The 56,650-nt window shown below is 64.8% G+C and carries 53 protein-coding genes, 1 pseudogene and 1 riboswitch (1 of these 55 only partly in view); of the genes and pseudogenes, 18 read left to right on the top strand and 36 right to left on the bottom strand.

All coding sequences use genetic code 11. The features are described 5' to 3' along the window. Positions 1-322: 322 nt before the first annotated feature. Both J2R78_RS35500 and J2R78_RS35495 read right to left on the bottom strand, forming a co-directional pair. Entirely contained in the window at positions 323-1,234 is a 912-nt protein-coding gene (locus J2R78_RS35500; RefSeq protein WP_253608495.1) for an amino acid ABC transporter substrate-binding protein, read from the bottom strand. A 137-nt stretch (positions 1,235-1,371) separates the two neighbouring features. Continuing rightward, a complete protein-coding gene (locus J2R78_RS35495) occupies positions 1,372-2,307 on the bottom strand; it encodes a DUF3280 domain-containing protein (RefSeq protein WP_253608494.1) in 936 nt (311 codons plus the stop codon). 238 nt (positions 2,308-2,545) lie between these two features. Between J2R78_RS35495 and J2R78_RS35490 the strand changes: the two genes are divergently transcribed. The 11 genes from J2R78_RS35490 to J2R78_RS35440 all read left to right on the top strand — a co-directional run bounded on the left by J2R78_RS35490 (position 2,546) and on the right by J2R78_RS35440 (position 12,333). Further along, positions 2,546-3,973: a sensor histidine kinase gene (locus J2R78_RS35490; protein WP_253608493.1), complete on the top strand. Its 1,428-nt coding sequence runs from the start codon at positions 2,546-2,548 to the stop codon at positions 3,971-3,973. After that, positions 3,970-4,632 (top strand): response regulator transcription factor, encoded by a 663-nt coding sequence (locus tag J2R78_RS35485; RefSeq protein WP_253608492.1) that lies wholly within the window; start codon positions 3,970-3,972, stop codon positions 4,630-4,632. The genes J2R78_RS35490 and J2R78_RS35485 overlap by 4 nt, the downstream gene beginning before the upstream one ends. Positions 4,633-4,842: 210 nt before the next feature. Beyond that, the gene (locus J2R78_RS35480) at positions 4,843-5,535 is read left to right on the top strand and encodes a helix-turn-helix domain-containing protein (protein WP_253608491.1); all 693 of its coding nucleotides are present in this window, start codon (positions 4,843-4,845) and stop codon (positions 5,533-5,535) included. A gap of 101 nt (positions 5,536-5,636) precedes the next feature. After that, the gene (locus J2R78_RS35475; RefSeq protein WP_028334032.1) at positions 5,637-6,083 is read left to right on the top strand and encodes a DUF4440 domain-containing protein; all 447 of its coding nucleotides are present in this window, start codon (positions 5,637-5,639) and stop codon (positions 6,081-6,083) included. A 289-nt stretch (positions 6,084-6,372) separates the two neighbouring features. Then, positions 6,373-6,458, top strand: a riboswitch (ZMP/ZTP riboswitch). 36 nt (positions 6,459-6,494) lie between these two features. Next, the gene (gene glyA, locus J2R78_RS35470) at positions 6,495-7,766 is read left to right on the top strand and encodes a serine hydroxymethyltransferase (protein ID WP_253608490.1); all 1,272 of its coding nucleotides are present in this window, start codon (positions 6,495-6,497) and stop codon (positions 7,764-7,766) included. 87 nt (positions 7,767-7,853) lie between these two features. Continuing rightward, the gene (locus J2R78_RS35465) at positions 7,854-8,009 is read left to right on the top strand and encodes a hypothetical protein (protein WP_168855882.1); all 156 of its coding nucleotides are present in this window, start codon (positions 7,854-7,856) and stop codon (positions 8,007-8,009) included. A 453-nt stretch (positions 8,010-8,462) separates the two neighbouring features. Next, positions 8,463-9,089, top strand: coding sequence for an HAD family phosphatase (locus J2R78_RS35460; protein ID WP_229162852.1), 627 nt, complete (start codon positions 8,463-8,465; stop codon positions 9,087-9,089). Between the two features lie 26 nt (positions 9,090-9,115). After that, positions 9,116-10,327 carry a gephyrin-like molybdotransferase Glp gene (glp, locus tag J2R78_RS35455; RefSeq protein ID WP_253608489.1) on the top strand — a complete coding sequence of 404 codons (1,212 nt, stop codon included), beginning with the start codon at positions 9,116-9,118 and terminating at the stop codon, positions 10,325-10,327. A 243-nt stretch (positions 10,328-10,570) separates the two neighbouring features. After that, a complete protein-coding gene (lexA, locus tag J2R78_RS35450; protein WP_016841600.1) occupies positions 10,571-11,275 on the top strand; it encodes a transcriptional repressor LexA in 705 nt (234 codons plus the stop codon). Between the two features lie 256 nt (positions 11,276-11,531). Beyond that, positions 11,532-11,960, top strand: a complete 429-nt coding sequence (locus tag J2R78_RS35445) for a hypothetical protein (protein ID WP_026192810.1) — start codon at positions 11,532-11,534, stop codon at positions 11,958-11,960. Between the two features lie 145 nt (positions 11,961-12,105). Next, positions 12,106-12,333, top strand: coding sequence for a hypothetical protein (locus J2R78_RS35440; RefSeq protein ID WP_229193503.1), 228 nt, complete (start codon positions 12,106-12,108; stop codon positions 12,331-12,333). Here J2R78_RS35440 and J2R78_RS35435 read toward each other — a convergent pair. Continuing rightward, positions 12,330-14,588 (bottom strand): annotated as a pseudogene (locus J2R78_RS35435) (ComEC/Rec2 family competence protein). The gene J2R78_RS35440 and the pseudogene J2R78_RS35435 sit on opposite strands and share 4 nt — an antisense overlap. Positions 14,589-15,018: 430 nt before the next feature. Here J2R78_RS35435 and J2R78_RS35430 point away from each other — a divergent pair. Then, positions 15,019-16,347, top strand: coding sequence for an MFS transporter (locus J2R78_RS35430; RefSeq protein WP_253608488.1), 1,329 nt, complete (start codon positions 15,019-15,021; stop codon positions 16,345-16,347). A gap of 313 nt (positions 16,348-16,660) precedes the next feature. On the opposite strand, the gene J2R78_RS35425 is transcribed toward J2R78_RS35430, so the two are convergent. The 3 genes from J2R78_RS35425 to J2R78_RS35415 all read right to left on the bottom strand — a co-directional run bounded on the left by J2R78_RS35425 (position 16,661) and on the right by J2R78_RS35415 (position 19,422). Then, entirely contained in the window at positions 16,661-17,023 is a 363-nt protein-coding gene (locus J2R78_RS35425) for an SPW repeat protein (RefSeq protein WP_225647504.1), read from the bottom strand. 288 nt (positions 17,024-17,311) lie between these two features. After that, positions 17,312-17,698 (bottom strand): nuclear transport factor 2 family protein, encoded by a 387-nt coding sequence (locus J2R78_RS35420; protein ID WP_253608487.1) that lies wholly within the window; start codon positions 17,696-17,698, stop codon positions 17,312-17,314. A 44-nt stretch (positions 17,699-17,742) separates the two neighbouring features. Beyond that, positions 17,743-19,422: a glutamine--tRNA ligase/YqeY domain fusion protein gene (locus tag J2R78_RS35415; RefSeq protein WP_253608486.1), complete on the bottom strand. Its 1,680-nt coding sequence runs from the start codon at positions 19,420-19,422 to the stop codon at positions 17,743-17,745. A gap of 177 nt (positions 19,423-19,599) precedes the next feature. Between J2R78_RS35415 and gltX the strand changes: the two genes are divergently transcribed. Together gltX and gltA are read left to right on the top strand one after the other, a co-directional pair. Next, entirely contained in the window at positions 19,600-21,021 is a 1,422-nt protein-coding gene (gltX, locus tag J2R78_RS35410; protein ID WP_253608485.1) for a glutamate--tRNA ligase, read from the top strand. A 160-nt stretch (positions 21,022-21,181) separates the two neighbouring features. Further along, complete coding sequence (gene gltA / locus J2R78_RS35405) at positions 21,182-22,483, top strand: citrate synthase (protein ID WP_225647497.1); 1,302 nt, start codon at positions 21,182-21,184, stop codon at positions 22,481-22,483. Positions 22,484-22,517: 34 nt separating this feature from the next. Here the strand turns inward: gltA and J2R78_RS35400 are convergent, their stop codons facing one another. The 6 genes from J2R78_RS35400 to lpxA all read right to left on the bottom strand — a co-directional run bounded on the left by J2R78_RS35400 (position 22,518) and on the right by lpxA (position 26,611). Beyond that, positions 22,518-22,880 (bottom strand): helix-turn-helix transcriptional regulator, encoded by a 363-nt coding sequence (locus tag J2R78_RS35400; protein WP_253608484.1) that lies wholly within the window; start codon positions 22,878-22,880, stop codon positions 22,518-22,520. 99 nt (positions 22,881-22,979) lie between these two features. Beyond that, positions 22,980-23,357: a hypothetical protein gene (locus J2R78_RS35395; RefSeq protein ID WP_253608483.1), complete on the bottom strand. Its 378-nt coding sequence runs from the start codon at positions 23,355-23,357 to the stop codon at positions 22,980-22,982. Next, complete coding sequence (locus J2R78_RS35390; RefSeq protein ID WP_253608482.1) at positions 23,330-23,647, bottom strand: SRPBCC domain-containing protein; 318 nt, start codon at positions 23,645-23,647, stop codon at positions 23,330-23,332. The genes J2R78_RS35395 and J2R78_RS35390 overlap by 28 nt, the downstream gene beginning before the upstream one ends. Before the next feature lie 114 nt (positions 23,648-23,761). Further along, positions 23,762-24,940: a lipid-A-disaccharide synthase gene (lpxB, locus tag J2R78_RS35385; protein WP_253608481.1), complete on the bottom strand. Its 1,179-nt coding sequence runs from the start codon at positions 24,938-24,940 to the stop codon at positions 23,762-23,764. Beyond that, on the bottom strand, positions 24,940-25,797 hold the full coding sequence (locus J2R78_RS35380; protein ID WP_253608480.1) for an LpxI family protein: 858 nt from the start codon (positions 25,795-25,797) through the stop codon (positions 24,940-24,942). The genes lpxB and J2R78_RS35380 overlap by 1 nt, the downstream gene beginning before the upstream one ends. A 19-nt stretch (positions 25,798-25,816) precedes the next feature. Further along, positions 25,817-26,611 (bottom strand): acyl-ACP--UDP-N-acetylglucosamine O-acyltransferase, encoded by a 795-nt coding sequence (gene lpxA / locus J2R78_RS35375; RefSeq protein ID WP_028334015.1) that lies wholly within the window; start codon positions 26,609-26,611, stop codon positions 25,817-25,819. 147 nt (positions 26,612-26,758) lie between these two features. On the opposite strand from lpxA, the gene J2R78_RS35370 reads away from it, so the two are divergent. Then, complete coding sequence (locus J2R78_RS35370; RefSeq protein ID WP_253608479.1) at positions 26,759-27,082, top strand: KTSC domain-containing protein; 324 nt, start codon at positions 26,759-26,761, stop codon at positions 27,080-27,082. Positions 27,083-27,094: 12 nt separating this feature from the next. Here the strand turns inward: J2R78_RS35370 and fabZ are convergent, their stop codons facing one another. The 14 genes from fabZ to J2R78_RS35300 form a co-directional block, all read right to left on the bottom strand. Further along, positions 27,095-27,553 carry a 3-hydroxyacyl-ACP dehydratase FabZ gene (gene fabZ, locus J2R78_RS35365; RefSeq protein ID WP_076857667.1) on the bottom strand — a complete coding sequence of 153 codons (459 nt, stop codon included), beginning with the start codon at positions 27,551-27,553 and terminating at the stop codon, positions 27,095-27,097. After that, positions 27,553-28,614 carry a UDP-3-O-(3-hydroxymyristoyl)glucosamine N-acyltransferase gene (gene lpxD, locus J2R78_RS35360; RefSeq protein ID WP_253608478.1) on the bottom strand — a complete coding sequence of 354 codons (1,062 nt, stop codon included), beginning with the start codon at positions 28,612-28,614 and terminating at the stop codon, positions 27,553-27,555. Before lpxD ends, fabZ begins: the two co-directional genes overlap by 1 nt. Before the next feature lie 32 nt (positions 28,615-28,646). Beyond that, positions 28,647-31,187 carry an outer membrane protein assembly factor BamA gene (gene bamA, locus J2R78_RS35355; RefSeq protein ID WP_253608477.1) on the bottom strand — a complete coding sequence of 847 codons (2,541 nt, stop codon included), beginning with the start codon at positions 31,185-31,187 and terminating at the stop codon, positions 28,647-28,649. A 175-nt stretch (positions 31,188-31,362) separates the two neighbouring features. Next, positions 31,363-32,514: an RIP metalloprotease RseP gene (gene rseP, locus J2R78_RS35350; RefSeq protein ID WP_253608476.1), complete on the bottom strand. Its 1,152-nt coding sequence runs from the start codon at positions 32,512-32,514 to the stop codon at positions 31,363-31,365. Positions 32,515-32,558: 44 nt separating this feature from the next. Next, positions 32,559-33,785, bottom strand: a complete 1,227-nt coding sequence (gene dxr, locus J2R78_RS35345) for a 1-deoxy-D-xylulose-5-phosphate reductoisomerase (RefSeq protein WP_253608475.1) — start codon at positions 33,783-33,785, stop codon at positions 32,559-32,561. A gap of 4 nt (positions 33,786-33,789) precedes the next feature. After that, a complete protein-coding gene (locus J2R78_RS35340; RefSeq protein WP_253608474.1) occupies positions 33,790-34,638 on the bottom strand; it encodes a phosphatidate cytidylyltransferase in 849 nt (282 codons plus the stop codon). Then, positions 34,635-35,393: an isoprenyl transferase gene (locus J2R78_RS35335; protein WP_253608473.1), complete on the bottom strand. Its 759-nt coding sequence runs from the start codon at positions 35,391-35,393 to the stop codon at positions 34,635-34,637. The genes J2R78_RS35340 and J2R78_RS35335 overlap by 4 nt, the downstream gene beginning before the upstream one ends. Positions 35,394-35,414: 21 nt before the next feature. After that, positions 35,415-35,978, bottom strand: coding sequence for a ribosome recycling factor (gene frr, locus J2R78_RS35330; RefSeq protein ID WP_028334007.1), 564 nt, complete (start codon positions 35,976-35,978; stop codon positions 35,415-35,417). A gap of 74 nt (positions 35,979-36,052) precedes the next feature. Next, positions 36,053-36,769 carry a UMP kinase gene (gene pyrH, locus J2R78_RS35325; protein WP_028334006.1) on the bottom strand — a complete coding sequence of 239 codons (717 nt, stop codon included), beginning with the start codon at positions 36,767-36,769 and terminating at the stop codon, positions 36,053-36,055. Positions 36,770-36,840: 71 nt separating this feature from the next. Next, positions 36,841-37,764 carry a translation elongation factor Ts gene (gene tsf / locus J2R78_RS35320; RefSeq protein WP_057016494.1) on the bottom strand — a complete coding sequence of 308 codons (924 nt, stop codon included), beginning with the start codon at positions 37,762-37,764 and terminating at the stop codon, positions 36,841-36,843. A 127-nt stretch (positions 37,765-37,891) separates the two neighbouring features. Next, the gene (locus tag J2R78_RS35315) at positions 37,892-38,884 is read right to left on the bottom strand and encodes a 30S ribosomal protein S2 (protein ID WP_057016493.1); all 993 of its coding nucleotides are present in this window, start codon (positions 38,882-38,884) and stop codon (positions 37,892-37,894) included. Between the two features lie 217 nt (positions 38,885-39,101). After that, complete coding sequence (gene dnaE, locus J2R78_RS35310) at positions 39,102-42,626, bottom strand: DNA polymerase III subunit alpha (RefSeq protein ID WP_253608472.1); 3,525 nt, start codon at positions 42,624-42,626, stop codon at positions 39,102-39,104. A 476-nt stretch (positions 42,627-43,102) separates the two neighbouring features. Beyond that, positions 43,103-43,315 (bottom strand): GDCCVxC domain-containing (seleno)protein, encoded by a 213-nt coding sequence (locus J2R78_RS35305; protein ID WP_375167083.1) that lies wholly within the window; start codon positions 43,313-43,315, stop codon positions 43,103-43,105. Between the two features lie 185 nt (positions 43,316-43,500). After that, positions 43,501-44,235 carry an outer membrane protein gene (locus J2R78_RS35300; RefSeq protein WP_028333998.1) on the bottom strand — a complete coding sequence of 245 codons (735 nt, stop codon included), beginning with the start codon at positions 44,233-44,235 and terminating at the stop codon, positions 43,501-43,503. 237 nt (positions 44,236-44,472) lie between these two features. Between J2R78_RS35300 and J2R78_RS35295 the strand changes: the two genes are divergently transcribed. Further along, complete coding sequence (locus J2R78_RS35295) at positions 44,473-44,823, top strand: DUF3551 domain-containing protein (RefSeq protein ID WP_253608471.1); 351 nt, start codon at positions 44,473-44,475, stop codon at positions 44,821-44,823. A 115-nt stretch (positions 44,824-44,938) separates the two neighbouring features. After that, positions 44,939-45,211: a DUF3551 domain-containing protein gene (locus J2R78_RS35290; protein WP_057016489.1), complete on the top strand. Its 273-nt coding sequence runs from the start codon at positions 44,939-44,941 to the stop codon at positions 45,209-45,211. A gap of 111 nt (positions 45,212-45,322) precedes the next feature. Here J2R78_RS35290 and J2R78_RS35285 read toward each other — a convergent pair whose 3' ends face one another. From J2R78_RS35285 to J2R78_RS35240, 10 genes are all read right to left on the bottom strand, one after another. Then, positions 45,323-46,021, bottom strand: coding sequence for an ABC transporter ATP-binding protein (locus J2R78_RS35285; protein WP_253608470.1), 699 nt, complete (start codon positions 46,019-46,021; stop codon positions 45,323-45,325). A 9-nt stretch (positions 46,022-46,030) separates the two neighbouring features. Next, positions 46,031-47,311 carry a lipoprotein-releasing ABC transporter permease subunit gene (locus J2R78_RS35280; protein ID WP_028339647.1) on the bottom strand — a complete coding sequence of 427 codons (1,281 nt, stop codon included), beginning with the start codon at positions 47,309-47,311 and terminating at the stop codon, positions 46,031-46,033. 72 nt (positions 47,312-47,383) lie between these two features. Then, positions 47,384-48,703: a proline--tRNA ligase gene (gene proS / locus J2R78_RS35275; RefSeq protein ID WP_225159004.1), complete on the bottom strand. Its 1,320-nt coding sequence runs from the start codon at positions 48,701-48,703 to the stop codon at positions 47,384-47,386. Between the two features lie 164 nt (positions 48,704-48,867). Continuing rightward, a complete protein-coding gene (locus J2R78_RS35270; protein WP_253608469.1) occupies positions 48,868-50,430 on the bottom strand; it encodes a copper resistance CopC/CopD family protein in 1,563 nt (520 codons plus the stop codon). A 3-nt stretch (positions 50,431-50,433) separates the two neighbouring features. Continuing rightward, a complete protein-coding gene (locus J2R78_RS35265) occupies positions 50,434-50,961 on the bottom strand; it encodes a YcnI family protein (RefSeq protein WP_253608468.1) in 528 nt (175 codons plus the stop codon). 7 nt (positions 50,962-50,968) lie between these two features. Then, entirely contained in the window at positions 50,969-51,475 is a 507-nt protein-coding gene (locus J2R78_RS35260) for a copper chaperone PCu(A)C (RefSeq protein ID WP_253608467.1), read from the bottom strand. A gap of 35 nt (positions 51,476-51,510) precedes the next feature. After that, positions 51,511-52,008, bottom strand: a complete 498-nt coding sequence (locus J2R78_RS35255) for a TlpA disulfide reductase family protein (RefSeq protein ID WP_225647468.1) — start codon at positions 52,006-52,008, stop codon at positions 51,511-51,513. Continuing rightward, on the bottom strand, positions 52,005-53,231 hold the full coding sequence (locus tag J2R78_RS35250) for a sialidase family protein (RefSeq protein ID WP_253608466.1): 1,227 nt from the start codon (positions 53,229-53,231) through the stop codon (positions 52,005-52,007). The genes J2R78_RS35255 and J2R78_RS35250 overlap by 4 nt, the downstream gene beginning before the upstream one ends. Positions 53,232-53,242: 11 nt before the next feature. Beyond that, positions 53,243-55,651 (bottom strand): TonB-dependent receptor, encoded by a 2,409-nt coding sequence (locus J2R78_RS35245; RefSeq protein ID WP_253608465.1) that lies wholly within the window; start codon positions 55,649-55,651, stop codon positions 53,243-53,245. Between the two features lie 82 nt (positions 55,652-55,733). Continuing rightward, on the bottom strand, positions 55,734-56,105 hold the full coding sequence (locus tag J2R78_RS35240) for a DUF2946 domain-containing protein (RefSeq protein ID WP_253608464.1): 372 nt from the start codon (positions 56,103-56,105) through the stop codon (positions 55,734-55,736). A gap of 457 nt (positions 56,106-56,562) precedes the next feature. On the opposite strand from J2R78_RS35240, the gene J2R78_RS35235 reads away from it, so the two are divergent. Continuing rightward, positions 56,563-56,650, top strand: partial view of a globin gene (locus tag J2R78_RS35235; protein WP_253608463.1) — the 5' portion only. Its footprint extends 338 nt past the window's final position; the window shows 88 of its 426 coding nt (coding positions 1-88); it begins with the start codon at positions 56,563-56,565; its stop codon lies off the right edge, out of view.

Here is a 56,650-nt window from a genome sequence, read left to right as displayed (position 1 = left end):
AGGCCGACGCTGGAGACGTCCACCAGGCCCGCATTCGATTCGGACCGGCCGACGTCATGATGGTACGGTCGTGGCGCGGTCTGCAAGCTTCTCAGTCTGCATGGCAGCATGGCACGGCCGGCCGCAGCCGGTTGGAACATTGTCATCGGTGTGCGGTTCAGTGGCTGTCCTCTGATTCATTGCCCCAGAGGCACACACCACCTCCTGCGGCCCCAGCCGTCACGCTGGGGCCGCAAATCATTGGAGCTGCACCCGGACTGCTGCTCGGCGCAGCGGCTTCCGAGAACACAATCGATTTGCGCGGACGCGCCCGCAAATGACGCTACTTGCCGACCTCGTACACGTCGGGATCGAAGCTCGAGCTCGGATTGGCGAACGCGTGGCGCAACGCCGGCGACATCGGCACGTTGTAATTGATGTCTTTCGGCGGGGTCGGCGCTTCCAGCCATTTCCTGTACATGACCTCGATCTCGGGGCTCTTGTAGAGATCCGCCGTGGCGCGGTCGGCGAGCGCCTTGAACGGGGTGTCGTCCCTGCGCAGCATGATGCCGAACGGCTCTGCCTTCGAGAACGCCTCATCGCTGATCATGTAGAGCGAAGGCTGCTTCGACCGCGCGATCGCAACCGCAAGCTGGACGTCGTCGAGCGCGTAGGCCTGGGCGCGATCGGTTTCTAGCATCAAGAACGCCTCGGCCTGGTCCTTTGCGGGGAGGACGTTGATGCCGAGCTTGCGTTCGGTGTTGACCTTGATGAGCTGCGTGAGGTTCACCGAGCCCGCAACGGCGGTGACGGACTTCCCCTTGAGATCGTCAATCGTGTTGATCCTAGCGGATTTCTTGGCGGCAAAGCGTGTCGCGCTGAGGAAATGCGTGTTGGTGAAGGTCACCTGCTTCTGGCGGTCCGCGCTGTTGGTGGTCGCCGAGCAATGCAAATCGATCGTGCCGTTGACCATCAGGGGAATGCGGTTCGACGAGGTCACCGGGAGGTAGTCGACGGCGATGTCGGATACGCCGAGCTCCTTCTTCACGGCATCGACGATCTTCAGGCAGATGTCGAGCGCAAAGCCGATCGGCCGCTGATTGTCGTCGAGATAGCTGAAGGGAACGGAAGCCTCCTGAAAGCCGAGCGTGACCTTCTTCGTCTCCTTGATCTTCTGCAGCGTGCCCGACAGCTCCTCGGCCGCCGCCGGGCTTGCGGCGAGCGTGAGGGCGAAGAAGATGGCGGGCAAACGCATCGGCGGCTCCTGTGCGGTGATCGGGCGGCGGTGATAGCGCACGCATGAGCCCGGAGCCAGACGACGGTGTGTCTAGCAGCTATCGCACTTTGCTATGGTCCGCCTGCCAGAGTTGCAGCCGCAGCCGCGAAGCATCCCTAGCGCTGCGCCCCACCTTCGAGCAGGCGATCGCCGACCAGGCGGACCGCGCCACGGGTCCAGGAATAATCGGCGCCCATCCGCAGGCCGCTGTCGCCGCGTGAGACGACCGCGCCGCTGCGGGCGTCGCGCAGCTGGAAGCCGATCGTGTATTCGGTCCGGCTGACCCGCCTGATCACGCCGATCAGCGATTGATCGGCGCCGAGTTGTTGCGCGATCGCCGCCTCGCAACCGTCGCAGTCGCGCAGCGCGCGCGCCTTGACGGGCTCGGCGGTCGCGCCGCCGGTATCGACCAAGCGGTAGCGGCCCGACTGCGCAAGCCGGTCACGCACGCTCTTCGTGACATCGGTGAGATAGGCTGCATCGGCGTCGGCAAGGCCGGATGCCGGCGCCGCGGAGGCGTCCTCAAGCTCGAATTCGAACACCGCAAGCCCGATCGGCGCAGCCGTGGCGGTCTGTGCCGGCGGCAACACGGCCGCGAGGACGCCGCGCACCTCGCGCGACACGAACATCCGCGCATGGTCCCATGCCTCGTCATTGTCGCCGCGAAACGTGTAGAGCTTTTCGTACAGCACGCGGCTCCCTTCAACATCGATGACCGCCACCTTGGCCCACTGCACCAGCGTGCTCATCTTCTGCACGCCGCCGACCACCTTGATCCGGGCCTCGCCTGCGGACGCCGCTGCTGGCACCAGGCGATAGCGCGGCTCCGCGGCGACGTCGGCGCGCAGCGCGCGCATGAACGTGTCGAGCCGTTTCTGGTGCGCGGCAGTCTGATCAATGATCTCGCCCGAGGTGTCGACATAGCTGAAATCGTCGATGCTGACGCCAAGCTGAGATGCCGCCACCACGCCGGTTTCGGCGCGCAGCGGACAAGGTCCGGCCAGAAGGCCGATCAACGCGAGGGCGAGCAAGACAAGACGGGACTGACGCATGGTCTGGGCCTTTCAGGTGCTGGTGCGGGCGGGTCGGTCGCATCCTGGGCCAACTGGCCTCCGCGCCGCAGCGGAGTGCCTCCCGCCGGGTGCCGGGAAATTTTCACGACGATGGTCCGCGCCCGAAGAACGGCTATGGCAGCGCTTCTCGACGCCTCCGTTCTGCCGTTTAATGTGCCTGACGGCCCTGCCCGCGATGGCGCGCCGAAGCCCGTCTGCGATCTCTGAGGATACGCCAATGTGGAATTGGTCCGGAAGCGATCTGAAACTGCGGCTGACGTTGCGCGTGGCGATCGTCTCGACGCTCTGCTTTGCCGTCATCTCCGGCTATTTCCTGATCGAGGCCGACCGCTCGGTGCGCGGGCGGATCGCGGCCGTTGCCGATATCGCCGCCAAGACGCTGGAGCTGCAGCAGAGCAAGATCCAGTGGCTGAACAATGCGCGTTCCGAATTTCCCGATCTCGACAGCGTTGCCGCCTCGGTCATGACGCCGGGATTGTGCCTCGCCTTTCGCAGCAATAGCGGCGAGATCAGCCAGCGCTTCTGCGGCGGCGCGCAGACTGACACGGCCGCGCCGCCGCTGGCCTTCGCGGCGCTCTATCGCCGCCTGTTCGATCCCGGCCGCGAGGCGGTGCGGCAGGTGGTTTCGCGCGGCAATGCCATCGGCGAAGCGGTGGCCTGGATTGATCCGGCGGTGCCGACCGCCGAGGCCTGGCACGATGCCGGCCGGCTGATGGCGGTGTTCATGATCGCGCTGCCGTTGCTCTGCGCTTTGGTCTATGCGGCGCTGGCGCGCGCGCTGCGTCCGACGCGGCAGATCCGCGACGGGCTCGAGCGGATCGCCGCAGGCGACCTCGCCGCGCGCCTGCCGCCGTTCGATCTCGCCGAACTGTCGGCGATCGGTGACGTCTTCAATCAGCTCGCCGAGCGCCTCGCCGCCGCGCTTTCCGACCGCAACGCGCTGACGCAGAAACTGATCCTGGTGCAGGACGAGGAGCGCCGCCACCTTGCGCGCGAGCTGCATGACGAGTTCGGGCAGTCGCTGGCCGCCATCCGCGCGCTGGCCGCCTCGGCGCGCCAGACCGCCGCCGCGGATTGCCCGCCTTTGCTCGCCGAATGCGACGGCATCGCGCGGACCGCGACCGACATGATGGAGACGTTGCGCGGCGCCCTCTTCCGGCTCCGCCCGCCCGATGTCGACGAACTCGGACTTGCGGCCAGCCTCGAGGGCCTGGTCGCCGGCTGGAACGGCCGCAGCCGCGGACAGCCGCGGTTCGAGATCGCCATATCGGGATCGTTCGAGCACCTCGCCGCCTCCGTCAGCGCCAATCTCTACCGCATCGTGCAGGAGGCGCTCACCAACGCCGCCAAGCATGCCGGCGCCACGCGCGTGATGCTGCGGCTCGAGATGCGCGAGGCGGCGCCCGGCGGCGGCGACAGCGCGATCGTGCTCGCGATCGAGGATGACGGCCAGCCCGGCGATCCCGATCCCAAAGGCGATCCCCAGCTCAGGTCCGGCCTCGGCCTGCTCGGCATGCGCGAACGGGTCGCCGCGCTGGGCGGGGGGCTCAGCTTCGAGACCGGACAGCCCAGCGGCTCCTCGCTCCGCGTCATCGTTCCCGTCGCGGCCAGCCGAGAGGCCGCACCGGTGGAGCGCGCGGCATGAGCCACGCGGCGCGCACCATCATGCTGGTCGACGACCACGCCGTCGTCCGGGAGGGCTACCGGGCGATGCTGCAGAAGCAGCCGGGCCTCTGCGTCGTCGCCGAAGCCTCCGACGGCGTCGAGGCCTACCGCCTCTACAAGGAGACCGGGCCCGACCTCGTCATCATGGACCTGTCGATGCCCGGCATCGGCGGCATCGAGGCCATCCGCCGCCTCCGGCAGTGGGACAGGCGCGCAAAAATCCTGGTGTTCACCATGCACCAGAACGCGGCCTTTGCCGTGCAGGCGATCCGCGCCGGCGCGAGCGGCTATGTCACCAAGACCAGCCCGCCGGAGACGCTGGTGCACGCCGTGATGGATGCGCTGTCGGGCAAGATCGCGATCAGCCCGGATATCGACCACGAGCTCGCGCTCAGCCACCTTGCCGGCGAGACCAAGGCGGCCGACCTCCTGACCGCGCGGGAATTCGAGGTGCTGCGGATGCTGCTCGCGGAAAACTCCACCGAGGAGATCGCCGAGGCGCTGCACCTCAGCCCCAAGACGGTCGCGAACCTGCATTCCCTGATCAAGGACAAGCTCGGCGTCGGCACCGATATCGAGTTGGTCCGCCTCGCGCTGCGGCAAGGCATCCTCACGCAGATCGATCTCGGCGAACGCTGAGCCCGCGGTGGCACCAGCCAGGCCGCGTACTGGCAAATCGGGCCGCATCTGCCTTCGGGCAAACCGAACATCGAGCCGGCATCGTCGAATGGCCGAGTCTCGAGAAAATCGCGTAACAGACCTCCAGGACAGCCTCGATGCTGGCTCGTCTGGGACATAGTTCAGAACCTGGACTACCTTGGTAGCCCTCGTGATGCTAAAGTTCTCGTCATGAAAGGCTATGGATCATTTTGCCCCGTAGCCAAAGCTGCGGAAATTCTCACGGAGCGGTGGACCCCGCTCCTGCTCCGCGAACTGTTGCTGGGGTCCCACCACTTCAACCAGCTTCGCCGCGGCATCCCGCAGATGTCGCCGACCCTCCTCTCCAAGCGCCTGCAAACGCTAGAAGAAGCCGGGCTAATCTCACGCAGATCAGGCGATAACGGGCATTGGGAGTACCATCCAACCCAGGCAGCCAGGGAAGCCAAGCCAATTATCGATGCAATGGGCTATTGGGGCCACAAATGGGCTCGCAGCCAGCTCACACCCAACGAACTTCACGCGGGCCGGCTCATGTGGAATATGCGCCGTTCGTTCGATCTAAGGCACATTCCATGCGACTTCGTTCTGTACATCGAGATTGCGGACGCTCGGCCAAAGCGCTGGTGGTTTGTTGTGAAGAAGGAGGAAGCCGATCTTTGCTGGGATGACCCCGGCTTCAAGGTCGATATCAGCCTCTATGCGAGTCTGCTGACGCTCGTGCAGATTTTCGTAGACGAGATGCCGCTGCTACGGGCGTGTGAGCTCGGCAAAATCGAGATCGACGGTCCCAGGCATCTTGTGAACAGCATGCGGGCTTGGTTCCCACGCAGCAAATATGCCGATGAGGCGCCGGCGGCCGCAGATCGAGTCTCAGCCAATTGAGGATATCCAGTCCACTTTCTGGACTAGTGGTTCTGCTTGCCTCGGCTATAGCGTTTGCGAATGCGCTCCCGCGCTAAGCATCTCAGCTAAAGGAGGCAAAGATGAGCCGCCCTTCTCTTCTTTCATGCACCCTGTTGTTGATCTTTACTTGTACTTGCGTCAGTCCCGCAGGGGCAGCCCCACCTGCCGACGAACTTTCCTCGGCGGCTGCCAAATGGGATGCCGCCATCAACAACGCAGACTTCGATGCCCTGTTACCGTTGTATGCCGCTGACGCCCGATTGATGCCGCCTGGTGCGCAGCCAGTCACCGGCCCTTTGGCAATCCGTAATTTCTTTGCCGGGCGGGGAAGAAGCGTCAGAGATCACAAGGTTGAGCTGCTCGATGTGTTGCCCATGGGAAACTACGCCTACACCACCTCGCATTTCACGGCCACGCTAGTAGTAAATGAGAAGGCGGCGCCAATTTCTGGCAGCACCGTGAGACTGCTTGAACGCCAACCCGACGGGCAGTGGAAGATAAAGTCTCATATCTTCGTCAAGGAATAGATTCGCGGGTGCCACAGCCACACGGTCAGCCACCCCGCAAGCCTGACGGGCCGCAAGTGACGGATGGTCATGCACCTTGTTGGCCCTCAGCCGAAGACGGCATTGATCATCGGGACATCGGTTCATTGGGTAAGCCGGACGTCCCTCGGTTTGGTCGCCATTGCCGTGGCTGTCGCCAGATGTTCGATCTCGCCCAACGCTGGGCCCGCGGCGGCGCCAGCAACCAACCCTTGCGAGCCCGCCGGGGATTGGATAGCCTTCTGCTCGCGATGAGCCTCGCAGGCTCATTCGTCCCTCGCGCGACTGGCGAGCTTACGTGGAATTGACCACGGTGAAGCGCGAAGGGTTCCAACGCCGTTCGCCTGGGCAACCCGTTCAGCTGATGATCCAGCGTCTTAGGGAGCCCGGACCATGCCGTCATTCCGCAATGAACTCCATCTCAACGATTCGGAAGTTGCCCTTGCGCTCGAGGGCGAAGAGCGCCGCCAGCAAGACGGCGTCGAGCTGATTCCGTCGGAGAACTACACCTATCCCGAGGTGCTCGAGCTGCTCGGATCGGTGTTCACCAACAAGTATTCCGAGGGCTATCCGGGACGCCGCTATTACGGCGGCCAGGAATTTACCGACCAGATAGAGAACCTTGCCCGACAGCGCGCTTGCGCGCTGTTTCGCGCCGAACATGCCAACGTTCAGCCTCTGTCCGGGTCGCCAATGAACCAGGCCGTGTATCTCGGCCTGCTGCAGCCCGGCGATACGATCTTGGCGATGGACCTGTCACACGGCGGCCATCTCACCCATGGCGCGCCGGTGTCGCACATGGGGCGGCTCTTCAACTTCGCCCGCTACAAGACGCAGCCGTCAAACGGCGGCGCCATCGATTTCGATGAGCTCCGCGCCATGGCCCGGCACGTCCGTCCGAAGCTGGTGCTGTGCGGCTACAGCTCTTATCCGCGCGATCTGGATTATGCGTCCTTCAAGAGCATTGCCGATGAGGTGGGTGCGCTGACCATGGCCGACGTCAGCCATTACGGCGGCCTGATCGCCGGCAACGCCTTGCGCAATCCGCTCGATGCGGGTTTCGACGTGATGACGACGACATCGCACAAGACGCTTCGCGGGCCGCGCGGCGGCATCGTTCTCTGTCGCCGGGAGTTCGCCGGCAAGATCGACGCGTCGGTGTTTCCGGGACTGCAGGGAGGTCCGCACATGAACGTTGTGGCCGGAACCGCGGTCACGCTGAAGAAGGCATCGACGTCCGATTTTCAGGCCTATGCAAGACTGGTCATGCGCAACGCGAAGGTCCTGGCCGAAGCGTTGATGGAACGCGGCATGACGTTGATCACCGGCGGAACCGACAATCACATGATGGTTGTGGATACGGTGGCCAGCGTCGGCCTGGACGGCGGCGCGGCCGAGAACATTCTCGACGCCGTCGGGATCACCGCAAACAAGCAGATCATTCCCGACGATCCGCGGCCGCCGCTCAGGCCGAGCGGCATCCGCCTCGGGACGCCGGCGGCGACCACGCGCGGCATGGGCGAGCCCGAAATGCGCCTGATCGCCGAACTCACTGCGGAATCCCTCCGGTCGAAGGGAGATGCAGCGGTCGTCAAGCGACTGAGGTCGAACAGCGTCGAGATGTGCCGCGCTTTCCCCGTTCCGGGGATCGCACCGCCCTCATAGGCGGCCGACCCGCATTCCTGTTCCGCATTCGTCGCGTCACTCGGCAGGTCGTGAAGGTTCCCGGGGGAAGGACCGGAACGGAAATTGATGCTGTTCGTTGGACCGCATGATCTCGAAGACGGAGCGTCCAACGCCGTGACCCGGAAAACCTTGCAAGCACGCTCGGAACAGGCGCTCGTCGTCATCATTCTCAGCACCGGTGCGCTGATCGGTTACCTCGGCTTGGCACTGTCCAGGCTGTGAGAGCTACGTCCGGCGGGCACCAAGCCACCGCGGGCGTCAGGCCGCGGCAAGCATCAAGTCGCTTGGTGCGCTGAAAGCTCGTGCGTGCGTGCCACTGAGTTGCCCGACGCGGCAAGCCAAGCCCCGCAGCAAAAATATAGGGTGAAAAGAGCAAGGCTCGGACAGATCATGTCGCGAGAATGCGGATGTTTGACGCACAAGCGACGACACCCGCCGTCGTCCCGGCGAAGGCCGGGAGCCATTACCCCAAATCTCAATTGTTGCGCGACGCTGGGGCCACAGCTTCCTCTCAACAACCCAACCCTGTGGTTATGGGTCCCGGCCTTCGCCGGGACGACGGTGTGCGCGGGAACAGTCTCGCGATGAATGCAACGCCACGCACAATCCACACACCGGTCACTGAAATCGAGGACATTGCCGCCTGCCCGCAATTCTCGTACACGGTTTCACGCAATGACCTCGCAATTCTCTCCCAACTCCGTCGACGTGCTGCTGTTCGATATCGGCCGCGTCGTGCTCGACATCAACTTTGACAAGGTGATGGCGCACTGGGCGCAGCATGCCGGCTGTGCGCCCGCCGAGCTCGCCACGCGCTTTGTCGTCGACGACAGTTTCAAGCATCATGAGATCGGCCGGATCGACGACGCGGCATTCTTCGAGAATCTGCGCCGGACGCTCGGCATCAACATCACGGACGCCCAGTTCCTCGAAGGCTGGAACGCGATCTTCACCGGCGAGATGCCGGGCATCGCCCCGCTGCTCGCGGCGGCCGCCAAGCGGATGCCGCTCTACGCCTTCTCCAACACCAATCCGGCCCATGTCGCGCATTTCTCGGTCACCCATGCCGAGCTGCTCAGCCATTTCCGCAACGTCTTCCTGTCCTCGAGCATCGGCTTCCGCAAACCCGACGCCGAGGCCTACGATCATGTGGTAAAAGCCATCGGCGTGCCGGCGTCGCGGATCCTGTTCTTCGACGACCTGGCCGCCAATATCGAAGGTGCGCGGGCGCGCGGCCTTCATGCTATCCACGTGACGTCGACGGATGACGTGGCAAGGGCTTTGACCGCACTTGGAATTTGAACATTAAGAATTGAGGAGCTCTGAGCGTGGCCCTGATGCCGGTTGCCGATGCCCTGTCCGCCGTCCTCGCCGGCGCCGAACCGCTGCCGGAGGAGATGGTCGCGCTCGATGCCGCCTACCACCGCACGCTTGCGCACGACCTCGCGGCGCTCCGCACCCAGCCGCCGCAGCCGATGTCGGCGATGGACGGCTATGCGGTGCGCGCCGCCGATGCGGCTGATCTAAAGGCCCGGCTCAAGGTGATCGGCGAAGTCGCCGCCGGCCGGCCGTTCGAGCGGACGGTCGGCGCCGGCGAGGCGGTGCGGATCTTCACCGGCGGCGTGATCCCCAATGGCGCCGACGCGGTGATCATCCAGGAGGACACCGCCGTCGACGGCGACCACATCACGATCACGGAGGCCGCCAGCGTCGGGCGGCACATCCGCCCGGCTGGGGTCGACTTCCGTGAGGGCGAGGTGCTGCTCGCCGGCGGCAGCCGCCTGTCCGACCGCGCGCTGTCGCTGGCGGCCGCCATGAACTATCCGGAACTTGCGGTGCGCCGCCGCCCGAAGGTCGCGGTGCTGGCGACCGGCGACGAGCTGGTGATGCCGGGCTCGCAGCCCGGTCCCGGCCAGATCGTCTATTCCAACGGCTACGCGCTGCGAGCGCTGGCGCGCGCCGAAGGCGCCGAGACCGTCGACCTCGGCGTTGCCGCCGACACGGTAGAGGCGACCACGGCGGGCATCCGCCGGGCACGCGAGGCCGGCGCCGATGTCCTCATCACGACAGGCGGCGCCTCGGTCGGCGACCACGATCTCGTCAAGCGGTCGCTGGAAGCCGAGGGCGTCGAGATGGCGTTCTGGCGGATTGCGATGCGGCCCGGCAAGCCGATGATGCATGGCCGGCTCGGCGCGATGCGGGTGATCGGTCTGCCCGGCAATCCGGTGTCGTCCTATGTCTGCGCCTTCCTGTTCCTGGTGCCGTTGATTCGGGCGCTGAGCGGCCGGAAAGTGATTCATCATCGCCGCGCGAGCGCCCTGCTCGGCCGCGACCTCGCAGCCAACGACCAGCGCGAGGACTATCTGCGTGCGCGTCTCGAAGCGCGCGAGGACGGCACGCTGATCGCAACGCCGGTGACGCAGCAGGACTCGTCGCTGCTCGGGAATCTCGCTGCGGCACGGGCACTTCTCGTGCGCCCGCCGTTCGCGGCGGCGGCCGTCGAAGGCAGCGAATGCGAGATCCTGACACTGCCCGAATAGGGTTTTCGCGCCCCGCCGATTGTGCGTTGCCCGACACGTTCACCGGAAATTAAGTGGTTGCGGAACACATATCGAACATATAGTGTCCGTTCATGATTTGTTTCGAGTACTGGTGTCTACAATCGGGAAGCCGCGTGGAAGCAGGTGCATCGAGCACATGCTCCTGAGGTCAGGCCCGGCCTGCAGGCCCCACCAGAAGAGTCTCGGAATCGAACGACGCTATCAACCGGGGGAATACTCGAGATGCTCACGCGCAAACAGTACGAACTACTGCGTTTCATCAATGAACGTCTGAAAGAGGCCGGCGTACCGCCCTCCTTCGACGAGATGAAGGATGCGCTCGACCTGCGCTCGAAGTCCGGTATCCACCGCCTGATCACTGCGCTGGAGGAGCGCGGCTTCATCCGCCGCCTGCCGAACCGCGCCCGCGCCATCGAGGTCATCAAGCTGCCCGAACTCTCGGCCGGCGGCGGCAACGGCCGCCGCGGCTTCACGCCCAGCGTCATCGAAGGCACCCTCGGCCGGCGCGCCAGCACGCCGCCGATTGCCGAGGACGACGGCAACCGTCCGGTCGCGGTCCCCGTGATGGGCCGGATCGCCGCCGGTACGCCGATCGAGGCGCTGCAGACCCGCAGCCACACCATCAGCGTGCCGCCCGACATGCTCGGTGCCGGCGAGCACTATGCGCTCGAGGTGCGCGGCGACTCGATGGTCGATGCCGGCATCCTCGACGGCGACATGGCGCTGATCCAGCGCAACGACGTCGCCAATACCGGCGACATCGTGGTGGCGCTGATCGACGAGGAGGAAGCCACCCTGAAGCGCTTCCGCCGCCGCGGCGCATCGATCGCGCTCGAGCCGGCCAACACCGCCTATGAAGTGCGCATCCTGCCGCCGAACCGGGTCCGCATCCAGGGCAAGCTGATCGGCCTTTATCGCAAATACTGAATTGCAAATACTTGCGGCGGCCGGGAACGAGCAACACGTCGGATCGTTCCTTGCATGATAGTGTAGCGTACGGCCTGCCCGATGCGCTCCGATACCTCTCGCGCAGCGTCGCGTGTTTGTGATCGGAGCGATCTCGGACCAGTCGTACAATCGCCCAGAAACGAGCAGACGCTCGTTCGCTATCGTCCACTCTGGTAGAGGCCCTAATGCCTCAAGGAGAGGCACGGGTCGCTACCTCGAAATGAGGAGCCATCCGATGTGTGACTATAGTCTGCACGCCGTGGCATCGCGCCCCGCCATTGTCGGAGAGACGCTGATCACGACGACGTTCCGCGGCACGTCGACCCGCGGCTTTGCTTCGGAGAATGACCCCACTGTCGCGGTCTGCATGCTGCCGGGCACCGAGCTCGCTTTCGCCGAGAACGTTCGCTACGACAGCCGCTGGATCTGGACCAAGACGCTGAACTATCGCGTCGGCGTGTTCAACGAAGTCGAGCCCGACGTGCCTGATCGGCATCATGACGCGGTCGAATTCCCCGACGGCAGCCATGTGCTGGTGACCCAGCTGGTCGAGGGACAGCGCGTTAGCGTGCTGCAATTGCCGGCGCTGCATCCGCCGGTCGAGCAGAAGCCGAAGGTTGTGGAGCGGCGGCCCTCCGCATTCGCAACGCTGTTTTTGGGTTGAGCGCATCGTCGCCGCGGAATGAGCTGTTCGGCGGCGGATGACCTAAGCAATTTCGGGCGACCCCGGACTCCCGCTTCCGGGGCGCAGAAGGAGATTTGCGTCGGCCGGCGCCTTGGCGCATCATCGGGCACGGAGGACGTGCGCGGTGGTCGATAAGGTCACATGGCAAAAGGCTGGACGCGTCACGGAACCGGGCCGCTACATGTTCCGGTTCGGTTGGCTGACGGTAACGGCCGACGACCTGAAAGTCTGGGAGCAATTTCCCGAGGCTTCCTTCACCCTCGTCAAGAAGCCCGACGCCGGCCCCGACTCCGACGAATACCATCTCGGCCTGTTCGAGCTGCCGAGCGGCCCCTCGCCGGACCACGGCTAATCATCGCCCTGCAGATCGGTCTCGGCCGGCGTCGCATCCACCGCAGGCCGCGGCGCGGCGGCGGGCGCGCGCAGCGTCGTTTCGCTCTCGCCGTCGCCGGGAACTGCCGGCGACCACGGCCGGTCGATCCCGCCGGGCTTGACCGCATCGACGGCGTAGCCGTCCCTGATCCTTCGCAGCACCAGCGCGCCGTGGCGGCGCAGCCGCTCGGCATCGATCACCGATGCCGCGCAGCCCTGCGGCGCCGGCCGCGCCGTCACGATCAGGGCTGCGCGCTCGCAGTCGTCCGCCAGCGCCTCCGGCCGGGTCGCCAGCGCGACGAAGACGCCGCCGGGTCCCTGGGTCACGCAGCCGCCGGCATCGCACGAGACGCCCTCGCCGAGCGACGCATCGGTGGCGGTGCGCGCGTCGGCGTCCGCCGCCAGCCACTCCTTGACCAAAAATGCATCCTTGGCGCTGTGCATCAGATGCAGCCACCCGTCACCGCCACGCACCGCGACGTTGCGGCCGTCGCCCGAGATCAGCACGTCCGGCTGCGGCACCCTGAGCGCCCAGACCGAGGCCACCAGCAGCAGCACCGCGCCTGACCAGCGCAGCGGCGTGCGCAGCAGCCCGAGCAGGATGATGCCGGCGCTCGCTGCGATCAGCGGCCCGATGCCGAACGCCGCCATGCGGCCGACCGCGCCCGGGAGTGCGGCGACCCATTGCGTCACCAGGATCATCCAGTCGATGCCAAGACCCATGATCGCCCAGAACAGTCCGTCGAAGCCGACCGGCATGGCGACGAGCCCGAGCAGGCCGGCCGGCATCACGACCGCCGAGACGACAGGCATCGCCGCAAGGTTCGCAAGCAGCCCGTAGGGCGTCACGCGGTGGAAATGGAATGCGGCATAGGGCGTCGTCGCCAGCCCCGCCACCAGCGAGGCCAGCATCAGGCATCGTGAGCTCGCGCCCGCCCCACAGCGCGACGCGCGCGGTCGCCGAATGGTCGGGCGACGCCAGCAGGTTCGGCAGCCCGATCTGCACCAGCGCCACCAGCCCGAGCGTCGCGGCGAACGACATCTGGAAACTGGGATGCACCAGCGCCTCCGGCGCGATCGCGAGCACGATCAGCGCCGCCACCGCCAGCGTCCGGAAGGTGATCGCGCGGCGGTCGACGATCACGGCGAGCAGCACCACGGCGGTCATGAAGAACGACCGTTGCGTCGCGACCTCCGCGCCCGACAGCAACAGATAGAACGCCGCGGCGACCAGCGCGGCCGCCGCGGCCCATTTCTTGATCGGATGCCCCGCCGTCAGCGCCGGAAACAGCGCGAGCAGCGCGCGCACCGCGAAGAACACGACGCCGGCGACCACGGCCATGTGGTAGCCGGAGATCGACAGCACATGGCCGAGCCCCGAGATGAACATCGCATCGTTGACCGGCGTCGAGATCGCATCGCGCCGGCCGGTGAGCAAGGCGGTTGCGATCGCGCGCTGGTCGCCGTCGAGCGTGGTGCGAATCCGCGCGTCGATGGCGTCGCGCAGGCCCTGCATGAAGGCGGCGTAGCGCAGCGCAAAGCCGCCGGTCGCAGGCGGCTCCCTGGTCTTGACGGCGCCCATCACGAAGCCGGAGGCGCCGATGCCCTGGAAATACAGGTCACGGCCGAAATCATAGGAGCCCGGGCGCTGCGGCCCGAGCGGCGGCAACAGCCGCGCCTTCAACTCAACGAAGCTGCCGACATCGGGCGCGGTGCCCTTCTTCACCGAGAGCCGGACCCGATTGAGCTTCGTCATGTCGCGCGGGCTCTCCATCGAAACTCGCGGATGTCGCGCGTCTCGACGAAGCCGGTCAGCGCCACCGAGAACATCGGTCGCGCCAGCACCGTGTGAGCGACGCGCGCCGTCTTCCAGGTCGCCGTCGCAAGGCCCGCGGCGACCGCGGCCAGCATCACGATAACGGGAAACACGCTGCGCCGCCGCAGCAGCAGCGCCAGCAGGCAGAGCAGGATTGCGACGGTGGCCGCGACCGACAGCACCGGCTCGTGCTCGGCCGCGAAATAGAACGCGATGCCGGTGCCGAACGCCACCGGCACCCAGGGCAACAGGCGGCCCGCCCCCGCCTCCGCGCGCGCCCATTGCCGCACTGTCTCGACGAGAGGCTTCCAGATGCCGGCGCGCGCCGGGAGAAAGCCGCCGACCGGCGCAGCCGTGCGCGGCGGCCACGTCCCCGCGTAGCCGCGTTTGCCGCCCGGCGTCGTGCCCTGCTCCGCCATTCCGCTTGCGATCCCTGCCGGGCGGCAGGCTAGCGGATGGCCCCGTCACCCGACTAGCGGAACGGATGCAGAATACGGACCGGCAACGCCCGGGTACCTGGATCGTCGCGCCTTGCCTAGCTCGCGCCGGGCCACGGCTGCCGCCTGCGTCAAATCGATCGAGCCGAAAGTCTCACTAAGATACCGATCACATTAGGAATAGACTGTTCCGATGCCTCCGCTCCCAAAGAGACGGGGATGAGGCAGTGACGGCTCGCGGCACTTGAAGGCCGCTGGAGCTCCTCTCAGGTGGCCACAACTCCCCTGAGATCAGGCGTTGCGGACGAACGCGCAAATCTCGCCTGTAACGCCGCGCACCACGCGCACTCCGCGAGCGGATAGATCGCTGAAAAACGCGAGGAGTAGCGTTTGCTTTTGAGAGGAGCAGCACATGGCAATTCAAGTACCAAGCGATTTTCGCCGCGTGATTGTCGCTGCGTCAGTGGGAAACATCATTGAATGGTACGACTTTTATATTTTTGGCAGCCTGGCCGCGGTTCTTTCGGTCAAGTTCTTTGAGCAATCCCACCCTGTCGCAGCCCTGCTGAGCACGATCGCGCTGTTCACTGCGGGATTCCTGATCCGCCCGCTGGGGGCCTTCCTGTTCGGATGGATGGGCGATCGGGTCGGCCGCAAATATACATTCCTCATTACGCTGAGCGGAATGGGCCTAGGAACGGGAGCGATCGGACTGATCCCAACTTATCAGTCGATCGGCCTGACGGCCGCATTCATTCTGTTCGGTTTGCGGATGATCCAGGGTCTGTGCCTGGGCGGCGAGTATGGCGGCGCCATCACTTACGTCGCCGAGCATGTTCCGGACGACAGCCGCGGCTACTACACGGGCTGGCTACAAACCTCGCCGACGCTGGGGATCGTGGTGTCGCTGGCGGTGATCGTTCTGACCCGAACCTGGGCCGGCAATCAGGCCTTTGACGAATGGGCGTGGCGCGTCCCGTTCCTGGTCTCGTTCCTGCTGGTGGCCATCGCCATCTACATCCGCCTGCAGCTCCAGGAGACACCGATTTTCCAGGAGATCAAGGCACAGGGACAGATGACCAGGAATCCCTGGCGGGAAGCTTTCCTCAGCGCCAACATCAAGTACATCCTGATCGCCATCGTCGTCCTGATTGGACAGGGCGTGGTCTGGTACAGTGGTCAATTCTGGGCACTGTACTTCCTGCAGCAGGTCTCCAAGGTCGATGCGGTTACCTCGGCCTACATCGTGGGGGCCGCATTGTTGATCGCAACGCCGAGCCTGATCTTCTTTGGTTGGCTGTCGGATCAGATCGGCCGCAAGTCCGTGATCCTCGGAGGAATGCTGCTTGCCGCGATCACCTACTATCCGCTGTATCTGTGGCTCGGCATGGTCACGCAGCCGGGACACATCAACTATCCGGTCGCCGTCTTCATCATCTTCATCCTCGTCTGCTATGTCGGGATGGTGTACGGGCCGGTCGGCGCGTTCCTGGCGGAGTTTTTCCCGGCCAGGATCAGGTACACCTCGGTCTCGGTGCCGTATCATATCGGCAATGGTTGGGGCGGCGGATTGGTGCCGTTCATCACATCGGCCGCCTTCGCGGCGACCGGCAGCATCGGCTACGCGTTGATCTACCCGATTGTCGTTCCCGCGGTGTGCTTCGTGATCGCCGTCTTCATCATGCCCGAGACACGCAAGACCAGAATTTGGGAGCAGATCGAGGCGAAAGCCGCATCGTGAGGGAGTCACCATGCTGACGGGCGACTAGAGCTCCGTTCCGACGGGATCGGAACGGGACTCTAGAAGCTTGTCTCGACGCGTTTTCCTTACGCGAGCCGCTATCCACGCCAGTCGAAACCGCTCTCACCCTGGCGCCATGCTGCGGTCCAGCGAGCGCGGGACGACGCTTCTGAATCCGTCCCGTACCCGCCGTCTCTGGCGTGATGTCTCTGTAGAACCTGCATCGGGCGGCAGAGGGGATCCCGCGCCACGCAAATCCCCGCTCCGGCCGCCTTTGGTTGGCGGTCAGGCCAACGTCTCAGTCAGCTTCCTCTCAGCCAGCTCGGTGATGCCAGCGATCGTGCCACCAGGTGGCGAAATCACGATCCATCGTCAGCTCCCAGCACGCGAGCACGATCACCGCGACCCCGGCGAGCACGCTGCTCGTCGTGACCGATCCCTGCTGGTAGTTGAACGTCCAGGGTGCGACCACCAGAGCCAACCCCATCAGCATCTCGCCCCATTCCTCCAGATAGGACGGAATGATGAATGCCTCCAGGGCGAACAGCACGACGCCCAATCCGAGCGCGATGGAGATCCAGAGAGCTGCCCCGGAAAAGCCCAGTGCAAACGGCGATGCGACCAGCCAGGCGCCTACCAACAGGCTGGCAGCATCCTGCCAGTGTTGAATGCGCATGATCCTCACCTCCTTCTTCCGAAGATATGGTGCGGCGCGGACAAAAAAGCATCTGTCCGACCTGCGATGTGTTGCCGCTGCTGATCCGCGAGCCGACGACCATGCTGCCGTCCGGGCGCCCCGAAGCCGCGCTCCGCAGCCTACGACCTTGGTCCCTCCTCGCAATGCAGCGCGATCCGGATAGCCTGCGAGTTGGGTGCAGCCGCGAGGCGCCCGGCCCCGCGCACCCTCCCTGACTACGAGGGCCCGGCCGGCCCTCGACTTTTTTCGTCAGCTCCAGCGCTGAGCCTAGATCAGCGGCGTCTGCGACGAGACGTGGTGGCAGACGATCTTCCAGTCGCCGTCCTCGCGCGCGATCACCCAGGTGATCTTGACGGCGAGCGAGGGCGCATCTCCGTCGAGGACGAATGACGCGATGCCCGCCATGTTGACGAGATCGGCGTTGACCCGCTCTGCCCTGACATCGCTGAACTGAACGCGCGGCGCGTGCCAGCGCGGCAGACCGTCAAAGTAGGCTTTGACGCCGTCGCGGCCGCGATACAGCGTCGGGTTCGAGCCGAAGAAGAACGCGCTCTTCGAATAGAGCGCGCTTAACGCATTCGCATCGAGCCTGCTGAAACCCGCCGACCATCTGGCGATGATGGCGGAGACGATCTCGTCGGATTCATCAGGCATCGATCCCCCGTCCGCTTGTCCGCGCGGGACGCGCTTCCTCTCGGCTAGCCCTTGCCGCCGACTTCCTTGGCGAAGGTGTCGCGCAGGCCGATGGTGCGGTTGAACACCAGCCGGTCCGGCGTCGAATCCGCGTCGCGCACGAAATAGCCCTGCCGCTCGAATTGCACCGGATCGGGTGAATTGCTCTCGGCGATCGCCGGCTCGACGCGCGCATCCTTCAGCACTTCGAGCGACTGCGGATTGAGGTCGGCGGCGAAATCGGCCGCGTTCGGGCTCGGATTGGCGAACAGCTGGTTGTAGATGCGGATCTCCGCCGGCTTCGACTGCGCCGCCGGCAACCAGTGCATCGTCGCCTTGACCTTGCGGCCGTCGGGCGCATTGCCGCCCTTGGTCAAGGGATCGTAGGTCGCGCGGAGTTCGACGATCTCGCCGGCGTCGTTCTTCACCACGCCGGTGCACTTGATGAAGTAGGCGTAGCGCAGCCGCACCTCGTTGCCGGGCGAGAGGCGGTAGAATTTCTTCGGCGGATTCTCCATGAAGTCGTCGCGCTCGATATAGAGCTCGCGTCCGAACGCGATCTTGCGGGTGCCGGCTTCCGGATTGTCGGGATGGTTGATCGCCTCGATCTCCTCGACCTGCCCTTCCGGATAATTCTCGATCACCACCTTGAGCGGCCGCAGCACCGCCATCCGGCGCAGCGCCGTGCGGTTCAGCTCCTCGCGGATGCAGAATTCGAGCATGCCGACATCGACCACGCTGTTGGCCTTGGCGACGCCGATGCGCTTGATGAATTCGCGCACCGCGGCCGGCGGCACGCCGCGCCGCTTCAAGCCGGCAATGGTCGGCATGCGCGGATCGTCCCAGCCCGAGACGTGGCCGTCACGGACGAGCTGGGTCAGCACGCGCTTGGACAGCAGCGTATAGGTCAGGTTCAGCCGTGCCATTTCGTACTGGCGCGGCTTCGAGGGCACCGGCAGCTTGTCGAGCAGCCACTCATAGAGCGGGCGGTGATCCTCGAACTCCAGCGTACAGATTGAATGGGTGATGCCCTCGATCGCGTCCGACTGGCCGTGCGCGTAGTCGTAGCTCGGATAGATCGACCACTTTTCCCCGGTGCGCGGATGATGGGCGTGCAGAATGCGGTAGAGCACCGGATCGCGCAGATTGATGTTGCCGGCGGCCATGTCGATCTTGGCGCGCAGCACGCGGGCGCCGTTCGAGAACTCACCGGCCTTCATGCGGCGGAACAGATCGAGGTTCTCCTCGACCGAGCGGTCGCGGAACGGCGAGTTCTTGCCGGGCTCGGTCAGCGTGCCGCGAGACAGCCGGATTTCCTCCTGGGACTGATCGTCGACATAGGCATAGCCGGCCTTGATCAGACCCTCGGCCCAATCGTACAGGCGCTCGAAATAGTCCGACGCATAGAACAGGTTGGCTCCCCAGTCATAGCCGAGCCAATGGACGTCGGCCTGGATGGAGTCGATGTACTCCTGCTCCTCCTTGGTCGGATTGGTGTCGTCGAAGCGCAAATTGCACTGGCCGCCGAACTCCTGCGCGATGCCGAAATTCAGGGCGATCGACTTGGCGTGGCCGATATGCAGGTAGCCGTTCGGCTCCGGCGGAAAACGGGTCACGATCCGGTTGTGCTTGTGGGAGGAGAGATCGGCCTGGACGATGTCGCGGATGAAGTCGCGCCCTGCCTCTGCCGTCGTATCAGTCGTCATCAAAGGGTTCCCTGGAGGAGTCGGCTCAACCTTCTGCCAAATTCGTGCCGTCCGGCCAAGCCTGGTTTCAAGTCTGGTTTGAGGCCTGGTTTGGTGGGCAAAAGGTCAGCCGGGGGTTTAGTTATGTCCGGTTCCTGATATACACCACCGCCGTCTCAGCATACGTCTCGCTCGATCATGAACAAACCCGTCGTTACCCGCTTCGCCCCCTCACCGACCGGCTTCCTCCATATCGGAGGTGCCCGCACCGCGCTGTTCAACTGGCTCTATGCCAGGAAACTCGGCGGCAAGATGCTGCTCCGGATCGAGGACACCGACCGTGAACGCTCGACCAAGGAGGCGATCGACGCCATCTTGGACGGCCTGAAGTGGCTCGAGCTCGATTGGGACGGCGAGGTCATCTACCAGTTCAGCCGCGCAGCCCGCCATCGCGAGGTCGCCGAGAGCCTGCTCGCCGCCGGGCGCGCCTATTACTGCTATGCCTCGCCGGAAGAGCTCACCGCGATGCGCGAGAAGGCGCGCGCCGAGGGCCGCACCCGCCTCTATGACGGCATGTGGCGCGACCGCGATCCGGCCACCGCGCCCGCCGGCATCAAGCCGACGATCCGCCTCAAGGCGCCGCAGACCGGCGAAACCGTGATCGAGGACCAGGTGCAGGGCCGCGTGGTCTGGCAGAACGAGAACCTCGACGACCTCGTCCTGCTGCGCGGCGACGGCACCCCGACCTATATGCTCGCGGTCGTGGTCGACGACCACGATATGGGCGTCACTCACATCATCCGTGGCGACGACCACCTGATCAACGCCGCACGTCAGAAGCAGATCTACGACGCGCTGGAGTGGGAACTGCCGAGCATGTCCCACATTCCGCTGATCCACGGTCCCGACGGCTCGAAACTGTCGAAGCGCCATGGCGCGCTCGGCGTCGACGCCTACCGCGCCCTCGGCTACCTGCCGGCCGCCTTGCGCAACTATCTCGTCCGGCTCGGCTGGAGCCATGGCGATCAGGAGATCTTCTCGACCCAGGAGATGATCGACGCGTTCGACCTCTCGGGCATCGGCCGTTCTGCGGCGCGGTTCGATTTCGCCAAGCTGGAAAACCTCAACGGTCACTATATCCGGCAGAGCGACGATCAATCCCTCGTGACCCAGTTCGAGAGCGTGCTGGATTATGTTCCCGAGGGCGCCGCGCTGAAGGCCAAGCTCAACGACACCACCCGCGCGCAATTGCTGCGGGCGATGCCGAGCCTGAAGGAGCGCGCCAAGACGCTGATCGAGCTGATCTCGGGCGCCTACTTCATCTTCGCCGATCGTCCGCTCGCGCTCGATCCGAAAGCTGTGGCGCTGCTGACGCCGGAAACGCGCGCGTTGATCGGCCGCCTGCGCACCGCGCTGGAAGCCGTCAACGACTGGACGGCGGAAACCACCGAGACCGCGATGCGGAATTTCGCCGAGCAGAACAACCTGAAACTCGGCGCCGTCGCCCAGCCGCTGCGGGTGGCGCTGACGGGGCGTACGACGTCGCCGGGCATATTCGACGTGCTGGCCGTGCTGGGACGCCAGGAGTGCCTTGCCCGTCTCGCCGATCAGGCGGCGTGATCCTGCATGGACCCCCTCCAGGGTCCATCTTGCAGCGCACATGGCAATGAGCTACCCAATCCCGGACGCTTTCTCCACAAGCCGTTCCGCCCCGCCACGGGCCGCAATTTAGCGACTGGGCAAGGTCGGTTTTCGCAACGAATTCATCGGGGATATCACGATGGACGCAAAATCCAGCAAGACAGCCACACTCACCATCGGCAACAAGAACTACGATTTCCCGATCCTGAGCGGCACGGTTGGGCCTGATGTCATCGACATCGCCAAGCTCTACGGCCAGGCCGGGGTGTTCACCTACGACCCCGGCTTCACCTCGACCGGCAGCTGCCAGTCGAAGATCACCTACATCGACGGCGACGCCGGCGTGCTCGAATACCGCGGCTATCCGATCGAGCAGCTCGCCGAGCACGGCGACTTCCTCGAGACCTGCTACCTGCTGCTGTACGGGGATCTTCCGACCCCGGCGCAGAAGAAGGACTTCGACCATCGCGTGATCCATCACACGATGGTGCATGAGCAGATGGCGCGGTTCTTCCAGGGCTTCCGCCGCGACGCTCATCCGATGGCGATCATGGTCGCCGCGGTCGGCGCACTGGCCGCGTTCTATCACGACTCCACCGACATCAACGATCCGCGCCAGCGCATGATCGCCTCGATGCGCATGATCGCGAAGGTGCCGACGCTGGCGGCGATGGCCTACAAGTACACCGTCGGCCAGCCCTTCGTGTATCCGAAGAACTCGCTCTCGTTTGCCGAGAACTTCCTCAACATGTGCTTCGCGGTGCCCTGCGAGGACTACAAGATCAACCCGGTGCTCGCCGACGCGCTCGACAAGATCTTCATCCTGCACGCCGACCACGAGCAGAACGCCTCGACCTCGACGGTGCGCATCGCCGGCTCCTCGGGCGCCAACCCGTTCGCCTGCATCGCGGCCGGCATCGCCTGCCTGTGGGGCCCGGCGCATGGCGGCGCCAACGAGGCCGCGCTCAACATGCTCTACGACATCGGCAAGGTCGAAAACATTCCGGACTTCATCGCCAAGGTGAAGGACAAGAACAGCGAAGTTCGCCTGATGGGCTTCGGCCACCGCGTCTACAAGAACTACGATCCGCGCGCAAAGATCATGCAGAAGATGTGTCACGCGGTGCTGAAGGAGACCGGCCACGGCGACGATCCGATGCTAAAGGTCGCGATGGAGCTCGAGAAGATCGCGCTCAGCGATCCCTACTTCATCGATCGCAAGCTCTACCCGAACGTCGACTTCTATTCGGGCATCACGCTGAAGGCGATGGGCTTCCCGGTCTCGATGTTCACCGTGCTGTTCGCGGTCGCCCGCACCGTCGGCTGGATCAGCCAGTGGAGCGAGATGATCGAGGACCCGCAGCAGAAGATCGGCCGTCCGCGCCAGCTCTACACCGGCGTCGCGCGCCGCGACTATGTGCAGATCGACAAGCGCAAGTAAGCTGCATCGCTGAAGAGAATCCGGGACGGCGCCATCATTCCTGATGGCGCCGTTTTCGTTTGCCCCGCGCAACTTCGGTCGCGATCGCGTCAAGGCGCGGCAGCCAGAACGCCCTGAACCGGTCGAGCCAGTCGTCGACCTCGCGCAGCCGCGCCGGCTCGACCGCATAGATGCGGCGCGTGCCCTCGGCGCGCACCGACGCGAAACGGGCGTCCCGCAAGATCCGCAGCTGCTGCGACACCGCCGACTGGGTGATGCCGAACTCGCGCTGCACGACCGCAACGACGTCGCCCGAACTGTGCTCGCCGGTCGCAAGCAGTTCCAGGATGCGCCGGCGGACGGGATCGCCGAGGATGTCGAAGGCGTGCAAGGTCGCTAAAGCGCGATGAGACTGCATCGTCATCCCGCTTTAGCCCTTCGTTTGAGCATGATCTCCGCGCAAACGCTTCGCGTTTGTCGCGAGGGAAAACCGCTTCACACTTTTCCGGATCATGCTCTAGCCTCCGCTCCCCGGCTCCGGCTCGCCGCAATAGGCCGCCGTGGTGTTTGCGGCCGATCTGCGCGCCGCAGCCTCCTCGGTGCCCGCCGCGATCGAGGCGCTGCACCAGTCCTCGCTGGCGCGGCGGATGAATTCCTTGCCGTCGTCGGTGGCTGGCCAGGCGGACGCGGCGGCGCGGTCGAATTGCTCGCCGGGCGGCATGGCCAGATAGAGCGCGAGCCCTAGCAGCGCGAGATCCCAGCCGACGCCGACCGCACCGGCCCCGTAGCGGCCCCAGAAGTCGCCCTCGATCACCGAGAGGTGTTCCAATTCCAGGCGCGTGGCGTCCGGACCGTTCTCGGCCAGCGTCACGGTAACCCAGCTGACCGTGCCCATGGACTCCCACGTGACGGCAAGCCGGCGCGGCGGCGCGGCGGCTCACACGCCGTGATCTCGCCGCCCGCATGGCCCTGGAACTGATAGCGGCCGCCAAGCCTCAGGTCGCCCGAGATCGGCAGGAACCAGCGCGGAATACGTTCGGGGTTGGTCAGCACATCCCAGAGATCGGCGATGTCGGTGTCGTAGCTGCGGGTCGCGATCACCGCCCGCGCCGGCTTGCCGTCGCGTTCCCGGAACGCGACTTCGCGAACGACGGCTTCGACATAGGCGACCGGGTCGATCTTCATGGCAGGCTCCGTACTAATATTAGCTATTGCTAATATTAGTACGGTCTAAATATCTGGCGCAAGCGGGATCGTCGCGGCGGGATGTCGCTACAGAACGAGGACACGATCGATTGGCTAGGTCGAACGGCGGCCCATTTCCGCCAGCACGATGTCGGCGGCGCGGACGCTCGGCGGCTGGTCGCCGGTCGACATCTTCCCGTCCATCGTCGCGAATCCCACGAGCTGCCGCAGACGATCGGGCGTATCCGCAAGCACGTCGCCCAGCGCCGCTGCGAGCTTGTCCGGCGTGCAGTCCTCCTGCAGGAACTCGGGAATGATATCGCTGCCGATCACGAGATTGGCGAGGATCACCGAGGAGACCCGGATCGCCCGGCGCAGGATGAACGCCTCGGCGGCGCCGACGCGATAGGCCGTCACCATGGGAATCCCTGACAGCGCGAGCTCCAGCGTCACCGTGCCCGACTTCGCGAGCGCAGCGCGGGCGACACGGAACGCGGCGCGCTTCTCGGTCTCGCCGATCGCGAGCCGCGGCACCACCGGCCACGACGCGACTCCCTCGCGCACTATCGCCTCGAGATGCGGCATGGTGGGAAGCACGAGCTCGAACGGCGTTTGCTTGTTGAGCTGGCCGAGCGCCGTGCCGAACAGCGCCAGATGATGCCTGATCTCGCTGCGCCGGCTTCCGGGCAGCACCAGCAGCACTGGAGGCTGCGCATCGCGCCGCTTCTGCTCGTCCTCGTTCGGCCGCAGCGAGGCGAGCTGCTCGGTCAGGGGGTGGCCGACATAGCTGCACGGCGGTCCCTGCAGCTTGCGATATTCCTCCGGCTCGAACGGCAGCAGCGCGAGCACGTGATCGACATAGCCCCGCATCGCGCGCGCCCTGCCCGGCCGCCACGCCCAGACCGACGGCGACACGTAATCGACGATCGGAATGTTCGGGTTGCGGGCGCGGACGCGACGGGCGACGCGGTGGGTGAAATCGGGGCTGTCGATGATGACGAGCATGTCAGGCGCGTCGGCGAGCACGGCATCGGCGGTGCGCCGGATCAATCGCAGGATTTTCGGCAATTGCTTCACAACGGCGGCAAAGCCGATGATCGAGAGCTCTTCGATCGGAAACAGCGGGGCGATACCCTGAGCAGTCATCGCCCGGCCGCCGACGCCGGAAAACTGCACGGCATCGCCGAGCCGCTGGCGCAGCACCTGCATCAGCGCCGCGCCGAGGCGGTCGCCGGATTCCTCGGTGGCGATGAGGAAGATCTTGCGAGCGGTGCTGGGGCTGCGCACCTGCATCAGCCCGCCAGCCCGATGACAAACAGCCCCTTAGCGTCGGCGGCCTCGACCAGGGCCTGCGGCTCGGCGGCCAGCGTGTTGCCAGCGATCACGGCGATGCCGGCGATGCCCGCTGCTGCCGCGCCCTCGACCGTCCGCGGGCCGATGGTCGGCAGATCGAAGCGCAGATCCTGCCGGCTCTTTGGCGCCTTCACCAGTACGCCGCGGCCGGCCTTGGCGCGAATGCGACCCTCGGCGCGCAGCCGCGCGACGCGCGCGAGCAGCCCGTCGGTACCCTCGATATCCTCGACCGCCACCACATGACCGTCGATCACCACGGCCGCCTGACCGATGTCGAACGGGCCGAGCGCGTCAAGCACGCCGCGTCCGCGCGCGATGTCGGCGAGCGCCGTGCTGTCGGGCGCCGCGCGCGTCACGGCGCCCTCCGGCATCAACAGATCGGGCGCGACATCCTTGATCCCGACCATGCGGAAGCCCTGCTGCTCGAGGATGCGGCCAACGCTCGACAGCAAATGATCGTCGCCGCCGCGAAATGCGCGCACGACGTGGCCGAGCAGGCGCAGCGTGCCCCAGTCGAGCCGGATCTCCGACAGCGCGGGCCGCACCAGGGTGCCGATGAAGATCAGATCGCGGCAGCCTTCGTCGCGGAACAGCCGGGTCGCCCGCCCGAGCTGGCCGACCGAGATCCAGCGGTGACGAAACCGCTGCGCGCGCGCCGGATCGCAGGCGCCGCGCAGCGCGAACAGCACCGGTGTGATGCCGCGCGCAACCAGGGACTCGGCGACCGCGAACGGCATGGCGCCGCCGCCGGCGATGACGCCGACCGGCGAGGAAAGCGAGGGAGCCGCTGACGTCATGCTGGCGGCCATCCCCTGCTCAATTGGTATCGGCGGGAAGGCAGAGCGGGCGCAGCTTGCCGCCCTCGATGAAGGCCAGGATTTCCGCAATCGCGGGATCCTCGCCCGCCAGCGGCTGCACCGAGGCCAGCCGCTCGGCGAAGATGCCGGGACCGTGGAACAGCTTTTGATAGAACGCGCGCACCGTCGCCAGCCGCGCCTTGGTGAACTGGCGGCGCCGCATGCCGATGATGTTGAGTCCTTCGAGAACCGCGTACTGACCGTTGGCGAGGCCGAACGGGATGATGTCGCCACGCACGCCGCAGACGCCGCCGATCATCACCTGCGAGCCGACGCGGGTGAACTGGTGCACAGCCGACAGCCCGCCGATATAGACGAAGTCGCCGATCTCGCAGTGGCCGCCGAGCGTCGCCGACGTCGCGAAGATCACGCCATTGCCGACCATGCAGTCATGGCCGACATGGCTGTTGTTCATGAAGAAGCCGCGATCGCCGACGCGGGTGAGCCCACCGCCCTTGACCGTGCCGACATTCATCGTCACGCCCTCGCGGATGGTGCAGGCTTCGCCGACTTCGAGGCGGGTCGGCTCGCCGCGATAGCTGAGATCCTGCGGCGGCCCGCCGAGCGCTGCGAACGGCGAGATGATGCAGCCGGCGCCGATCCTGGTATGCCCGCTGATCGTGACATGCGCGATCAGCTTGCAGTTCTCGCCGAGCACGACATTGGGGCCGACGATGCAGTACGGACCGATCTCGGTGCCGGCCCCGATCACAGCGCCATCGGCAATCCGCGCAGTCGGGTCGATCATGCTCATGAAGTTTCGGTCCGGAATTCGTTAATGGCGCCAAGGTGCTATCGAGGCGCCAGGCTGTCGATTTGGGCGGTCGTTAGCGCGACTTTGCCTGCCCTGTCCAGTGACGTATGATGACGGCCTGTTGCAAGAGAAGGTCGCAACCGATCCATGGTCCGGGCCGCCGCGCTGATCCTCAGCCTGCTCTCTGCGCCAGTCGGCCCGGAGACGGTCGATCTCGGCAACAGCACGGCGGTCGATCTCTCGAGCTTCGAATGCCACGACATCAACCGGAGCACGATCGTCCAGCGGGTCTGCTACAGCACGGATCAACGCGCGCTGCTGGTCGCGGTCAGAGGCAGCTACCAGCACTATTGCGGCGTCCCTGCCGAAACCTACGACGCGCTGATGAACGCACCGTCGATGGGCATCTTCCTCAATCGCGTCCTGCGGATCGCGGGCGCGGACGGCCGCTACACCTGCACAACGTCGTGAGCCCGGCGCGGACTAATCCGTCAGCATCGCACCGACATCGGCCTCGGCGACGACCTGGCCGTTGACCTTGGCATCGCCGTGAAACCACCACATCGTCTTGCGCCGGCCGAGCGAGCGCATGTGATACTCGATGGTGTCGCCGGGCATCACCGGCTTCCTGAACTTGCACTTGTCGATGGTGAGGAAATACACCGCGCGCGGCTTCTCGGTGCCCTCGACCGACTTGATGCCGATGACGCCGGCGGTCTGGGCCATCGCCTCGATCATCATCACGCCGGGGTAGACCGGGCGGTCCGGGAAGTGGCCCTGGAACGGCGGCTCGTTGAAGGTGACGTTCTTGATGCCGATGCCGCTGTAGTCGGTGCGGATATTGATCACCCGGTCGATCAGCAACATCGGAAAGCGATGCGGAAGCGTCTTCAGGATATCGTTGATATCCACCAGCTCGAATTTGACCGGTGCCTCCTCCATCACTCCTGCCCCTCACCTTTGGCTTCGTTGTCGCGCACCAGACGCTCCACTGCGATAATTTCCCTGAACCACTGCTTGGTCGGCTTGGCGAAATGCCCGCCCCACCGACCGTTGGCCGGGATGTCGTCCTTGACCGCGCTCATTGCCGTCACCTGGGCGCCGTCGCCGATCTTGAGGTGGTTGTTGATGCCCACCTTGGCGCCGAGCGCGACATTGTCGCCGATGGTCAGGCTGCCGGCGAGCCCGATCTGGGCCGCCAGCAGGCAGTGCCGGCCGATCGTCACATTGTGGCCGATCTGGACCTGATTGTCGATTTTGGTGCCCTCGCCGATCACGGTGTCGCGCAGGGAACCGCGGTCGATGGTCGAGGCGGCGCCGACCTCGACATTGTTCTGGATCACCACGCGGCCGGTCTGCGGCACCTTCACATGGCCGGCCGGCCCGAAGAAGATGAAGCCGTAGCCGTCCTGGCCGATATTGCAGCCGGGATGGATCAGGACGTTGTTGCCGATCAGCGCGAACTGAATGGTGGTCTTGGCGCCGACATTGCAGTCGCGGCCGATCTTGACGTCGGCCCCGATCACCGCGCCGGCGCCGATGATGGTGCCCGAGCCGATCTCCACCCGCGGGCCGATCACGACCAGCGGATCGACGATGACGCCGTCCTCGAGGCGCGCGGTGGGATCGATGATCGCCGACGGCGCGATGCCCTCGGTGTCGAACCAGGATTGCGGCCGCAGGGCATCGGCGTGCCATTGCCGGGCGAGCTCGACGAACGCCTGGAACGGCTTCGCCGCCCGCAGCACGGCAGTGCCCTTCGGCACCTGCGCCTCGAAGCGCGGGCTGACCAGACACGCCCCGGCCTTGGTCGCGGCAAGCTGGTCGGCGTATTTCAGATTGTCGAAAAAGGCGAGATGCATCGGACCGGCCTCGTCGAGCGAGGCCAGCCCCCTGATCTGAAGCGCGCCCCTTTCGGGGTCGACCAGTTGCGCCTTCGTCAGCGCGGCTATTTCGGCCAGCGATGACGAAGGAGGACTCTTGTAGAAGATCGGCTGCGCCATTCCATCCGTCGCAGTCCGGTTGGCAATCGGTCTTAGAACGTCGTACCGCCGCCAAACCGGAATTCTTGCGTGCGGTCAAACGCACCCTTGGTCAGCGGCACCGCGTAGTCGAAGCGCAGCGGGCCGAACGGTGACTGCCAGATCAGGCCGACACCGACCGAGGTACGGACAACCTTGCTGTCGTCGTAGCTCAGGCCAAGGCACGTACCCGGAGACGGCGGATTGTTCGTCGGCCTGATACAGCCAGGCACGTTGACTTCGCCGGTCGCCGCCCACGAGGTCGGGCCCTGGTAGTCGTACAGGCCGCCGGCGTCGGCATAGACCGCGCCCTTGAGCCCGACTTCCTTCGGCAGGAACCAGAACGGCATCTGCAGTTCCGCCGACACGCCCCAGTACTTGGTGCCGCCGATGGCGTCCATGGTGCCGTACGGGTTGATGTCACGCGGACCGATACCGTTCGGCGCAAAGCCGCGGACCAGGTTCGGGCCCATCTGGAAGTGATCGAGCATGCGCAGATCCGACGTCCCGAGCTTGTTCAGGATGCCGCCCTGCGCGTGGATCACGCCGACGATGTCGGAGACCAGCGGGGTGTAGTACTTCGCGTCGATCGCGGTCTTGATGTAGCTGACGTCACCGCCAACACCGGCGAAGTCCTGCTTGAAGTCGACGATCAGACCGTCGGTCGGGTTCTTGTTGTTGTCGAGCGTGTTGTAGTTGAGCGTGTAACCCAGCGCCGATGTGAGGGTCTTGCCGCCCGCCAGCTCCTTGCGGACCGGCAGCGAGGCTTCGCCGTCAAAGAAGCAGCCGAGACCATTGGTCGACACCAGGCTGATCCCGTTCAGGTTCGCATAGGCCGGGCTCGGATTGAACGCGGGGTTGGGCGTTCCATCCGGCAGGGTCGGCACGTTGTTACAGTTGTTCAGCGTCGACGGCAGGGTGATTTCCTGCTGGTAGATCGAGTAGCGCAGCTGCAGCGACAGATCTTCCCGCAGGCTGAAGCCGAGCCGCGGGCTGAAGCCCAGCGTCTTGGTGCCGTAGGCGATGTAGCTGTTGGACAGCTGCTGGCGCTGATACAGGTCGAGGCCGAGCGCGACGCGGTAGTCGAGCAGATAGGGCTCGACGAACGACAGCGAGTAGCCGCGGGCATACTGGCCGTAGGTCACCGACGCCTTCGCGTACAGGCCGCGGCCGAGCAGGTTGCGCTCGGAGACGCTGACTTCGGCCAGCGCGCCGTCGGTGGTCGAGTAGCCGCCCGACACCGAGAAGTCGCCGGTCGATTTCTCCTCGAGATCGACGATCAGGATGACGCGATCGCTGGAGGAGCCCGGCTCGGTGGTGATCTTCACCGTCTTGAAGAAGTCGAGGTTCTTCAGCCGGCGCTCGGCACGGTCGACCAGCGCACGGTTGTAGGCGTCGCCTTCCGAGATATCGAACTCGCGGCGGATCACGTAGTCGCGGGTACGGCTGTTGCCGCGGATGTTGATGCGCTCGATATAGGTGCGCGGACCTTCGTCGATCGCGAAGGTGATCGACACCGTGTGATTGTCGAAGTTGCGATCGCCGCGCGGCCGGACCACCGCGAAGGCGTAACCGCGGCGCGATGCCTCGATCTGCATCTCCTCGACCGACTTCTCCAGCGCCTCGGCGTTGTAGAGCGAGCCGACATTGACGCGCGAGTAGGTGCGCAGCGCGTTCGGGTCGAGCGTTGCGATCGACGACGTATAGTTGACCGACGCGACGCGGTACTGCTGGCCTTCCTCGATCTTGAAGGTAACCAGGAAGCCCTTCTTCTCGGGATCGTATTCGGTCAGCGCGGCCACGACCTGGACGTCGGCATAGCCGTTCTTGAGATAGAAGCGACGCAGCAGGTCGCGATCGGCCTCGACCCGGTCGGGATCGTAGACGTCGTTGCCGCCGAGGAAGCTCAGGATGTTCGATTCGCGGGTCTTGATGACGTCGCGCAGGCGGGACGCCGAATAGGCGCTGTTGCCGATGAACTCGATCGACCGGACGCCGGTCTTCACGCCTTCATTGACCTCGAAGATCAGGTCGACGCGGTTGTTCGGCTGCTCGATGATCTGCGGATTGACCCGCACGTCATAGCGGCCGGACCGACGGTAGATTTCGGCGATGCGCAGGGCGTCCGACTGGACCATCGGGCGCGAGAACGTGCCGCGCGGCTTGGACTGAACTTCAGCGGTGAGCTGCTCGTCCTTGATCTTCTTGTTGCCCTCGAAGGCAACGCGGCCGATCACCGGGTTCTCGACCACGACCACGACGAGGCGCCCGCCCCGCTGGTCGATATGGACGTCCTGAAACAGGCCGGTCTCGATCAGCGCCTTCAGACCGTCGTCGATCTGGGCCTGGGCCAACCGACCGCCCGGTCCGGGATGGAAGTAGGAGCGGATGGTTTCAAGCTCGACACGGCGGTTCCCCTCCACCGTGATCGAATCGACGGTCTGCGCCGACGCAGGCACAGACACAGCTACGGTCGCCAAGGTGGCAACCACCGGCGCGGCGAACATGACCAAGGCGGCGAACAGCCCCCCCCTCACTCGCATTCCAAACATCATGCGCAATGCGCCCTTATCTTAACGATGCCAGATCGTTCCCCAACGAACCGACAGATTCCCAACCTGCCGCTCAGCTTGTAACCAAATTTGCCAAGGGGGCAAACTTACTAGAGCCGAACATTTCCATTTTCGTTCCAAGACGTTGCCCATTGGCAACGCCACAAAAAAGCCTGTTTCAGGACCCGGCGATCCTGAGGATGTCGTTATACGTCGCAAACACCATCAACATCAGGACCAGACCCAGCCCGATTCGGAAACCCACCTCCTGAGTCCGCTCCGACAGCGGGCGTCCCCGCAGCGCCTCCGCGCTGTAGAAAAGCAGGTGTCCGCCATCCAAAAGCGGGATCGGAAACAGGTTCAGCAGGCCGATCGAGACCGACAGGATGGCGCAAAGATTGATCACGAACTGGAACCCGGCGCTCGCGGCCTGCCCCGACAGCTTCGCGATTCCAATGACGCCGCTCACCTCGGCCGGATTGCCGGTTCCAACGAACAGCGAGCCCAGGAACTTGAACGTGCTGGAAATGATGTACCAAACCTGCTCGACGCCGATCTTGAGGGCCTCCAGCACGCCGACCGAGGCGCTGGTCGCTTCGCCGACCTGAGCCTTGTGCTCAATTCCGAGCACGCCGATTCGGTGGGCATTGCCGAAGGGGTCCTTGACCTCCCGGAGCGCCGGCGTCGCCTTGAGCGCGACAATCGCACCATCGCGCTTCACCTTGAATCCAAGCTCTGAACCAGCATTCGAAGCTACAATCCGCTGCATGTCGGCGAAGCTCTGGATCGCGCTGCCGTCGATATCCACGACGACATCGCCGACCTTGAAGCCGGCGTTCGCGGCGACGCTTTCGGCCACCAGGCCGTCGACCCGGGCAATCGTGCTCGGCTTGCCGTAGTAGAGCGCCATGCCCGCGAAAATCAGGGCGCCGAGAATGAAGTTCGCCACCGGGCCGGCCGCAACGATGGCGGTGCGCTTTCCGACCGATTTGTGATGGAAGCTGCCTTCACGCTCTTCCGCCGTCATGGCGGCGAACGCCTCGGTGGACGGCGTCGAAGCCTCGCTCTCGTCGCCGAAGAATTTGACGTAACCGCCGAGCGGAATCGCCGAGATCTTCCAGCGCGTGCCATGCCGGTCGTTGAAGCCGGCGAGCTCCGGCCCGAAGCCCAGCGAGAACGTCAACACCTTCACGCCGGCCCAGCGCGCGACCAGGAAGTGGCCGAGCTCATGGAAGAAGACGACAATGGTCAGGACAAAGAGGAAGGGAACGATGGTACCGAGAAGCCCATGACTCAACGCATTGATACTATGAATAAAATACTCGGGCATTCGATTTTCCCTCGACAAGAGCCAAAGGCTCCGTCCCCAACCCTCTAGGTTGCCTTTAAGGCAATTTGAGGCAATAGGGCGGCAGCTTTATTTCGCGCGATATGGTCAACGGAAATCGCATCATCCGCCGAGTGCAGTGGTGGCTGATTCCCTGACTTGATCCAATCGTTCATCGTCGCCTCGACCAGCCGGGCGATCGCGCCGAACTTGATCTTGCCGGCGATAAACGCGGCGACCGCGATCTCGTTCGCAGCGTTGTAGACCGTCGTCGCGCCGTGCCCCATCCGCAACGCCTCGTAGGCCAGCCGCAGCCCCGGGAAGCGCTCAAAATCCGGCGCCTCAAAGGTGAGCTGTCCGATCTTGGCGAGGTCGAGCTTGGCGGACGGGCCGACGACGCGGTCGGGCCAGCCGAGGCAATGCGCGATCGGGATCCGCATATCGGGCGTGCCGAGTTGGGCGACCACTGAGCGATCGGAGAACTCGACCATGCCGTGGATGATCGACTGCGGGTGCACCAGCACGTCGATTTCGTCGGGCGTCAAAGCGAACAGATAGGACGCCTCGATCACCTCGAGACCCTTGTTCATCATCGAGGCGGAATCGATCGTGATCTTCTGCCCCATGCTCCAATTGGGATGCTTCAGAGCCTGTTCCAGCGTCGCCTGCTCGATGTCGGCGGGCGCCCAGGTGCGGAACGGCCCGCCGGACGCGGTGATGATCACCCGCGTCAGTTCCTCGCGGTTGCCGGAAGCCAGCGCCTGGAATAGCGCATTGTGCTCGGAGTCCGCCGGCAGGATGCAGGCGCCGGCCTTCCTGGCCCGCTCCATGAAGATATCGCCGGCGCAGACCAAACATTCCTTGTTGGCCAGCGCGACGGTGGCGCCACGATCGACCGCGGCAAGCGCGGGCTTCAGCCCGGCCGCGCCGCTGACCGCCGCCATCACCCAATCGGCCGGCCGCGCGGCCGCTTCGATAATCGCGCTCTCCCCGGCCCCGCATTCGGTCCGGGTTCCGGCCAGCGCGTCCTTCAGTTCCGAAAGCTTCGCCGGATCGGCAATGGCTGCGAACCGCGCGCCGAATTCCTTGGCCAGTTTGGCGAGGCCCTCGACATTGCTGTTCGCGGTCAGCGCCTCGACCCGGTAGCGGTCGCGCGCGCCACGCAGCAGGTCCATAGTGCTGTCGCCGATCGAGCCGGTGGCACCGAGGACGGTTACGGTGCGCGCGGCGGATGCCGCCGCGGCCTTGTTGTTACGCAACGGAACTGCGCTCATCTCATCACCAAACCATAAGACCGCGCCCGACGCCATCGGCGCCACCACGGAGAAAGCCGAAAATCGCCGCCACAATGACGGCCGCGACAAATCCGTCCAGGCGGTCCAGGAGGCCGCCGTGACCGGGAATGATGTGACTCGAATCCTTCACGCCGAACCGCCGCTTCACCGCGGATTCGAAGAGATCGCCAAGTTGCGAGACCACCGACAACACGGCGCCGAGCATCAAGAGCGGACCGGTCGAGCCGATCTCAAGGGCGGCAAAGCCGGCAGCGACCAGCAGGCTCGCCACGAAGCCGCCAACCGCGCCCGCCCATGTCTTCTTCGGGCTGACCCGCACCCAGAGCTTCGGCCCGCCGATGCTGCGGCCCGCGAAATAGCCGCCGATATCGGTGACCCACACGATCAGCAACACGAACATCAGCGCGGCAAAGCCCTTCGCCGTGTCGAGGCGCAGCAGGACCGATGCGACCTCGGCCCCTGCCGCATAGAGTAATCCCGCAATGGCCCAGTTGCGCAGCGCGCCGGACGTCAGCGCCACAACAACCGCACCGACGGCGAGCACGATCAGGGCCGCATCGATACGGCGGGCCATCAGGCATAGTCCGGCGAGCAGCAACGCGACCACGCCGGGCACCACGACACGGAGTCCGCGTCCGAGTCCGGTGACACCAAGCCATTCCGCGAACAATCCGGCCGCCGCCAATGTCACGAGGAGCGACCAGGCGACGCCGCCCATATAGGCCAGTGCAATCGCAACCGGCGCCAGCACCAGCGCAGCGGCCACGCGCATCACGAGATTGCGCGAACCCTGCTCGCTTGCGGCCGCCGGCGCGGCTTCGTCCTCGGTCACGATCCGGTTTTCGCAGCGAGCCCGCCGAACCGGCGCTCGCGCTTGCCGTATTCCGCAATCGCGCCTTCGAGCGCCGCCTTGTCGAAATCCGGCCAGTGAATCGGCACGAACACGAGTTCGCTATAGGCGGCCTGCCACATCAGGAAGTTGGACAGACGCTGCTCGCCACTGGTGCGGATAATCAGATCCGGATCCGGAATGTCGGGCGCATCGAGATATTGCCCGAGCGTGTCGGCATCGATGGAGTTGGCGTCGCGCCTGCCTTCGGCAACCTCGCGCGCGAGGCGCCTCGCCGCGGCGGCGATCTCCGCCCGCGAACCATAGTTGAAGGCGACCACAAGGTTGAGCTTGACGTTGTTCTTCGTCAGCTCCTCTGCCTCGTTGAGCAGCGCGCAGATGTCGGCGTCAAGCCCGTCACGCTCGCCGATCACGCGCACCCGCACCCCGTCACGATGCAGCGTCGCCAGATCGTTGCGGATGAAGCGGCGCAACAGGCCGAACAGATCGCCAATCTCGCTCGCGGGCCGCGACCAGTTTTCCGAGCTGAAAGAAAAAATGGTGAGATAGACGATGCCGAGTTCATGGGCCGCGCGCACCACGCGGCGCAGCGCTTCGACGCCGCGGCGATGGCCCTCGACGCGCGGCAGGCCGCGCGAAGCGGCCCAGCGCCCGTTGCCGTCCATGATGATGGCCACATGCAACGGACTGCCGGAGCGATCCGGTCCGTCAGTTGCTGGGGCGGCGGCGTTCGACATCGGCTCGTTCCCGTAGCGCCTTCAGACCGTCAGGATTTCCTTTTCCTTGGCGGCAAGCAGCTGATCGACTTCGGCGATCACGCCGTCGGTCGCCTTCTGGACCTCGTTCGACAGGCGCTCCTGATCGTCCTCGGAGATCTCGTGATTCTTCTCGAGCTTCTTGATCACGTCGAGGCCGTCGCGGCGCACGTGGCGTACCGCGACCTTGGCCGCTTCCGCATATTTGTGCGCGACCTTGACGAGCTCCTTGCGGCGCTCCTCGTTGAGTTCGGGAATCCGCAAGCGCAGCACCTGCCCTTCGGTCGCCGGCGACAGGCCGAGGTTGGAGTCGACGATTGCCTTCTCCACGGCCTTGACCATCGTCTTGTCCCAGACCTGCACCGAGAGCAGGCGCGGCTCGGGCACGCTGATGGTGGCAACCTGGTTGAGCGGCATATGCGAGCCGTAAGCCTCGACCTGGACCGGCTCCAACATAGAGGCCGCGGCACGGCCGGTGCGCAGGCCGCCGAGCTCGTGCTTGAGCGATTGCGTGGCGCCCTGCATGCGGCGCTTCACGTCGTTGATGTCAAAACCAGCTGCGGCCATGACGTTTCTCCCTTTCACAAGAAACCGGCTGTCGACGCCCTCGGGTCCAAAATCTGGACCCGGAGGCGCGGCAATCAGCCGGCGACGACGGTGCCGTGTCCGGTACCGCGCAGAATCGCACCGATCGAACCGGGCTCCGCGATAGAGAACACGATGATAGGCAGCGACGTCTCGCGGGCAAGTGCGAAAGCGGTCGCGTCCATGACCTTGTAGCCGCCCTCGATCGCCTGCGAATGGGTTAGGCGGTCGAAGCGCTTGGCTTTGGGGTCCTTCTTCGGATCGGCGCTGTAGACGCCGTCGACATTGGTGGCCTTCAGCACCGCCTGCGCACCGATTTCGGCCGCGCGGAGCACGGCGGTGGTGTCGGTCGTGAAGAACGGGTTGCCGGTTCCACCGCCGAGCAGGACGATGCGTCCCTCGGCGAGATATTTGTGCGTTGCACTACGGGTGAACAGCTCGGAAATCTCCGGCATCACGAATGCCGACAAGGTCCGCGCCGGGGTTCCCTTGCGCTCGATCGCCGCCTCCAGCGCGAGGCAGTTCATCATGGTGGCAAGCATGCCCATGGTGTCGCCGGTCGGCCGGGAGACGCCGCGCGAGGACACCTCGACGCCACGGACGATGTTGCCGCCGCCGATCACAACGGCGACCTCGATACCGAGCTTGCGGGCCGCGATCAGGTCGTCGGCGATGCGATCGACCGTCGGTTGATCGATACCGAACCCGTGAGAGCCGGCCAGATATTCGCCGGACAGCTTGATCACCACGCGACGATAGATCGGCTCAGCCATGATGCGATCGCTTTCTTATCCCGCGCAGGCAGGCCTCCGGCGCAGAGCGCCGGACGCCCTGGTGTCAGCGGTTACTTCTTGCCGCTGGCGGCCGCGACTTCGGCGGCGAAGTCACTTTCCTGCTTCTCGATTCCCTCACCGAGAGCATAGTTCACAAAGCCAGCGATTTTGATTGGCCCGCCGACCTTACCCTCAGCTTCCTTCACCGCCTGGGCAACCGACTTGCCGCTATCGTGGATGAAGGCCTGATCGAGCAGGCAGACCTCCTTGTAGTAGGTCTTCAGGCCGGAATCGACGATCTTCTCGATGACGTTCTCCGGCTTGCCCTGCTGGCGGTACTTGTCGGCCAGCACGTCCTTCTCGCGCTTGACGGTCTCCGGATCGAGCCCGGCCGGGTCGAGCGCCAGCGGCTTCGCCGCCGCGACGTGCATGGCGAGCTGGCGGCCGAGCACCGCGAGCTCGTCGGTCTTGCCGGCGGACTCCAGCGCCACGATCACGCCGATCTTGCCGGCGCCCTCGACGACCGCGTTATGGACATAGCTCGACACCACGCCCTTGCTCACCTCGAGCGAGGCGGCGCGGCGCAGCGTCATGTTCTCGCCGATGGTCGCGATCGCGTCGGAGATCGCGGTCTCGACGGTGACGTCGCCGACCTTGGCCGCCTTGATCTTCTCGACGTCAGCGCCGTTGTGCAGCGCGACCTGGGCGATCATCTTGACCAGGCCCTGGAACTGCTCATTGCGCGCAACGAAGTCGGTCTCCGAGTTGACCTCGACCAGCACGCCCTTGGTGCCGGAAGTCAGCGCGCCGATCAGGCCCTCGGCCGCGACGCGGCCGGCCTTCTTGGCGGCCTTGGAGAGGCCCTTCTTGCGCAGCCAATCCTGCGCTTCCTGCATGTCGCCGTTGTTCTCGGTCAGCGCCGCCTTGCAATCCATCATGCCCGCGCCAGTCGACTCGCGGAGCTCCTTGACCATCGCTGCTGTGATCGTTGCCATCGTTCAATGTCCTTCTTGCCTGTACAGAAACCGCGGCGCCCGATGGCGCCGCTATCTGCGACAGGGAGATCGTTGTTCGTGGAATAGAAGCGGCGGCCGGGCGAGACCCGGCCACGCCGCGTAGCCTTTATTCCGCTTCGGCGAGCGTCTTGGCCTGGGCGACCCAGGCGTCGGCACGGCTCGGCAGACCGACTTCTTCGCCGATCTTGTGCGCGGTGTCGTGGTCGAGCTCGGCGAGCTGCCAGTAGTGGAAGATGCCGAGGTCGTTGAGCTTCTTCTCGATCGCACCGGACACGCCGGTGAGCTTCTTGAGGTTGTCGGCGGTGCCGCGCGGGCCGGCGAGGCCCTGGAAGCCGGACGGCGCAGCCGCCGGAAGGTCTTCCTGCACGGGCGTCGCCGACGCGCCGATGTCGATTCCGGAATCGCCCTGAGCGCGCGAGATGCCGTCGATGGCGGCGCGCGCCACGAGATCGCAATACAGCGAGATCGCGCGGCCGGCGTCGTCATTGCCCGGCACCACATAGGTGATGCCCTTCGGGTCCGAATTGGTGTCGACGATCGCCGCGACCGGGATGTTGAGCCGCTGGGCTTCCTGGATCGCGATGTCTTCCTTGTTGGTGTCGATCACGAAGATCATGTCGGGAAGACCGCCCATGTCCTTGATGCCGCCGAGCGAACGGTCGAGCTTGTCGCGCTCGCGCTGCAGCGTCAGCCGCTCCTTCTTGGTGTAGGAGTTGGCTTCGCCCGACGACAGCACGTCGTCGAGATGACGCAGGCGCTTGATCGAGGCCGAGATCGTCTTCCAGTTGGTCAGCGTGCCGCCGAGCCAGCGCGAGTTGACGAAGTACTGCGCCGAACGCTTGGCAGCGTCGGCAACGCCGTCCTGGGCCGAGCGCTTGGTGCCGACGAACAGGATGCGGCCGCCCTTGGCGACGGTATCGCTGACCGCCTGCAGGGCACGGTGCAGCATCGGCACGGTCTGCGCGAGGTCGATGATGTGGATGTTGTTGCGGGCGCCGAAGATGTAATCCTGCATCTTCGGATTCCAGCGGTGGGCCTGGTGGCCAAAGTGAACGCCAGCTTCAAGCAACTGACGCATAGAAAAATCGGGTAGCGACATAGTGATAATTCTCCGGTTGGTTCCTCCGGAAACGTGTGAGCAGACGCGCCTTATGGCCCGGCTGCCACCGGACGGCCTTTTGAGCCATGTTTCCGTGTGAGATGGCGCGCTGTATAGCGCGATTTGCGCCAGAAGCAAGGAAATACGGCCGGTTGCACCGGCCGGACGGCCCAAAATCGTGCCGAAACGGCCCTGTTTGGCGGCCCGGAGGCCCCCTTTACAGCGTCTGCACGTCGACCACGCCCGCCACCGCCTTGATCGCGCCGGCTATCTGCGGCGAGACCTTGTAGCGGCCGGGCAACTTCATCTCCACCTCGGTCTCGAGGTCCAGCATCATCACCAGCGAGACGTCGCCATCGGCCCCCGCCGCCGGTGGCGGCGCGGCGGCCGGCTTCACGGCCGGTGCCTTTGCGGCGCCGCCCGGGGCGGGCGCGGCTTCCGGCATGTTGAGCCGGCGGGCGATCGACTCCAGCGGCTTGGTGTCGCGCACGAATATCCGCAGGCCCTTCTGCGTCTTGGCCGCGGCGTGATCCAGCGGCTCGGCGTGCAGCACCCTCGCCCGCACGTCCTCGCCCTGCAATTCGGCGCCGAGCTGCAACAGCACGGCCGCGCCCGGCTCGAGCACGTCGCGGTATTGCGCAAGGCCCTCCGAGAACAGCACCGCTTCGAAATGGCCGGTCGGGTCCGACAGGCCCATGATGCCCATCTTGTTGCCGGTCTTGGTGCGCCGCTCCATGCGCGACACCACGGTTGCCGCGACCTTGCCCGCCGTGGCGCCGGTCTTCACCGCGCGCGAGAATTCCGCCCAGGACTGCACGCGCAGCCGCTTCAGCGCGGTCGCGTAGTCGTCGAGCGGATGGCCCGACAGGAAGAAGCCGATGGCGTCGTATTCGCGCCGCAGCCGGTCCGCGGGCAGCCACGGCTCGATCTGCGGCAGCATAATGCTCGGCGCATCCGCCGCGCCGCCGAACATGTCGTTCTGACCCGAGGTCGCCGCCTCATGGCTGCGCTGGCAGGCGGCGAGGATCGCATCGGCGCCGGCGAAGACGCGCGCGCGGTTCGGCTCCAGCGTGTCGAAGGCGCCGGCCGCCGCAAGGCTCTCGATGATCCGCTTGTTGACGGCGCGCGGGCTCACCCGCGCGGCGAAATCGGCGAGCGAGGTGAAGGCGCCCTTCTTGTTGCGCTCCTCGATGATCTGCTCGACCGCCTGGATGCCGACGCCCTTCAGCGCCGCGAGCGCGTAGTAGATCGTGTTGTCGCTGACCTCAAAGGTCGCGCCGGAGCGATTGATGTTGGGCGCCTCGACCTTGATGCCGAGCCGCTGCGCCTCGGAACGGAATTCGGACAGCTTGTCGGTGTTGTTGAGTTCGAGCGTCATCGACGCCGCGAGGAACTCGACCGGGTAATGCGCCTTCATATAGGCGGTGTGGTACGACACCAGCGCATAGGCCGCCGCGTGGCTCTTGTTGAAGCCGTAGTCGGCGAACTTGGCGAGCAGCTCGAAGATCGTCTCGGCCTGGCCCTTCGCCACGCCGTTCTTCATCGCACCGTCGACGAAGATGTCGCGCTGCTTGTCCATCTCGGCGCGGATCTTCTTGCCCATCGCGCGGCGCAGCAGGTCGGCCTGGCCGAGCGAGTAGCCAGCCATCTGCTGCGCGATCTGCATCACCTGTTCCTGATAGATGATGACGCCGAAGGTCTCCTTCAGAATCGGCTCCAGGATCGGATGCAGATATTCCGATTCCTCGTCGCCGTGCTTGCGCGCGCAATAGGTCGGGATGTTCGCCATCGGGCCCGGGCGATACAGCGCCACCAGCGCGATGATGTCCTCGAAGCGGTCCGGCCGCATGTCGATCAGCGCGCGCCGCATGCCCTGGCTTTCCACCTGGAACACGCCGACGACATCGCCCCGCGCCAGCATCTGATAGCTTGGCGCATCGTCGATCGGGAGCGTCGCGAGATCGACATGAACGTTGCGCTGCTTGAGCAGCTTCACCGCGACGTCGAGCACGGTCAGCGTCTTCAGGCCGAGGAAGTCGAATTTCACGAGGCCCGCCGGCTCGACCCATTTCATGTTGAACTGGGTGACTGGCATGTCGGATTTCGGATCGCGGTAGAGCGGCACCAGCTCGCTCAGCGGCCGGTCGCCGATCACGATACCGGCGGCGTGGGTCGAAGCGTGGCGCGTCAGGCCTTCGAGGCGCTGCGCGATATCGAACGCACGCGCGACCACCGGATCCTCGTCGCGGAACGCCTGCAGCTTCGGCTCGCCCTCGATCGCCTGCGCCAGCGTCACGGGTGCAGCGGGATTCTGCGGCACCAGCTTGGTCAGCTTGTCGACCTGCCCATAGGGCATCTGCAGCACGCGCCCGACGTCGCGCAGCACGCCGCGCGCCTGCAGCGTACCGAAGGTGATGATCTGCGCCACCTGGTCGCGGCCGTAGCGCTCCTGCACGTACTGGATCACCTCGCCGCGGCGGTCCTGGCAGAAGTCGATGTCGAAGTCCGGCATCGAGACGCGTTCGGGATTGAGGAAGCGCTCGAACAGCAGCGCAAACCGCATCGGATCGAGGTCGGTGATGGTAAGCACCCAGGCGACCAGCGAGCCCGCGCCGGAGCCGCGGCCCGGTCCGACCGGAATGCCCTGCGCCTTCGCCCATTTGATGAAGTCGGAGACGATCAGGAAGTAGCCCGCGTATTTCATGCGGGTGATGACGTCGAGCTCGAAGGCAAGCCGCTTGCTGTAGTCCTCTTCGGTCATTCCCGGCGAGAGACCGTGTACCCGCAGGCGATTCGCGAGCCCCTCCTCGGCCTGGCGCTTCAACTCGGCGGCCTCGTCGGCGGCGGCATCGGCGCTGGCGGCGGCACCCACCGTGAAGAACGGCAGGATCGGCTTGCGGGTCTTCGGCCGGAACGAGCAGCGCTCGGCGATCTCCACCGTCGAGGCCAGCGCCTCCGGGATGTCGGCGAACAGCACCGCCATTTCCGCGCGGGTCTTGAAGCGGTGATCCGGGGTCAGTTGCTCGCGGTTGGTCTCGGCAATCAGATGGCCGCCGGCGATGCAGAGCAGCGCGTCATGCGATTCGTAGTCGTCATTGCTGGCAAAATACGGCTCGTTGGTCGCCACCAGCGGCAGGCCCTTGCTGTAGGCGAGATCGATCAGGCCGCCTTCGGTGCGGCGTTCCTTGTCGGCGCCGTGGCGCTGCAATTCGATGTAGAGGCGATCGCCGAATAGGCCGGCCAGGCGTTCGCAGCGGGTGATCGCCAGCGCCGCCTGCTCGGCCCGGAGCGCCAGCGCGATCGGCCCGTCCGGGCCGCCGGTCAGCGCAATCAGGTCTTCGGCGTCGTCGGTGAGCCAATCGAACTTGATGTGCGGGGTCTGGTTGACCGGCGTCTCCAGGAACGCCCGCGAGTTCAGCCGCATCAGGCTGCGGTAGCCGCGCTCGCGCGCCGCCAGCAGCACGATTCGCGCCGGGCCCGTCGTCGCAAGGATGCTGCGCGTATTCGGATCGACGTCGCCGAAATCCACCGCCAGCTCGCAGCCGACGATCGGCTGGATGCCGTAGCCGGCCATCTTGTCGGAGAATTCCAGCGCGCCGAACATGTTGTCGGTATCGGTCAGCGCCAGCGCCGGCTGGCGGTCGGCCTTCGCGAGTTCGCCCAGCTTGGCGATCTTGATCGAGCCCTTCAGCAGCGAATAAGCGGAATGAACGTGAAGGTGAACGAATCCGGCATTCGGCATGGCTGCTTACGGAATCTCTTGAGTCAGGGATGGAGCGAGCGCCAGGGCCGGAACTCGAAAGTGTCAGACCCGACTCGCAATCCCATCGTGGGGCCTGACCCCTGCCAAGTCCACGCCGAACGCGGCGTGGCGGCAAGTCCTCCTGCTTTTCCCCAGGGGCAGACCATGCCGCCGGCGATGCCCCTGTCCCCGCGGGCGCATTTTCAGAATTGGGTGATCAGCTGGGCCCACACCGCGATCATCCCGACGAACAGCGTGATCGATGCCAGCGCTGCAGCTTCCTGTACGAAAATCTTCAACATGGCCGCTCTCCCTGAACTGGAACGTATGCAGAACATTGTTCCTTTTTTGTTCTAGGAGTCAAGCAACGCCGGCGACCCGGTTCGAGAAGTGACCTCCGTGGTTAATTCCCGGCCGGCCGACGTCTCGGCGCCATCAATGATCCGATGACGAGCGTGTCTTGAGGCTCCGGGGAGCTAGCTACCACAACAGCCCCCCGCCTGCTTGGGCGGGCACGGGACCGTTCCGTATGAGCAAAACACGCAGCAATCTCCTGCTTTCGGTTTCAGGCGAGTGCCGCAGCCCATGCAATCGTAGAAGAACTGGCAGGCGTCGGTCGGCATCGTCTCGATGGAGACATGGCCGCAGGATGGGCACGTCAGTTGGGAGGTCAGCTGCAGGTCCGTCATGCCGGGAATATGCGGCGATGACCGTTCGGTCGGAAGGCCTCGTCCAATCAAATCCGACCCGAATCCCGAAGCGGACGGGCAAAGCCCGTCCCCTGCTCCTGGCCGACGGGCCGGCGCCGCCAGGCCAACAAAAAACCCCGGGCCGAAGCCCGGGGTTTTCGATGCCGCTTGAATTAAGCGAGCGATCAGTACTTCGCGATGACCGGGCCACCGAACTTGTAGTTCAGACGGCCGAGGACCATGTCGGTGTCGCCACCGGTGTGGAAGCCGGTCACGGCAACACCAGCCGGGGTCACGAAGGTCGCGCCATGGGTATCTTCGAAGATGTGGTTGTACTCGACGCCGAGCGACCAGCCCTGCGAGAAGGCGAATTCGAGGCCAACGCCCACCGTCGGGCTCCAACGGGTGTCGAAGCCGGTCTCGGACGCCAGATTGCCGGCCGCGTTGAGGAACTGGAAGTTGCGATCGGTGACCGCAGCACCGCCCTTGGCGTACAACAGGACGTTGTTCCAGGCGTAGCCGATCTGACCGGTGAACAGGCCGAACGCATCGGTCTTCGAGCGAACGATGCCGCCCGGGACGACCAGGTTGCCGGTGCTGCCGGAGAAGTCAGCCCAGTTGCCCTGAGCTTCCAGACCGAACACCCAGCCGCCGGCCTGCCAGCGATAGCCGATCTGGCCACCGACGGTGCCGCCGTTGGCGTCGAAGCTTCCGACGCCGCCGAAGCCGTCGACCGAACGGTTGTCGTGGCTCTGGCCCCAACCACCGTTGATACCAATGTAGAAGCCAGTCCAATCATAAACAGCGGCAACCATGGGCGGCGGAGCCTTGGTGTAAGGGCGAGCCGCGAGGTCAGCCGCGGAAGCAGCAGTCGCGCTGAGCGCGAGCATGCTGGCGGTGACAAGCAAAATCTTTTTCATTTTCCCGTTCCAACTTTTTCTACAGGCCCCCAAGGCCGCGAGACACCGTCATAGCAGCCCCCGGCGGAATTGCTGTAACTTCGCGGCAACAGGCAGGGCCAAACGACTTCCCTCAAATTTGAAGTTAATACTGTATTACGGGCACTTCCTGGAACTTTTGCCACATAGTTGCCGCACAATCTTCACAATTCGGATCTGCGTGCGCAGCTGCGCGCAAGATCGTTGACCGGAACCGGCTTGTCCGATTTGGATCGTCGCCAAGGTCGAATCTTCGCAGCAAAAGGAATGCACATGCGGACGAATGATTCTTGCTGCTGCGGCGTCTGTGGTCGCATTTGCGACGCTGGGGACTGCGCCGCACACGCCGTCGGCGTGCGTTACCCGTTCTGCATTCAAGGCGACCGCTATCCCGGCCTGAGCAACTGCTCCTATCCGTCGTATGAGGCGTGCCTGGCCACCGCTTCGGGCATCGGGCAGAACTGCATCGCCAACCCCTATTATGCCGGCGACAACGACCCGCGCTCGTATCTTCACGTGTCCCCGCGGGACCGCCGTGAGGGCAATTTCTTCGACCTGTTCATCCACTGATACGCTCGGTCCGGCAACCCCGGCGCGGGAATGTGAGTTGATCCGGCGCTGCGCACAGGTGCCTATTCGCGCGCGCTCGGCATCAGCATTGCCGGCGCCGACGAGGAGATTTCTGATGCGCAGTCTGATTCTGGCACTCTTGCCGACACTCCTGGCCTTGGCAGCCGCGCCGGCCAGCGCCCAGAAATACGATTCGACCTCGCCGGTCTGCAAAACCAACTACCGATGGGGCGGTGAGGATACCGACTGCGGCTACACGTCGATCGCGCAGTGCCAGGCTTCGGCGTCCGGCCTCGCGGCGATCTGCATCAACAACCCCTATTATGCCGGGCCGCCGATCGACAGGCAGCCGAGAGCATCCGGCAGACGGCCTCGCCCCGCTTATTGAGAGCCAGAAGCATTTCGTTCCGACCGAAGCGACACGGAAAAAGGCTCCGGATTCTCTCGTCTTAGCGCGGCTTCTTCACGCGCACCGCTAGCCAGTTCACGCGACGGCGCACTATTCGAGCTCGACAACCTGTCCGTTCGACAGCGACACCCGGCGATCCATTCGCGCGGCGAGATCCAGATTGTGAGTCGCGATCAGCATCGCGACCCGGGTCGCCTTCACGAGTTGCATCAGCGCGTTGAAGACGTGGTCGGCCGTGCCGGGATCGAGATTGCCGGTCGGCTCGTCCGCGAACAGTACCCGGGGCGCGTTGGCAACCGCGCGCGCGATCGCGACACGCTGCTGCTCGCCGCCCGAGAGCTCGGTTGGGCGATGGGTGATGCGATCGCCGAGCCCCAGATAGGAGAGAATCTCGGTCGACCGTTTCACGGTTTCGGAGCGTTTGAGGCCGCGAATCATCTGCGGCAGCATGACGTTCTCGAGCGCCGAGAACTCCGGCAGCAGCCGGTGCGATTGATAGACGAAGCCGATATCGGAACGGCGAATCTGGGTGCGGTCGACGTCGGACATCTGCGAGGTCGGCGTGCCCGCGACATAGACTTCGCCGTCATCGGGGGTCTCCAGCAGGCCCGCGATGTGCAGCAATGTCGACTTGCCGGATCCCGACGGCGCCACCAGCGCCACCGATTGACCGGGCCACAGCGCGAGATTGGCGCCGTTCAGGACGGTCAGCGTCGCTTCGCCCTGCCGGTATTCCCGCTTGATGTCATGAAGATAGACGACCGGTGTGTCTTCCGCCCCCTCCGCCATGTGCGCTCCTTATTCGTACCGGAGCGCGTCGACCGGATCGAGGCGCGCGGCGCGCCACGACGGGTAGAGCGTCGCAAGGAAGGACAGCGTCAGCGCCATGATCACGACGGCGAGCGTCTCGCCAAAATCGATTTCAGCAGGCAGCTTCGACAGGAAATACAGCGTGGGATCGAACAGTTCCGTGTTGGTGAGCCACGACAGGAATTGCCTGATGGTTTCGATGTTGAAACAGATCAGCAAGCCGACCAGCAGACCGACCAGCGTGCCGACGACGCCGATCGACGCGCCGGTGATCAGGAATATCCGCATGATCGAACCCTGCGAGGCGCCCATGGTACGCAGGATCGCGATGTCCTGGCCCTTGTCCTTCACCAGCATGATCAATCCCGAGACGATGTTGAGCGCCGCGACCAGCACGATCATGGTCAGGATCAGGAACATCACGTTGCGTTCGACCTGAAGCGCGTTGAAGAAGGTCGAATTGCGCTGCCGCCAGTCGACCAGGAACACCGGCCGGCCGGCCGCCTCGGTCACCAGCTTGCGATAGGTTTCGATCTTGTCCGGATTGGTGGTGAACACCTCGATCGAGGACACGTCGTTGTTGCGGTTGAAATAGGCCTGCGCCTCGGTCAGCGGCATGAACACGAAGGTCGAATCATATTCCGACATGCCGATCTCGAACACCGCAGTGATCTTGTAGGGCTTGATGCGCGGCGTGGTGCCCATCGGCGTCACCGCGCCCTTCGGCGAGACCAGCGTGATCATGTCGCCGGCATGCAGCGAAAGCTGGTCGGCGAGGCGGCGACCGATCGCGACGCCCTGCCCCTCATCAAAGCCCTCGAGCGAGCCTTGTTTGATGTTCTTGGCGATCGAGGTGAGGTTGTTGAGATCGTCGGCGCGGATGCCGCGGATGAAGACGCCGGCGGCGTTGAACGGCGATGAGCCGAGCCCCTGCCCGTCGACCACCGGCGCGGCGAGGCGGATGCCCTGCACCTGGCTGATGCGGTCGGCGACATCCTTCCAGTCGGTCAGCGGCGATTCCAGCGGCTGCACCAGAATATGTCCGTTGAGGCCGAGGATCTTGTCCAGCAACTCCTTGCGGAAGCCGTTCATGACCGCCATCACCACGATCAGCGTGGCGACGCCGAGCATGATGCCGAGGAACGAAAAGCCGGCGATGACCGAAATGAAGCCTTCCTTGCGGCGCGCGCGCAGATAGCGTCCGGACAGCAGCCATTCGAATGGCGCAAAGGGCGGGGTACGGACTGGCTCGCTCATGGTCTCATCCATCTGCCGATAATCCCATGATTCGGGCCAAATGTGGCCGGATTACCCCGCCGATCAGCGCGGCGTGAATAAACTTTAACCCGCGAGCTTCGCGACCACGTCGGCGGGGCTCATGTTGTCTCGTGAGCCGTCGCTGCGACGCTTCACTTCGACCTTGCCGTCCGCAAGCCCCTTGGGTCCGACCAGAATCTGCCACGGGATGCCGATCAGATCGGCCGCGGCGAACTTGGCGCCGGCACGCTGGTCGGTGTCGTCGTAGAGCACGTCGACGCCCTTCGCCGAGAGCTCGCGATAAAGCTGCTCGCAGGCGCCATCGACCGCGGCATCGCCCTGCTTGAGATTGAGGATCGCGGCGCGGAACGGCGCGACGGCCTCGGGCCATTTGATGCCGGCGTCATCATGACACGCTTCGATGATCGCACCGACCAGACGCGACACGCCGACGCCGTAGGAGCCGCCATGGATCGGCACGTCGACGCCGTCGGGACCGGCCACCATCGCCTTCATGGTCTCGGAATATTTGGTGCCGAAATAGAAGATCTGGCCGACCTCGATGCCGCGCGTGTTCAGCCGCTTTGCCTCAGGCACTTCCTGTTCGAAGCGCGCAGCCTCGTGGACGTCCTCGGTCGCGGCGTAGACCGAAGTCCACTGCTTGATGATCGGCGTTAGATCACTGTCATAATCGACGTCCGCGCCCGGCACCGGCAGGTCCAGCACATCGCGGTTGATGTAGACGCCGGACTCGCCGGTCTCTGCGAGCACGATGAATTCGTGGCTGAGGTCGCCGCCGATCGGGCCGGTCTCGGCCCGCATCGGGATCGCCTTGAGGCCCATCCGCGCAAAGGTGCGCAAATAGGCAACGAACATCTTGTTGTAGGAGCGCCGCGCGCCGGCCTCGTCGAGGTCGAACGAATAGGCGTCCTTCATCAGGAACTCGCGGCCGCGCATCACGCCGAAGCGCGGACGCTGCTCGTCGCGGAATTTCCACTGGATGTGGTAGAGGTTGAGCGGCAGGTTCTTGTAGGACTTGATGTAGGAGCGGAAAATCTCCGTGATCATTTCCTCGTTGGTCGGCCCGTACAACAGCTCGCGCTTGTGACGATCGAGGATGCGCAGCATCTCCGGGCCGTAGGCGTCGTAGCGGCCGCTTTCGCGCCAGAGATCGGCGAGCTGCAGCGTCGGCATCAAGAGCTCGAGCGCGCCGGCGCGGTCCTGTTCCTCGCGAACGATCTGCTCGATCTTCTTCAGCACCCGGAAGCCGAGCGGCAGCCAGGCATAAATGCCGGCAGCCTCCTGCCGCATCATGCCCGCGCGCAGCATCAGCCGATGCGAGACGATCTCCGCCTCTTTCGGGTTTTCTTTCAGGATGGGCAGGAAAAACCGCGACAATCGCATGGCGTTACTCGGGAATCAGGAAAGCGTGGGAAGAGCTGCAGTGAAACCGGATCGGCTGTGAAAACACAAGGCCGCCAAATAAGAAAAACCCTTCAAATCAGGCGATTTTCGGCCATTTGAACGAATTGCGTGCCATCGAAGTGCCGAGCGCGCCGACCGCGGCTTTACCTGACCTCGAAATCGTCTTCCAGTGTCACTTTCTTGAAATCGGTCACCAGGGCGTCGATCTGCATGTGCCAGCGGCCCGGCACCGGCAGCGGCACCTTGCGCACGTGCCAATAGCCATCGGCACCGCGCGCCGCGGCGCGTTCCATCGGTTCGATGCCGCGCTCGGGCAGGCTCAGCGTCAGCGTCGCTTCCTTGGCCGCGAACGGACTGGCATCGCCGTTCATCAGCTGCAGCACGAAGTTGTTCGGCCCGACCTTGCCCGGCGCGATTAGCACCTGGAACATCGCGGCATCAGTGTGAATGTGGACCGCGAGCGGAACATCGGCCGACATCGCCAGCACGCGCGGCGGCGGCGTGAAGCGCCAGAGTGCGACGAGGCCCAGAATGGCGATCATCAGCACGAATTCGAGCCCGATCGAGCGCTGCAGCGGCCGTGTCCGATGAAACTCGCGCGCGATGGCCGGCGTGAACACCAACCGGTTCAGCGCAGCGAGCCCGAGCAGCAGCACCACCAGCACCAGTTTCGCGACCAGGATGTTGCCGTACCCGGTGTCGATCAGCGCGTGAAAGCTTTCGAGCTGGACGATGGCGAGCGCCAGGCCCGACAAGGCGATCAATGCGACGACCGGCACCGCGAGCGTCGAAAAATGCCGCAGCACCCGCAGCAGCGAATCCTTGCGCTGCCAGGCAAGCACTGCCAGCGGCGCCAGCGCGCCCATCCAGAACGCCAGGCCAATGCCGTGGATGAACAGCGCGGTCCGCGTCAGCCATTGCGGCGAGGCGGTGGCGGCATGGCCGCTGACCGCAAACGACAGCCCGACACAGATCATTGCGATTGCAGTGCGGGTAAAGGCTGCACCGAACGACGGGCTGCGCCAGGCAATCGCCGCGATCAGCATCGCGGCCATCGCGAGCAGCAGCGCTGGGAACAGGCTGGTGCCGGCGGCGCTGGCCCACGCCGCCCACGTCACGATGCCCGAGAGCGGCAGGTTCAAGAGGTCGACGCCCTGCAGTCCAAGCGACGCGATCGCGCCGACAAGGCCGATCTTCAGCGACCACATGATCAACCGTTCGCCGGCCGGGCCCTGCCCGATCCAGGCGGCAAAGAACACGCCGCCGACGCCGACAAACAAGCCCAGATAGAGCCCGAGCCGCGCGAGCCAGATCAGTGCATGGAGCACGCCGTCGCTTGACGGCGCCGCCGAGCCGGTGACGACGCCGATCGAGAACAGCAACGAGCCGGCGACCGGATGGCCATCCTGCGACACCACGCGATAGCTGACCACCTGCGTGCCCTGCGGCAGGCCCGCCGGCAGCGTCACCACCACCGACTGGTCGACGGCGCGGATCGCGACGTCGCGCGGCTTGCCCGCAGCGTCGAGTAGGCTGACCGCCGTCGGCGCCACCGCTTCGTTGAAGCGGAGCACCACCGTCCTGGGTGCTTCAGCCATCACACTGCCGTCGGCCGGTTCTGCGCCGATCAGGACGGCATGCGCATGGGCCGAGGTCGCAAGACACAGCGCCACGAGCAGCGTTGCGAGGTTTGCGACCAGCCGCATCGCTTACGACTTCGGCAGCAGCTTGACGCCGGGAGCCGGTGTCTTGCTGCCATGGTCGTGCCGGCCGCCCTGCCCGTCGGCTGGGGTATCGATCCAGCGGCTGACGCCCTGCTCGCACTCCTGCACGACCGGAAAGTACAACGTGGTGTTGGGCTTCAAGGTATCGGTGACAAACGTCTGCATCACGAACTCGTCGTAGTTCTGATCCGCAAGCTTGCCACCGCTCCAGGCGACTTCCTTGACGCCCTCGGAAAGCTTGGCGCCGTGATAGTCGTATTGCGCGGCGTATTTGCCGGTGACCGTATCGAGAGTCCAACCCGCCTTCGGCATTGGCTTAACTCCGATCACACCCTCCGGAATCTGCACCCGGATCTTGATTGTCGCCGAGCCCGCGCAGCCATGCGGCACGGCGAACACCGCCTTGTAGTACGATCCGACCACCGCCTGCTTTCCTTCGAGCGTGATATGCGCGATCGCCGGCTGCGCTGCGAGCAGCGCCGCCGTGGCAATGAGGAGCGTCTGTGATCGCATGGCTGCCTCACATCTTTTTCATGTCCATGTGACCGGAATGACCGCCGCCCGGCCCCTGCGCGCCGACGGCCTGCACGTCCAGCGAGACCGAGACCTTGCCGGCCTTTTCGAACTCGAGCGTGACCGGCACCTTGTCGCCCTGCTTCAGCGGATTCTTCAGATCGAACATCATCAGGTGATAGCCGCCCGGCGCGAGCTTCACGGTCTTGCCGGGCTCGATGGTGAGGCCCTTGTCGAGCGCACGCATCTTCATCACGCCATTGTCCATCGACATCTCGTGGACTTCGATCTTGCCGGCAACATCGCCGGTGCCTGACACCAGCCGGTCGGGCGTCGTCCCCTTGTTCTCGATCGTCAGGTAGCCGCCGCCGATCTTGGCACCGTTCGGCGTTGCGCGCGTCCAGGCCTGCGTGATCACGAGATCGCCGGCCTTGACGTCCTCCGCGCGCGCGGACGTCGAGACGAGTGCAGCGGTCAGCGCTGCGAGGGCAAGGATGCGGGAGAGCGTCTTCATGGCGACGGATTTCCTTTCAAGTTGAAATTCAAGTGTCATCGGGTTGCTGCCGACTGGGCGCTGGACCATTTGTTCAGATCGGCGATTTCGGCCGACCCTTCGATCGTCGTGATCGTTCCATCCCGGGAAATCAGCATGGTTCGCGGGATATCGCCTTGCCAGGCCGGATCGATCTCAAATCTCAACCGCTCGGCAAAGCCGTCGTCGAAGATCCAGTTTTCGGCCGCGCCGAGGCCGGCGCGATCCAGCATCGATCGCGTCGCTTCCGGAAGGTTGGGAACCAGATCCGCGCTGATCGTGACGATATCGATTCCGGGATGATCCTTCATGAACTGGCCAAGCTCCGGCAGCTCGACCTTGCATGGTCCGCAGGTCACTCCCCAGAAATGCACCAGGGTCGGACGACCGGCATGCGCATGCAGCAGCTTCTGCCAGCTGCCGCGTTCGAACGGCTTTGGCGCGCCCTCTCCCGCCGCCAATGCGGACGGCAGCGTTGCGAGCAGGACCAGCGCCGCGAGCAGATAACGCTTCATGGTTCGCCCTCGATCGCTTGAAAATGGTAGCCGTCGGCCTTCGTCATCCACGACAGATAGGTCTGCCGGCTGTCCGAGACGAGCAGCGGATGGTCGGAACTGTCGGCGGTATCCGCGATCACCCTTGGCTTCGACCATGTCGCTCCATCGTCGTGCGATGTCATGAGATCGATTGTCGTCTTCTGCCCGTCGAATTCCTTCCAGGCCATGACAAGCCCCTGCGGCCCCGCGATAATCTGCGGCCGTGACGGGCTGCGGTTCGGCTGACCGACCGGAAGCGGATCGGAGAAGGTTTTGCCGCCGTCGCTCGAGCGCGCATAGAACAATCCCTTGCGCGCCTTGCCGTTGGTGTACCACGTCACATGGTAGGTTCCTTCGCGCGATATCGTCAGGCTCGGACCGTGATGCGGACAGGCCGCGATCTGCCAGTCGTCGTGGCTCACCCGATCGATCTCGCCGGGCGTAGCCAGGTCGGAGAACGTCACGATCGCATGGTCGCGCACGCCACCCTCAAAGATGTTCCGGAACACGACCACCGGACGGCCCGCGCCATCGAATGCCAGCGCAAGGCGGCAGCACTCGCAGGTGTTGTCGGCGACGAGCCGCGCGTCGGAATAGGTTGCTCCGCCATCTCCGGATGACGCGAAAAACAATCCGGCACCATCATATTTCTGGCCGCGCTGCTGCGCCGGCACGCGGTTACGCTTGTCGAGCCACGCGGCAAACACCGCCCCCGCAGGATCGAAGCCAATCGCCTCGAAACGTTGGCTCTCATTGCTCGCGGTGATCGGCTTCGGCGCTTCGAAGCTGCGCCCGCCATCGGTCGATCGCGTGGTCAGCACCTGACCGTTGAAATTCTGATCGCGGAAGATCGAGAAGGCCACAGCGATGTTGCCCTTGGCATCGATCGCAAGCTTCGGCCGCGCATCCGGTCCCCAATCGAGATTGAGCCGCTCCCGGCTGACCTGCACCGGTGTGGAAAAGCTCTTGCCCTGGTCTTTTGAGCTCGCGACGGAGATCTGACCTCCGGCCATCCACGCCAGCCACAATGTCCCATCCCGCCCAAAGGCGGGCGTGACCTTGGTCGCGCAGCGCAGGGCCGTCTCTTCGCAGGCCGCTTCGGAGGCGTGCTGATGGCTCATCTGTGCGACGGCAAGGCTCGGCAAGGCCGCGAGCATGAGCGATGCAAGCAGCGTCAGGGCGACCGGTTTGCGATAGGTCATCGATGCGCTCCTCATTTGAACGCAATCTTCATGCCCGCCACGAAGGCGCGCGGCGATCCGGCATAGATCGAGTTGGTCGAGTTCGCCAGTACGCTCGCGGGATTTTGAATGCCTGCCGCGGTCACCGAATTTGAGATGTTGTTCGCCGACGCCACGTAGGTCCGGTCGAAGACGTTCCTCACCTCGATGTAGAGGTTCAGCGCCTTGAAGTAATCGGAGACGAGATCGGTCTTGTAGTGCAGGTTGAGATTGACCAGCTCATAGCCCGGCGCCTTCAAGAGGTTGGCGTTATCCATGTAGAAGCTGTCCTTCCACTGCACTTCGACGAACCCGCCAAGTCCCTGAAACTGACCCGACAGCTGGTCGTAGCCCAACCGCGCCGTGAGCTCGTTCGGTGAAATGCCGGGAATCTTGTTGCCGGCGCGATTGAAGCTGAACACCGCGCCGTTCGTGATGTTCTCGACGTATTCCGTGTAGACCTCGTCGAGATAAGTGTAGGCCGCCGAGAACCGCCAGCCCGGCAGGAATTTCCAGTCGGCGGCCAGCTCGACGCCGCGATGCTCCGATCGCGGCGCGTTGAACGTGTAGGAGATGCCCGCAAGCGGCGTGGCCTGAGAAACGAGCTCGTCCTTGAAGAACTCGTAGAAGCCGGTGACGCTGAGCTTGAGCGCGTTGTTCGGTGTCCAGTCGGCACCGACATCGTAACCGAGATTCTTTTGCGTCTGCAGCTGGGTGTTGTTGCCCGAGGCGCCACTCGGCAGGACGAACAGATTGCCGACCTGCGGCGTGCCGTATCCGGTTGCCACCCGCCCGCGGACTTGCCACTCGCTGCTCAGCCGGTACAGCAATGCGAGCTCGGGCGCGGTATTCTGGAATTGCCGGTCCGCCGTCGTGATCGCCGTGGTCCTGGTCCCGGCCGCGCCGGCATAGCCATAGGCGGTGTTCCGCCCGGTGAGGCTGGTGGTCTCCCAGCCAATGCCGGCAACGGCGGTCAGCGCAGGTGTGAGCTTCAGTTCCTCGCGTGCGCGAACACCGTAATTTGTCGTCGTGCTGAACAAATTGCTCGACAGGCTTCCGAGCGTCGCATTTCCGCCCGGCATCACATTGCGCGTATCGCTCGAGGCGGTGAGCCTATTGTAGAAGCCGCCGAAATAGGTGGTCGAATCCAGTCCGAACACATCGCCGCGTCTGACGACGTCGCTCATGTAGTTGTAGGACGGGAAGTCGCCGATCGCGCTCGTCGATCCCGTCGGCTGGTTGATGTTGCGGTCGTCGAACACGAACTGGTTGCGCCAGGTGGTCTGGTTGTCGAAGTCGTGCTCCCAGCGGCCGCCGACGATGGTACGGCGGTCGTCGCGCCCAAGGCCCGCCTGAAGCGCGGTCTCCCTGTCGGTCCCGGCCGCCGCGTTGAACCCATTGTTGAACAGCGTCACGGTGGCGCATCCCGGCGCGGCCGTCGCGCCGGTCGTGCAACCCAGCTGGAACGGGTTCTGGTAGAACTGGTTGAGCGAGGAGCGGATCGGCAGGCGCGTCGTCAGGTCATTATTGATCAGCTTCACCGTGAAGCGGTCGTCCGGCGTGACCTGCAGCGTGCCGAGGAAATTGACGGTCTGGGTGTTGAACCAGCTGTTGCCGATGTAGCCGTCGCCGCGCGCGTCGCTCGCGAACAGCGAGCCCTCGAAATTGCCGACCTTCTTGCCCGCCGCGAGATAGTTGTTGAGGTAACCGAAGCTGCCGCCGTCGACGCCATACTCGACGCCGTCGATCGTGCCGCCCGGCCGGGTCCTGAAATTCAGCGCGCCGCCGGTCGCATAATTGCCGTAGAGCGCCGATGACGGCCCGCGGACCACGTCGATGGCGCCATAGGCATGCGGATCGATCAGGTCGCTGCGCGACAGGCCGTCCGGCTGGGTCACCGGGAAACCGTCGTCGAAGATGACGAGGTTGCGGATGCCGAAGCCGTTCCGCGCATTCGACCCGCGGATCGAGATACCGAAATCACGCGGGCCGTTGCCCTGCTTGATCGAGATGCCCGGACTGTCCCGCAGCACATCGGCGACGGAGAACGCCGGTCGGTTGTCGAACTGGCTGCGGTCGATGGTCGTCTGCGTCTGGCCTGTCGGCGCCCGGTTCAAACCGTCGCGGGTCGCGGCAAGCGTCTCCCCCGGCCTCGCGACGCCCGCTGGGGCCGCCGTCACGGCCGGCGCTGTCGCCGGCTTCGGTGGCCGCCGCACGGACGCCGCACGAGCCCGCGGCTTCGGCGCCGCCGGCTTGGCGCGCACCGCCGTCCGGGGCGCCTCGACGGTGACGGAGGGTAGCTCTGTGCTGGGCGCCTGGGCTTCGGCAGCGGACGGCAATGCGCAAAGCGTCGCGCCCAGCGCGAGCATGCTTGCCGCCTCCAGCGGGTGATAGCGAAACATGGATGAATCCTGACACCGGCACTTCGGCCGGCTTGCTCAAGGGCACTTGCCGGCGCGGGACGCACCGGCAGCGACAAGGTCGTCAGGAAAACAGCGGCGGGGCGCGGGCTTGCGCCGAGAGGCCGGCGCGCGAACGATCGAGCTCGGAGGCGAAATCAAGCCAGGCGATCCGGCTCGGCAGGCGTTCGACGGCCTGAGCGGTAACTTGCGGGCTATCAACGGGCGCACCGGTCTGCAGCACGCTGCACGCTGAGCAGCAGCCGTCATGGGCGTCGTGACCGGTCTGGTCGCCCTGCCCGGCTCCCGAGCCGGCATCGCCGTGGCAGATGGTGGCGGCCGCGAGCGGATCGGACGCGGCAAGGCTCGCCGCCCAGCAGGCCCCGATCGGTGCAAGAATCTGCACCAGAAGGGCAACCAGGACGATGGGCAGAAAATTCTTCAGCCGCCGGCGCATCGCAAAACCATCCGGGACGGAACTAACCACCATGCACGCCGGAAGTCGAGATCGCCGACGCGTCCGGTTTCGTCCAGCCGACGGAAATAACCGAGCGTGGCACTTGCGTCACGGCAACTCCGAAATCAGTCGTATCCCCTTACCCTGCCACGTGTTTTGCATCTCCGGTTACAACCGCCAGTGGCGCCATCCCAATCATTTCGCAAATTGCTCGAAAATTGAACAATCGTTGCCGAAAATGATGACAAGCCTGGAAAGATAGTCTACCAATTCGGGCTCAGGCCAGCCGCGAGGTGTGTCCTGGTGGTCCAAGTCTCGGGAGGAGCCCGACGCGCACAAGCAGCGTCACCCCATCAATCAAGATCAAATCGAATTTTTGGGGCAAGTAGGGTCGACACAATTTTTGGAGCAGGGCTTTGAGCCCTGCTCTTTTTTTATGTGATGATCGCAATCCGCTATGACTCCATCATCGAATCCGATCGAACGCAGCTTTGAACTCGCAGCCGCGGCTTGCGATGATCTGACACCGTCAGTCTATCGCCGCC

Source organism: Bradyrhizobium sp. USDA 4538 (assembly GCF_024171045.1).
Taxonomy (GTDB): domain Bacteria; phylum Pseudomonadota; class Alphaproteobacteria; order Rhizobiales; family Xanthobacteraceae; genus Bradyrhizobium; species Bradyrhizobium australafricanum.
This window is presented reverse-complemented; position numbering and strand designations above follow the sequence as displayed.

Bases quoted from the DNA above. Each gene is read 5' to 3' on its own strand.
- J2R78_RS35485 (WP_253608492.1), top strand. From the start codon at position 3,970: ATGAGCCACGCGGCGCGCACCATCATGCTGGTCGACGACCACGCCGTC.
- dnaE (WP_253608472.1), bottom strand. From the start codon at position 42,626: ATGCCGAATGCCGGATTCGTTCACCTTCACGTTCATTCCGCTTATTCG.
- J2R78_RS35380 (WP_253608480.1), bottom strand. From the start codon at position 25,797: ATGACGTCAGCGGCTCCCTCGCTTTCCTCGCCGGTCGGCGTCATCGCC.
- rseP (WP_253608476.1), bottom strand. From the start codon at position 32,514: ATGCCCGAGTATTTTATTCATAGTATCAATGCGTTGAGTCATGGGCTT.
- J2R78_RS35305 (WP_375167083.1), bottom strand. From the start codon at position 43,315: ATGACGGACCTGCAGCTGACCTCCCAACTGACGTGCCCATCCTGCGGC.
- J2R78_RS35495 (WP_253608494.1), bottom strand. From the start codon at position 2,307: ATGCGTCAGTCCCGTCTTGTCTTGCTCGCCCTCGCGTTGATCGGCCTT.
- J2R78_RS35265 (WP_253608468.1), bottom strand. From the start codon at position 50,961: ATGCGATCACAGACGCTCCTCATTGCCACGGCGGCGCTGCTCGCAGCG.
- J2R78_RS35500 (WP_253608495.1), bottom strand. From the start codon at position 1,234: ATGCGTTTGCCCGCCATCTTCTTCGCCCTCACGCTCGCCGCAAGCCCG.
- bamA (WP_253608477.1), bottom strand. From the start codon at position 31,187: ATGATGTTTGGAATGCGAGTGAGGGGGGGGCTGTTCGCCGCCTTGGTC.
- tsf (WP_057016494.1), bottom strand. From the start codon at position 37,764: ATGGCAACGATCACAGCAGCGATGGTCAAGGAGCTCCGCGAGTCGACT.
- J2R78_RS35245 (WP_253608465.1), bottom strand. From the start codon at position 55,651: ATGTTTCGCTATCACCCGCTGGAGGCGGCAAGCATGCTCGCGCTGGGC.
- J2R78_RS35420 (WP_253608487.1), bottom strand. From the start codon at position 17,698: ATGCCTGATGAATCCGACGAGATCGTCTCCGCCATCATCGCCAGATGG.
- J2R78_RS35460 (WP_229162852.1), top strand. From the start codon at position 8,463: ATGACCTCGCAATTCTCTCCCAACTCCGTCGACGTGCTGCTGTTCGAT.
- glyA (WP_253608490.1), top strand. From the start codon at position 6,495: ATGCCGTCATTCCGCAATGAACTCCATCTCAACGATTCGGAAGTTGCC.
- J2R78_RS35415 (WP_253608486.1), bottom strand. From the start codon at position 19,422: ATGACGACTGATACGACGGCAGAGGCAGGGCGCGACTTCATCCGCGAC.
- J2R78_RS35270 (WP_253608469.1), bottom strand. From the start codon at position 50,430: ATGCGGCTGGTCGCAAACCTCGCAACGCTGCTCGTGGCGCTGTGTCTT.
- J2R78_RS35255 (WP_225647468.1), bottom strand. From the start codon at position 52,008: ATGAAGCGTTATCTGCTCGCGGCGCTGGTCCTGCTCGCAACGCTGCCG.
- pyrH (WP_028334006.1), bottom strand. From the start codon at position 36,769: ATGGCTGAGCCGATCTATCGTCGCGTGGTGATCAAGCTGTCCGGCGAA.
- J2R78_RS35390 (WP_253608482.1), bottom strand. From the start codon at position 23,647: ATGAAGATCGACCCGGTCGCCTATGTCGAAGCCGTCGTTCGCGAAGTC.
- lpxD (WP_253608478.1), bottom strand. From the start codon at position 28,614: ATGGCGCAGCCGATCTTCTACAAGAGTCCTCCTTCGTCATCGCTGGCC.
- lpxA (WP_028334015.1), bottom strand. From the start codon at position 26,611: ATGAGCATGATCGACCCGACTGCGCGGATTGCCGATGGCGCTGTGATC.
- J2R78_RS35370 (WP_253608479.1), top strand. From the start codon at position 26,759: ATGGTCCGGGCCGCCGCGCTGATCCTCAGCCTGCTCTCTGCGCCAGTC.
- J2R78_RS35475 (WP_028334032.1), top strand. From the start codon at position 5,637: ATGAGCCGCCCTTCTCTTCTTTCATGCACCCTGTTGTTGATCTTTACT.
- dxr (WP_253608475.1), bottom strand. From the start codon at position 33,785: ATGAGCGCAGTTCCGTTGCGTAACAACAAGGCCGCGGCGGCATCCGCC.
- fabZ (WP_076857667.1), bottom strand. From the start codon at position 27,553: ATGGAGGAGGCACCGGTCAAATTCGAGCTGGTGGATATCAACGATATC.
- J2R78_RS35260 (WP_253608467.1), bottom strand. From the start codon at position 51,475: ATGAAGACGCTCTCCCGCATCCTTGCCCTCGCAGCGCTGACCGCTGCA.
- J2R78_RS35480 (WP_253608491.1), top strand. From the start codon at position 4,843: ATGAAAGGCTATGGATCATTTTGCCCCGTAGCCAAAGCTGCGGAAATT.
- J2R78_RS35445 (WP_026192810.1), top strand. From the start codon at position 11,532: ATGTGTGACTATAGTCTGCACGCCGTGGCATCGCGCCCCGCCATTGTC.
- frr (WP_028334007.1), bottom strand. From the start codon at position 35,978: ATGGCCGCAGCTGGTTTTGACATCAACGACGTGAAGCGCCGCATGCAG.
- J2R78_RS35285 (WP_253608470.1), bottom strand. From the start codon at position 46,021: ATGGCGGAGGGGGCGGAAGACACACCGGTCGTCTATCTTCATGACATC.
- J2R78_RS35425 (WP_225647504.1), bottom strand. From the start codon at position 17,023: ATGCGCATTCAACACTGGCAGGATGCTGCCAGCCTGTTGGTAGGCGCC.
- J2R78_RS35335 (WP_253608473.1), bottom strand. From the start codon at position 35,393: ATGTCGAACGCCGCCGCCCCAGCAACTGACGGACCGGATCGCTCCGGC.
- J2R78_RS35290 (WP_057016489.1), top strand. From the start codon at position 44,939: ATGCGCAGTCTGATTCTGGCACTCTTGCCGACACTCCTGGCCTTGGCA.
- gltA (WP_225647497.1), top strand. From the start codon at position 21,182: ATGGACGCAAAATCCAGCAAGACAGCCACACTCACCATCGGCAACAAG.
- gltX (WP_253608485.1), top strand. From the start codon at position 19,600: ATGAACAAACCCGTCGTTACCCGCTTCGCCCCCTCACCGACCGGCTTC.
- lpxB (WP_253608481.1), bottom strand. From the start codon at position 24,940: ATGCAGGTGCGCAGCCCCAGCACCGCTCGCAAGATCTTCCTCATCGCC.
- J2R78_RS35490 (WP_253608493.1), top strand. From the start codon at position 2,546: ATGTGGAATTGGTCCGGAAGCGATCTGAAACTGCGGCTGACGTTGCGC.
- J2R78_RS35315 (WP_057016493.1), bottom strand. From the start codon at position 38,884: ATGTCGCTACCCGATTTTTCTATGCGTCAGTTGCTTGAAGCTGGCGTT.
- J2R78_RS35395 (WP_253608483.1), bottom strand. From the start codon at position 23,357: ATGGGCACGGTCAGCTGGGTTACCGTGACGCTGGCCGAGAACGGTCCG.
- J2R78_RS35250 (WP_253608466.1), bottom strand. From the start codon at position 53,231: ATGACCTATCGCAAACCGGTCGCCCTGACGCTGCTTGCATCGCTCATG.
- J2R78_RS35280 (WP_028339647.1), bottom strand. From the start codon at position 47,311: ATGGATGAGACCATGAGCGAGCCAGTCCGTACCCCGCCCTTTGCGCCA.
- J2R78_RS35430 (WP_253608488.1), top strand. From the start codon at position 15,019: ATGGCAATTCAAGTACCAAGCGATTTTCGCCGCGTGATTGTCGCTGCG.
- J2R78_RS35300 (WP_028333998.1), bottom strand. From the start codon at position 44,235: ATGAAAAAGATTTTGCTTGTCACCGCCAGCATGCTCGCGCTCAGCGCG.
- J2R78_RS35465 (WP_168855882.1), top strand. From the start codon at position 7,854: ATGCTGTTCGTTGGACCGCATGATCTCGAAGACGGAGCGTCCAACGCC.
- proS (WP_225159004.1), bottom strand. From the start codon at position 48,703: ATGCGATTGTCGCGGTTTTTCCTGCCCATCCTGAAAGAAAACCCGAAA.
- lexA (WP_016841600.1), top strand. From the start codon at position 10,571: ATGCTCACGCGCAAACAGTACGAACTACTGCGTTTCATCAATGAACGT.
- J2R78_RS35240 (WP_253608464.1), bottom strand. From the start codon at position 56,105: ATGCGCCGGCGGCTGAAGAATTTTCTGCCCATCGTCCTGGTTGCCCTT.
- J2R78_RS35400 (WP_253608484.1), bottom strand. From the start codon at position 22,880: ATGCAGTCTCATCGCGCTTTAGCGACCTTGCACGCCTTCGACATCCTC.